General features: G+C 67.1%; 50 protein-coding genes and 1 tRNA gene. 31 read left to right on the top strand and 20 right to left on the bottom strand.

Annotated features, from left to right (window positions below):
* Positions 1–183: 183 nt before the first annotated feature.
* Complete coding sequence (locus tag FBZ88_RS28255; protein WP_211102832.1) at positions 184–636, bottom strand: YaiI/YqxD family protein; 453 nt, start codon at positions 634–636, stop codon at positions 184–186.
* A 126-nt stretch (positions 637–762) separates the two neighbouring features.
* Between FBZ88_RS28255 and ettA the strand changes: the two genes are divergently transcribed.
* Positions 763–2,439, top strand: coding sequence for an energy-dependent translational throttle protein EttA (gene ettA / locus FBZ88_RS28250; RefSeq protein ID WP_044563973.1), 1,677 nt, complete (start codon positions 763–765; stop codon positions 2,437–2,439).
* 65 nt (positions 2,440–2,504) lie between these two features.
* Here the strand turns inward: ettA and FBZ88_RS28245 are convergent, their stop codons facing one another.
* The 7 genes from FBZ88_RS28245 to FBZ88_RS28215 form a co-directional block, all read right to left on the bottom strand.
* The gene (locus FBZ88_RS28245; protein WP_145620317.1) at positions 2,505–3,767 is read right to left on the bottom strand and encodes a histidine-type phosphatase; all 1,263 of its coding nucleotides are present in this window, start codon (positions 3,765–3,767) and stop codon (positions 2,505–2,507) included.
* Positions 3,767–6,712: a TonB-dependent receptor gene (locus tag FBZ88_RS28240; protein ID WP_145620316.1), complete on the bottom strand. Its 2,946-nt coding sequence runs from the start codon at positions 6,710–6,712 to the stop codon at positions 3,767–3,769. The genes FBZ88_RS28245 and FBZ88_RS28240 overlap by 1 nt, the downstream gene beginning before the upstream one ends.
* Before the next feature lie 122 nt (positions 6,713–6,834).
* The gene (locus FBZ88_RS28235; RefSeq protein ID WP_145620315.1) at positions 6,835–7,818 is read right to left on the bottom strand and encodes a FecR family protein; all 984 of its coding nucleotides are present in this window, start codon (positions 7,816–7,818) and stop codon (positions 6,835–6,837) included.
* Complete coding sequence (locus FBZ88_RS28230) at positions 7,818–8,333, bottom strand: RNA polymerase sigma factor (RefSeq protein ID WP_145620314.1); 516 nt, start codon at positions 8,331–8,333, stop codon at positions 7,818–7,820. Before FBZ88_RS28230 ends, FBZ88_RS28235 begins: the two co-directional genes overlap by 1 nt.
* 97 nt (positions 8,334–8,430) lie before the next feature.
* On the bottom strand, positions 8,431–9,210 hold the full coding sequence (locus tag FBZ88_RS30435) for a hypothetical protein (RefSeq protein ID WP_186464641.1): 780 nt from the start codon (positions 9,208–9,210) through the stop codon (positions 8,431–8,433).
* A 99-nt stretch (positions 9,211–9,309) separates the two neighbouring features.
* Positions 9,310–9,963, bottom strand: coding sequence for an MlaC/ttg2D family ABC transporter substrate-binding protein (locus FBZ88_RS28220; RefSeq protein WP_145620313.1), 654 nt, complete (start codon positions 9,961–9,963; stop codon positions 9,310–9,312).
* 137 nt (positions 9,964–10,100) lie between these two features.
* Positions 10,101–10,844 carry an MlaA family lipoprotein gene (locus tag FBZ88_RS28215; RefSeq protein WP_145620312.1) on the bottom strand — a complete coding sequence of 248 codons (744 nt, stop codon included), beginning with the start codon at positions 10,842–10,844 and terminating at the stop codon, positions 10,101–10,103.
* A gap of 427 nt (positions 10,845–11,271) precedes the next feature.
* Here FBZ88_RS28215 and FBZ88_RS28210 point away from each other — a divergent pair, with 427 nt between their 5' ends.
* From FBZ88_RS28210 to FBZ88_RS28195, 4 genes are all read left to right on the top strand, one after another.
* Positions 11,272–12,201, top strand: a complete 930-nt coding sequence (locus FBZ88_RS28210) for an ArsR/SmtB family transcription factor (protein WP_145620311.1) — start codon at positions 11,272–11,274, stop codon at positions 12,199–12,201.
* 25 nt (positions 12,202–12,226) lie between these two features.
* Complete coding sequence (metF, locus tag FBZ88_RS28205; RefSeq protein WP_145620310.1) at positions 12,227–13,186, top strand: methylenetetrahydrofolate reductase; 960 nt, start codon at positions 12,227–12,229, stop codon at positions 13,184–13,186.
* Between the two features lie 201 nt (positions 13,187–13,387).
* Positions 13,388–14,089 (top strand): beta/gamma crystallin-related protein, encoded by a 702-nt coding sequence (locus FBZ88_RS30430; RefSeq protein WP_186291252.1) that lies wholly within the window; start codon positions 13,388–13,390, stop codon positions 14,087–14,089.
* A gap of 15 nt (positions 14,090–14,104) precedes the next feature.
* Entirely contained in the window at positions 14,105–14,698 is a 594-nt protein-coding gene (locus FBZ88_RS28195) for a beta/gamma crystallin-related protein (protein ID WP_186464640.1), read from the top strand.
* Between the two features lie 19 nt (positions 14,699–14,717).
* Here the strand turns inward: FBZ88_RS28195 and metH are convergent, their stop codons facing one another.
* Entirely contained in the window at positions 14,718–17,393 is a 2,676-nt protein-coding gene (gene metH, locus FBZ88_RS28190) for a methionine synthase (RefSeq protein WP_145620308.1), read from the bottom strand.
* Positions 17,394–17,451: 58 nt separating this feature from the next.
* Positions 17,452–18,525 carry a homocysteine S-methyltransferase family protein gene (locus FBZ88_RS28185; protein ID WP_145620307.1) on the bottom strand — a complete coding sequence of 358 codons (1,074 nt, stop codon included), beginning with the start codon at positions 18,523–18,525 and terminating at the stop codon, positions 17,452–17,454.
* A gap of 223 nt (positions 18,526–18,748) precedes the next feature.
* Between FBZ88_RS28185 and FBZ88_RS28180 the strand changes: the two genes are divergently transcribed.
* On the top strand, positions 18,749–20,011 hold the full coding sequence (locus FBZ88_RS28180) for a BaiN/RdsA family NAD(P)/FAD-dependent oxidoreductase (protein ID WP_281290166.1): 1,263 nt from the start codon (positions 18,749–18,751) through the stop codon (positions 20,009–20,011).
* Between the two features lie 26 nt (positions 20,012–20,037).
* Here FBZ88_RS28180 and FBZ88_RS28175 read toward each other — a convergent pair whose 3' ends face one another.
* Together FBZ88_RS28175 and FBZ88_RS28170 are read right to left on the bottom strand one after the other, a co-directional pair.
* Positions 20,038–21,312, bottom strand: a complete 1,275-nt coding sequence (locus FBZ88_RS28175) for an AAA family ATPase (protein ID WP_145620306.1) — start codon at positions 21,310–21,312, stop codon at positions 20,038–20,040.
* A 122-nt stretch (positions 21,313–21,434) separates the two neighbouring features.
* Positions 21,435–21,920: an Lrp/AsnC ligand binding domain-containing protein gene (locus FBZ88_RS28170; protein ID WP_040843736.1), complete on the bottom strand. Its 486-nt coding sequence runs from the start codon at positions 21,918–21,920 to the stop codon at positions 21,435–21,437.
* A 129-nt stretch (positions 21,921–22,049) separates the two neighbouring features.
* Between FBZ88_RS28170 and putA the strand changes: the two genes are divergently transcribed.
* Both putA and FBZ88_RS28160 read left to right on the top strand, forming a co-directional pair.
* A complete protein-coding gene (gene putA / locus FBZ88_RS28165) occupies positions 22,050–25,220 on the top strand; it encodes a bifunctional proline dehydrogenase/L-glutamate gamma-semialdehyde dehydrogenase PutA (RefSeq protein ID WP_145620305.1) in 3,171 nt (1,056 codons plus the stop codon).
* Between the two features lie 286 nt (positions 25,221–25,506).
* Complete coding sequence (locus FBZ88_RS28160) at positions 25,507–26,232, top strand: response regulator transcription factor (RefSeq protein WP_004273058.1); 726 nt, start codon at positions 25,507–25,509, stop codon at positions 26,230–26,232.
* A 76-nt stretch (positions 26,233–26,308) separates the two neighbouring features.
* Here FBZ88_RS28160 and FBZ88_RS28155 read toward each other — a convergent pair whose 3' ends face one another.
* Positions 26,309–26,701, bottom strand: a complete 393-nt coding sequence (locus FBZ88_RS28155) for an Hpt domain-containing protein (RefSeq protein WP_145620304.1) — start codon at positions 26,699–26,701, stop codon at positions 26,309–26,311.
* A 285-nt stretch (positions 26,702–26,986) separates the two neighbouring features.
* On the opposite strand from FBZ88_RS28155, the gene FBZ88_RS28150 reads away from it, so the two are divergent.
* The 4 genes from FBZ88_RS28150 (at position 26,987) to FBZ88_RS28135 (ending at position 30,706) form a co-directional block, all read left to right on the top strand.
* A complete protein-coding gene (locus FBZ88_RS28150; RefSeq protein WP_145620303.1) occupies positions 26,987–27,895 on the top strand; it encodes a peptidoglycan-binding protein in 909 nt (302 codons plus the stop codon).
* Between the two features lie 255 nt (positions 27,896–28,150).
* The gene (locus FBZ88_RS28145; protein ID WP_145620302.1) at positions 28,151–29,218 is read left to right on the top strand and encodes a Glu/Leu/Phe/Val family dehydrogenase; all 1,068 of its coding nucleotides are present in this window, start codon (positions 28,151–28,153) and stop codon (positions 29,216–29,218) included.
* Positions 29,219–29,387: 169 nt separating this feature from the next.
* Entirely contained in the window at positions 29,388–29,753 is a 366-nt protein-coding gene (locus FBZ88_RS28140; RefSeq protein ID WP_145620301.1) for a hypothetical protein, read from the top strand.
* 185 nt (positions 29,754–29,938) lie between these two features.
* A complete protein-coding gene (locus tag FBZ88_RS28135; RefSeq protein ID WP_145620300.1) occupies positions 29,939–30,706 on the top strand; it encodes a SapC family protein in 768 nt (255 codons plus the stop codon).
* A gap of 95 nt (positions 30,707–30,801) precedes the next feature.
* Here the strand turns inward: FBZ88_RS28135 and FBZ88_RS28130 are convergent, their stop codons facing one another.
* Positions 30,802–31,119 carry a 2Fe-2S iron-sulfur cluster-binding protein gene (locus tag FBZ88_RS28130; protein ID WP_145620299.1) on the bottom strand — a complete coding sequence of 106 codons (318 nt, stop codon included), beginning with the start codon at positions 31,117–31,119 and terminating at the stop codon, positions 30,802–30,804.
* A gap of 282 nt (positions 31,120–31,401) precedes the next feature.
* Between FBZ88_RS28130 and FBZ88_RS28125 the strand changes: the two genes are divergently transcribed.
* The 3 genes from FBZ88_RS28125 to FBZ88_RS28115 all read left to right on the top strand — a co-directional run bounded on the left by FBZ88_RS28125 (position 31,402) and on the right by FBZ88_RS28115 (position 34,317).
* Positions 31,402–31,818, top strand: coding sequence for an HRDC domain-containing protein (locus FBZ88_RS28125; protein WP_145620298.1), 417 nt, complete (start codon positions 31,402–31,404; stop codon positions 31,816–31,818).
* Entirely contained in the window at positions 31,815–32,306 is a 492-nt protein-coding gene (locus FBZ88_RS28120; RefSeq protein ID WP_145620297.1) for a CreA family protein, read from the top strand. Before FBZ88_RS28125 ends, FBZ88_RS28120 begins: the two co-directional genes overlap by 4 nt.
* A 220-nt stretch (positions 32,307–32,526) precedes the next feature.
* Positions 32,527–34,317: a hypothetical protein gene (locus FBZ88_RS28115; RefSeq protein ID WP_246138892.1), complete on the top strand. Its 1,791-nt coding sequence runs from the start codon at positions 32,527–32,529 to the stop codon at positions 34,315–34,317.
* A 12-nt stretch (positions 34,318–34,329) separates the two neighbouring features.
* On the opposite strand, the gene FBZ88_RS28110 is transcribed toward FBZ88_RS28115, so the two are convergent.
* Positions 34,330–35,346, bottom strand: coding sequence for a M14 family metallopeptidase (locus FBZ88_RS28110; RefSeq protein WP_186464639.1), 1,017 nt, complete (start codon positions 35,344–35,346; stop codon positions 34,330–34,332).
* Between the two features lie 194 nt (positions 35,347–35,540).
* On the opposite strand from FBZ88_RS28110, the gene FBZ88_RS28105 reads away from it, so the two are divergent.
* Positions 35,541–36,401, top strand: a complete 861-nt coding sequence (locus FBZ88_RS28105; protein WP_145620295.1) for an N-formylglutamate amidohydrolase — start codon at positions 35,541–35,543, stop codon at positions 36,399–36,401.
* Between the two features lie 125 nt (positions 36,402–36,526).
* On the opposite strand, the gene FBZ88_RS28100 is transcribed toward FBZ88_RS28105, so the two are convergent.
* The 3 genes from FBZ88_RS28100 to FBZ88_RS28090 form a co-directional block, all read right to left on the bottom strand.
* Complete coding sequence (locus FBZ88_RS28100; protein ID WP_145620294.1) at positions 36,527–37,399, bottom strand: NAD kinase; 873 nt, start codon at positions 37,397–37,399, stop codon at positions 36,527–36,529.
* 155 nt (positions 37,400–37,554) lie between these two features.
* Complete coding sequence (gene moaA, locus FBZ88_RS28095) at positions 37,555–38,604, bottom strand: GTP 3',8-cyclase MoaA (RefSeq protein WP_145620323.1); 1,050 nt, start codon at positions 38,602–38,604, stop codon at positions 37,555–37,557.
* A gap of 249 nt (positions 38,605–38,853) precedes the next feature.
* Positions 38,854–39,069, bottom strand: a complete 216-nt coding sequence (locus FBZ88_RS28090) for a DUF3553 domain-containing protein (RefSeq protein ID WP_145620293.1) — start codon at positions 39,067–39,069, stop codon at positions 38,854–38,856.
* A gap of 207 nt (positions 39,070–39,276) precedes the next feature.
* On the opposite strand from FBZ88_RS28090, the gene FBZ88_RS28085 reads away from it, so the two are divergent.
* The 7 genes from FBZ88_RS28085 (at position 39,277) to mscL (ending at position 46,441) form a co-directional block, all read left to right on the top strand.
* A complete protein-coding gene (locus FBZ88_RS28085) occupies positions 39,277–39,912 on the top strand; it encodes a histidine phosphotransferase family protein (RefSeq protein WP_145620292.1) in 636 nt (211 codons plus the stop codon).
* 291 nt (positions 39,913–40,203) lie between these two features.
* Entirely contained in the window at positions 40,204–42,882 is a 2,679-nt protein-coding gene (locus tag FBZ88_RS28080) for a hybrid sensor histidine kinase/response regulator (RefSeq protein WP_145620291.1), read from the top strand.
* On the top strand, positions 42,879–43,370 hold the full coding sequence (locus FBZ88_RS28075) for a chemotaxis protein CheW (RefSeq protein ID WP_044559593.1): 492 nt from the start codon (positions 42,879–42,881) through the stop codon (positions 43,368–43,370). The genes FBZ88_RS28080 and FBZ88_RS28075 overlap by 4 nt, the downstream gene beginning before the upstream one ends.
* 54 nt (positions 43,371–43,424) lie before the next feature.
* On the top strand, positions 43,425–43,790 hold the full coding sequence (locus tag FBZ88_RS28070) for a response regulator (RefSeq protein ID WP_004272883.1): 366 nt from the start codon (positions 43,425–43,427) through the stop codon (positions 43,788–43,790).
* Positions 43,791–43,810: 20 nt separating this feature from the next.
* The gene (locus FBZ88_RS28065) at positions 43,811–45,028 is read left to right on the top strand and encodes a protein-glutamate methylesterase/protein-glutamine glutaminase (protein WP_145620290.1); all 1,218 of its coding nucleotides are present in this window, start codon (positions 43,811–43,813) and stop codon (positions 45,026–45,028) included.
* A complete protein-coding gene (locus tag FBZ88_RS28060) occupies positions 45,025–45,834 on the top strand; it encodes a CheR family methyltransferase (RefSeq protein ID WP_088871034.1) in 810 nt (269 codons plus the stop codon). The genes FBZ88_RS28065 and FBZ88_RS28060 overlap by 4 nt, the downstream gene beginning before the upstream one ends.
* 205 nt (positions 45,835–46,039) lie before the next feature.
* Positions 46,040–46,441 carry a large conductance mechanosensitive channel protein MscL gene (gene mscL, locus FBZ88_RS28055; RefSeq protein ID WP_145620289.1) on the top strand — a complete coding sequence of 134 codons (402 nt, stop codon included), beginning with the start codon at positions 46,040–46,042 and terminating at the stop codon, positions 46,439–46,441.
* A gap of 33 nt (positions 46,442–46,474) precedes the next feature.
* Here mscL and FBZ88_RS28050 read toward each other — a convergent pair whose 3' ends face one another.
* Positions 46,475–47,248, bottom strand: coding sequence for a hypothetical protein (locus FBZ88_RS28050; RefSeq protein WP_145620288.1), 774 nt, complete (start codon positions 47,246–47,248; stop codon positions 46,475–46,477).
* A gap of 101 nt (positions 47,249–47,349) precedes the next feature.
* Positions 47,350–48,075 (bottom strand): lipoyl(octanoyl) transferase LipB, encoded by a 726-nt coding sequence (gene lipB / locus FBZ88_RS28045; RefSeq protein WP_145620287.1) that lies wholly within the window; start codon positions 48,073–48,075, stop codon positions 47,350–47,352.
* 189 nt (positions 48,076–48,264) lie between these two features.
* Between lipB and FBZ88_RS28040 the strand changes: the two genes are divergently transcribed.
* The 8 genes from FBZ88_RS28040 (at position 48,265) to FBZ88_RS28005 (ending at position 55,581) form a co-directional block, all read left to right on the top strand.
* Positions 48,265–48,349: transfer RNA gene (locus FBZ88_RS28040), tRNA-Leu, on the top strand.
* Positions 48,350–48,594: 245 nt separating this feature from the next.
* Complete coding sequence (locus FBZ88_RS28035) at positions 48,595–50,880, top strand: NADP-dependent malic enzyme (RefSeq protein ID WP_145613936.1); 2,286 nt, start codon at positions 48,595–48,597, stop codon at positions 50,878–50,880.
* Positions 50,881–51,013: 133 nt separating this feature from the next.
* The gene (locus FBZ88_RS28030; RefSeq protein WP_088871037.1) at positions 51,014–51,643 is read left to right on the top strand and encodes a TetR/AcrR family transcriptional regulator; all 630 of its coding nucleotides are present in this window, start codon (positions 51,014–51,016) and stop codon (positions 51,641–51,643) included.
* Positions 51,633–52,820 (top strand): acetyl-CoA C-acyltransferase, encoded by a 1,188-nt coding sequence (locus tag FBZ88_RS28025; RefSeq protein WP_145620286.1) that lies wholly within the window; start codon positions 51,633–51,635, stop codon positions 52,818–52,820. The genes FBZ88_RS28030 and FBZ88_RS28025 overlap by 11 nt, the downstream gene beginning before the upstream one ends.
* A gap of 116 nt (positions 52,821–52,936) precedes the next feature.
* The gene (locus FBZ88_RS28020) at positions 52,937–53,542 is read left to right on the top strand and encodes a 2-hydroxychromene-2-carboxylate isomerase (protein ID WP_145620285.1); all 606 of its coding nucleotides are present in this window, start codon (positions 52,937–52,939) and stop codon (positions 53,540–53,542) included.
* A complete protein-coding gene (locus FBZ88_RS28015; RefSeq protein ID WP_145620284.1) occupies positions 53,542–54,501 on the top strand; it encodes an ion channel in 960 nt (319 codons plus the stop codon). Before FBZ88_RS28020 ends, FBZ88_RS28015 begins: the two co-directional genes overlap by 1 nt.
* A gap of 176 nt (positions 54,502–54,677) precedes the next feature.
* On the top strand, positions 54,678–55,019 hold the full coding sequence (locus FBZ88_RS28010) for an acyl carrier protein (RefSeq protein WP_145620283.1): 342 nt from the start codon (positions 54,678–54,680) through the stop codon (positions 55,017–55,019).
* Positions 55,020–55,152: 133 nt separating this feature from the next.
* Positions 55,153–55,581, top strand: coding sequence for a DUF1489 family protein (locus FBZ88_RS28005; protein WP_145620282.1), 429 nt, complete (start codon positions 55,153–55,155; stop codon positions 55,579–55,581).
* Positions 55,582–55,773 lie beyond the last annotated feature (192 nt).

The following is a 55,773-nucleotide window of genomic DNA, read 5'->3' as shown; positions in this document are numbered from 1 at the left end:
ATCCATAAACGACCCCGGCGCTATCCGGTCCAGGCGCCTCCTGGTCGATATAAAATTTCAGTGCTGTCTCCAGAGCGGCATCCGCGGTTGTGACCGCCGGGGGTGCCATGTCGCTGGTGCATCCGGGCAGCAGCGCGGGCACAAACAAAAGGCAGGTCAACCGAAGGGCAGGGCGCCGCCGCATCACTTTCCCATCTTTTTCACAGCGTTTACCGCCTGGTCCAGGGCCTGCAGGAACTGCGACTTGTCGCGCTTGGCCATGGGGGCGTTGCCGCCCTGGACCACGCCCATGGCGCGCAGGTCGCTCATCAGGGCGCGGGTGGCGATGGCGGTGCCGATGGATTGCGGGGTGAAGGGGCGGCCGGTGGGCCCGATCACCCGGCTGCCGGCCTTCAGGCAGCGATCCGCCAGCGGGATGTCGGCGGTGATGACGATGTCGCCCACGCCGCAATGGGTGGCGATCCAATCGTCGGCGGCGTCGAACCCATCGCTGACCACCACCAGCTGCACCAGCCCGCCTGGCGGCACCCGCAGCGGGCCGTTGGACACCAGATAGGTCTTCAGCTGGTACCGCTCCGCCACCTTGAACACCTCTTCCTTCACGGGGCAGGCGTCGGCGTCGACATAGATATCCAGCATAGGGTTTAAGGCTTTCGAATGCGTGCCGCCCGCGTTGCGCGCGGGTGGGATGGTGGGGTAAAAGGCGTCGCCGGCTGGGTTCAGACCCTGCCCTTGTTGCCACCCTTTGTGAAGAGACAGCCCATGGCGTCGTACCAATATGTTTATGTGATGAAGGGTGTGACCAAGGTCTACCCCGGCGGCCGCAAGGTTTTCGAGAATATCTGGCTGAGCTTCTACCCCGGCGCCAAGATCGGCGTGCTGGGTGTGAACGGCTCGGGTAAGTCCACCCTGCTGAAGATCATGGCCGGCCTGGACAAGGACTACAACGGCGAGGCCTGGGCCGCCGATGGCGTGTCCGTCGGCTACCTGCCGCAGGAACCGCAGCTGGACCCCAACAAGAACGTCCAGGAAAACGTCATGGACGCCCTGGGCGCCACCAAGGGCCTGCTGGACCGGTTCAACGAGGTCAGCAACGCCATGGCGGACCCGGATGCCGACTTCGACGCGCTGATCGCCGAGCAGGCGGAGCTGCAGGAGAAGATCGACGCCGCCGACGCCTGGGACATCGAGCGTACCGTGGACATCGCCATGGACGCCCTGCGCTGCCCCCCGGGTGATGCCGACGTGACCAAGCTGTCGGGCGGCGAGAAGCGCCGCGTGGCGCTGTGCAAGCTGCTGCTGTCCAAGCCCGACATGCTGCTGCTGGACGAACCGACCAACCATCTGGACGCCGAAAGCGTCGCCTGGCTGCAGCGCTTCCTGGCCGACTACAAGGGCACGGTGGTGATGGTCACCCATGATCGTTACTTCCTGGACAACGTCACCGGCTGGATCCTGGAACTGGACCGCGGCTCGGGCATCCCCTACGAGGGCAACTACTCCAGCTGGCTGGAGCAGAAGGAAAAGCGCCTGGCCCAGGAAGGCCGCACCGAGGACGCGCGCCAGAAGCAGCTGGCCCAGGAACTGGAATGGGTGCGGCAGAGCCCGCGCGCCCGCCAGGCCAAGTCCAAGGCCCGTATCCAGGCCTACGAGGAATTGTTGGCCCAGAGCACGAAGGAGGCGATCACCGACACGCAGATCGTCATTCCCGTGCCGCCCCGCCTGGGCAACGTGGTCATCGAGGCCGATCACCTGAAGAAGGGTTTCGGCGACCGCCTGCTGATCGACGACCTGTCCTTCCGCCTGCCGCCGGGCGGCATCGTGGGCATCATCGGCCCCAACGGCGCCGGCAAGACCACCCTGTTCCGCATGATCACCAACCAGGACACGCCGGACGCCGGCACCTTCAAGGTGGGTGAGACGGTGAAGCTGGGCTATGTCGACCAGAGCCGCGACGCCCTCAATCCCAACAAGACGGTGTGGGAAGAGATCTCCGGCGGCCTGGACATCATCGAGCTGGGCAAGAAGTCCATGCCCAGCCGCGCCTATGTCTCCGCCTTCAACTTCCGCGGGTCCGACCAGCAGAAGAAGGTGGGGCAGCTGTCGGGTGGTGAGCGCAACCGCGTGCACCTGGCCATGATGCTGAAGTCCGGCGCCAACGTCCTGCTGCTCGACGAACCGACCAACGACTTGGACGTGGAAACCCTGCGCGCCCTGGAAGAGGCGCTGGTCAGCTTCGCCGGCTGCGCCGTGGTCATCAGCCACGATCGCTGGTTCCTGGACCGCATCGCCACCCACATCCTGGCCTTCGAGGGCGAAAGCCAGGTGGTCTGGTTCGAGGGCAACTACCAGGACTACGAAGCCGACCGCAAGCGCCGCCTGGGTTCGGCTGCCGACCAGCCGCACCGCATCAAGTACCGCCCGCTGGTGCGCAACTGAGCGGCTAGGGTCAGTGGAATGGGGAACGGGGAGCGGTCATGCCGCTCCCCGTTTTCGTTGGTGGCTCATTCGCCCCGGGCAGCATCCTGCATCACCCGGCGGAACTGCTTCAGCGGGCAGTCCATCGCCGGGCCTGCCTGGCTGCACCCGGGGATAAACACGGGTGCCGACAGGGGCGGCTGGGCCTCGGTCAATGGGGTCAGGATGCGCAGCTGGTCCAGGCTTTGCGCCGTGAAGCGGGCGCGGATGACCGTTTGGCCGTCCGCCCGGCGCCAGCGTTCCAGCACCAGCGCCGATCCCGGGGGCACCTGGTCGGGCTGATAGCCCGGCAACGCCCAGTCCAGGCGCAGCAGGCCGGCCAGCAGCAGGAGGGTGCCGTCGTGGCCTACCAGCACGGTGACGGCGGGGCCGTCGCCGGCCAGCAGGTCGACCAAGTGCCGGGCGAGCGGCCCGGCGCCCACGCGGGCGATGTAGGGGGTACGCAGCCGGGCGTCCAGGTCGGCGGCATGTGCGGCCCCGGCGCGGTTCAGCGCGTCGGCGTTCACCCGCCCGCCCAGCAGGCTGGCCAGCGGTGCCCCATCGGCATAGGCCATGATCAGGCTTTCCGTCAGGCCTGACGCCGTGGCCAGCGGGCTTTGCAGGTTCAGCCAGTCCTCGCCCTGGCCTCGATCCAGTGACGACGGCACGTCGGTCAACAGCCGGCGGCCGGCCAGCCTGCCACCGGGCTGGGCCTGCGCGCGGCATTCCGCCGGGGCGCAGTTCAGCAGCAGGCGCTGCAGGGCCTCCACCGTGTCGGCATGCGCCGCCGTCCAGGCCGTGGCGTCACCGATGCGCCCGCGCACGGCGGCCAGGGCCAGGTCGGGATCCAGATGCGTGGCCCCTGCCGGCACCGGGTCGAACAGCGGATCGGCCTTGGTCGCCACGGTGTCGACGCGGGCGGGGCAGCCGGGCAGCAGCTGTTCGGCCAGCGCCCGCCCCGTCTCCACCGTGCGCTGGGGCAGGTTGGCGTGCACCCGGGCGGCGGTGCAGCCGCCCGCCGGCAACAGCCCCAGCGCCCGGTAATGCTCCCGGTAATAGGCGCCGAACAGGCCGGCCGCCCGGAAGCCGTGGGCCGTCAGGTGGCCGGGCGGCACGGCGAAGGCCGGCCAGGCCTCCGCCGTCCAGCGTCCCAGTTCCTCCGGCGTGGACATGGCGGCGCGGATGCCGTGCCGGGTCAGGATGATCACCCGTTCCAACTGGTCTTCTGCCCCGGCCGCCTCCGGCCGGGCGGGCAGGGCCAGCAGCAGCATTGCCGCCGCCAGCCCCCGCAGCAGGGCCGTGCCGCGCATCAATACTTCGCCCGCACGCCGAACCGGAAGGTGCGGCCGAAGTCGGTATATGTCGCGAAGATGCCGTTGTTCACATACTGGCTCTGGGCCGCACCGGTGACGTTGATGGCCTCCGCCGTCAGCGTCAGGTGGTCATCCACCGCGTAGGTCGCGTTCAGGTCCAGGGTGCCGAAGGCCCGGTCGTTGACCGACGATAGCCCATTGGTGCCCACCTGGTTCAGGATGTTGCCCGTCCAGCTGTAGGCGGCGCGCACGCCGATAGGGCCCTTCTCATAGAAGGCGGTCAGGTTGTAGCTGTGGCGGGCCACGCCGGCCAGGTCGGCCTCGAAGAAGCGGCCGGTGGTGATGTCGTGGTAGGTCGCCCCGGAGTTGGTGATGGTGAGGTTGGCCAGGAAGCCCAGGCCGTCGAAGGGGGCGGGCAGGAAGGTGAACAGCTGCTGATAGGCCAGCTCGCCGCCGATGACATGGGCGCCGCCGCCGTTGACGGGCGCGGTCAGCAGATAGTTCTGCCCGTCCACCACCAGCGGGGTCACCTGGTTGAAGGTGAAGGTGCTGATATCCTTGTAGAAGAAGTCGGCGATCAGCGCGCTGCTGCGGGTGAAGTACCACTCGGCCGAGGCGTCGTACTGCCAGGCCTCGTACGGGCGCAGCTGCGGGTTGCCGCCGCTGGCGGTGAAGATGGTGTTGGAGGAGTTCAGCGTGATCTGCGGGCCCAGGCTGGACAGCGACGGCCGGGTGATGACCTTGGAGGCCGCCAGGTGCAACTGCACGTCGGGCTGCAGCTCCAGCACGAGGTTGGCCGAGGGCAGGGCGTTGGTGTAGATGCGCTCGTACCGCACCGGGATGGCCTTGGTGCCGCTGGTGGCGCTGCCGCTGGACGTCTGGTCGGTGTTGGTGACGCGCACGCCGGCGTCGCCGCGCAGGGGCAGGCCGAACAGGGTAGTGGACAGGCTGGTCATGACGTAGCCGGCGCCGATGGTTTCCGTCACCTTGTAGGAATTGCGCTGATCGGCGGCGGTCAGCGGCTGGTTCACCAGGTTGGGATCCATGCGGCTGTAGAAGGCGCTGGTGTCCGGCACCAGCCAGGTGCGGGGCAGGGTGCCGGAGGCGTCGGCCAGGAAGCCGCTGACCGGGAAGCTGTCGTAATAGCTGGCGGGGAAGTATTGGCCGGCGATGTTCTGGGTGATGGTCAGGTCGCGGCGGTCATAGTCGCGGCCCCGGTCGCGGTACTTGGCGCCCATCTGGATTTTGGAGAAGGGACCCCAGTCCAGGTCATGCTCCGCGTCGAACTGGATGGCGCCTTCCGTGTCCTTGGCGTTCTCGGTACGCCATTCCAGGCGGCGGCCCGGCAGCAGGGTGATGGAGTTCAGGTCGGCGGTCAGATAGTTCAGGCTGGGCACGCCATCGTCCGACGACGGCATGCTGAAGCTGACCTGGCCGGCGGACCCCAGGATGCGGGACCGGCGGATGGGCGTCGGGGTGCCGCTGTCGGCGCGGTTGTAGGCGCCATCCGCCGACAGGGTCCAGCCGGCGATGCGGTATTTGCCGTTCAGGCCCACCTGGTAGTTGGTGTGCAGCAGGTCGGACTCCTCGCGCCCGATCTGCACGCTGACCGGCGCGGTCGCCGCCACGACGGCGCCGTCCCGGATGGACACGCTGCCCGGCACCGCCTTGGATATGGTCCAGTCGGCGGAGTAGGTCTTCTCGTCGTAGTGCATGTTCAGCCGGGTGAACAGCACATCCAGCCCGACTTCCAGATTGTCGTTCGGCGCCCACTGCGCCGCCGCATTCATGCCCACGCGGCGGCTGTGCTGCATTTCCAGGGTCGGGCGCACGCCGCTGGCGTCGATCACCGCGCCGCTGTCGGCCTTGCCGTCGCCGTTGGTGTCGATGCCGTTGGGGTAAAGGGTCCAGTTGCTGCCCAGCACGCGATCCTGGCGCACCGTGCGCTCGTCATATACCGCAGCCAGCAGGACGCCGAAGGTCTTGGCGTCGTTGTTCCAGCTGGTCAGGCCGGAGACGTGGGGGTCGGCGGCGTCGGCCAGCTGAGCGTAGCTGCCGCTGGCCGAGCCGGTGAAGGTCAGGTCGCCCAACTCCAGCGGGCGAAAGGTGCGGATGTTCACCAGGCCGCCGATCGCGCCCTCATCTTGGCTGGCCAGGGGGCTTTTCACTACCTCGATGCCGGACACCAGCTCCGACGGCAGGGTGTCGAAGCGGAAGTTGCGTCCCGACTGGCCGCTGTCGCGCACGTTCTCGTTCACCGCCATGCTGCGGCCGTTCAGGGTGGTGACCTCGAAATCGGGTCCCAGGCCGCGAATGCGGACGAACAGGCCCTCGCCCCGGTCGCGGGAGATGGTGACGCCCGGGATGTGCTGCATGGCCTCGGCCACGTTCTGGCTGGGGAACTTGCCGATGTCCTCCGCCGAAATGGCGTCCACCACATTGTCCGCCTGGCGCTTGGTGTCCAAGGCGCGGGTGACGCTGCCGGCGAAGCCGGTGACGACGATCTCCTCCAGCGGGCTGGCGTCGGCGGCAACCAAGCTGCCGGCGGGCGCAGTCGCCGCCGGGGCGGCGGTCACGGCCTTGGTGGCCCCCATCTTCAGCACGACACTGTCACCATCCAGCGTGTAGTCCAGCCCAGTGCCGGCCAGCAGGCGGCCCAGCGCGTCCGGCGTGCTGAAGGCGCCGTTGAGGCCACCGGTGCGCTTGCCGTCCAGCAGCGCCGGGTCGGCCAGCACCTGCATGCCGGTGGCGCGGGAAAAGGCGTTGAGGGCGCCACGCAGGTCGCCGGCGGCGATGGTGAACTGCGTCACGCTTTGCGCCGCCGGGGCGGCCGGCGCCGTGGCGGTGAGGGCGGCCGTGGCCAGGGCCAGAGCAGAGGCCGAGGCGCGCAGGCGGCGCAGGCGGCGCAGGGTGCCAGTGAGCGGCGTGTCCAGGTTCTTCATTCTTGTCCCCAAATCCCGTGGCCGCGTCCCCCCGTGGGCGCGACCTCGGGCCGGAAGACGACCGGCGGTGTCGAAACCGGACATCGAATTTTATGAAGCTTATGAGACGCAGGCTCGAAGGCTCAGGCCGCGGGAACCAGCAGCAGCCGGTCGGCCTGCCGGTCCACGGTGAAGCCATGCACCCGGCCCAGCGTGGCCAGCAGCCGCCCTGGGTCGTCCAGGCGGAAGCGGCCGGAAACCTGACGCGTCGCCAGGCGGCTGTCGGTCAGCACGATGGGCAGCGCGCTGCGGCGGCTCAACCTCTCCGCCAGCCGGCCCAGGGTGATGCCCTCCGTCTCCAGCCAGCCCTGGCGCCAGTCCTCGGCAGCGGGGTTGAAGTCCGCCAGGGCCTGGAGCTGGCCGTTGTGCACGGCGGCGCGTTGGCCGGCCGTCAGTTCCCGGCCCGTGCCGGCGCCGGCGGCGGTGAAGCGCACCCGGCCGCGGTAGACCGACAGTTCCACCACGTCGCGCGTCAGGTCGACGTCGAAGGCGGTACCCAGCACGGTGATGGCGGCACGACCGCCGGCCTCGATTTCAAAGGGCCGGTCACTGTCATGCGCCACGTCGAAATAGGCCTCCCCCCGGCTCAGGGTCAGCCAGCGATGGCCGTGGCCCAGGCGCGCCTCAACCACCGTATTCCCGTTGAGGTTCAGGGCCGTGCCATCGGGCAAGGTGACGGTGCGGCCTTGGCCGCTGGCTGTCTCATAGCGCAGCGGTGTCGCCATGTAGCGGTCGATGTTGGGCCAGACAACAACCAGCGCCAACGCGGCGCAGGCCGCCAGGGCCAGGCCGGGCAATAGGCGCCGCACCCGGGGGATCGCATGGAACATGGGCCGGCGGGCCGGGCGCGGCATGGCATCCAGGCCGGCCATCGCCTCGGTCAGGGCGGGATCCTCCAGGGTGGCGTGCAGCGCTTGATAGCTGTCGCGATGGCCAGGATCGGCCGCCAGCCAGGCTTGGAAGGCGGCTTCCTCCTCCGGCGTCAGGGGCGCGTCGGCACGGCGCAGCGCCCAGCGGGCCGCCTCTTCCACCGGGCTGGGGTTCCAGACATCGCGACGCTCGGCCATCACGGCAATTCCTCCTGCCGCGTGGCGCGGGGGCGGGTGCGCTCACTGCGGGACATCTCCTGGTGCAGCCATTCCAAGGCGCGCACCACATGCTTTTCAGCCGCCGCCTCGCTGATGTCCAGCGTCTGGGCGATGTCGCGCAGGCTCTCCCCCTTCAGGCGGCGCCGGACGAAGACCTCGCGGCGCAGGGGCGGCATGGCATCCAGCGCCCGTTGAAAGGCGGCGACGCGCTGACGATGCATGATCACCTCTTCCGCCCTGGGGGCGTCGCAGGCCAGGTCGTCGCCCAACTCCTCGGTGGACGCCCGGCGGCTGGCGCGGAAATGATCGCGCACCAGATTCTGGGCGATGCGGAAGCAGAGGGCGGCGCTGTCGCCCACCGTGCTTTTCAGCCGGTAGGTGAACAGACGGATGAAGGTTTCCTGCACCAGGTCTTCGCTGACCCAGGGATCACCCACGCGGCGCATGATGAACCGGTAAAGACTGGTGCGTTCTGGAAGCGAATCCTCGGTCATGGCGTGCGCCTTTGGCCTTCGATGGCGCGGCCTCTATCACCAACCGCCATCATTTGCGACCCCCCGCGCGTGACATTCTCATGACCGGCACCCCGCCTTAAGGCGGAGGGGGCGCCGGCAGCAGGTGGGCAGCCACGGTGGTTTCGAAGCCTTTATCGCGGGTGATTTCACCGGCGGGCGCCACGGTCCATAGCCAGGTGGCCAGGGGCTCCCCCGGCAGTGTTAGGCCGAACAAGGGGTCCTCGACCCTTTGAATGCGGCCTTGGCCGTCTAGCCACCGCCGCTCCACATCCGCCAGGATCAGGCACGGCGCAGCCAGGCGCGCGACATGGTCCAGGTGCGCCCGCACGATGTCCGCCGCCAGGGCATCGGCCGCCGTTTCCCCTTCCTGCGCCGCCACCAGGCCGCGCGCCGCCAGCGGCAGCTGCGAGGCCAGGTTGAGGGAGAGAACCAGGTCCGGCGATGTTTCGGCGTACGCGTCGCAATGGGGCTTCAGCGGCCGGCCGGCGACAATGTCGGCCACCGTCCCCGTCAGATCCACCAGGTCCAGCGTGATTTTGGGATCGCGCCAGGCGCGCCATCGGGCTCCCGGCCCGTGGGCGATGTCGGCCAGGATGATGCGGCCGAAGCGGGGCGTCAGGATGTCCAGCGGCAGGTCCAGCAACGGCCCGGACCCCAGCACCAGCAGGGTGCCGCCCCGGCCGAAGCGCTGCGCCGCCTGCGCCACCGCGCGGTGGCTGTTGGCCAGATGGGACGCCCACGCGGCCCGCTGGCGCCGGGCCCGCGCCGTGATGGCGGCGGACTCGTGATGATAGCCCAGCCGCTGGGCGGCGGGCGGGCAGAGCGTCAGCCGGCTGGCGATCCATTCCCTAAGCATGACGGGAGGCTACGGCGCCCCGCGCCAAAAGAAAATGGCGCCCCGGGGTCGTTGCCTCGGGACGCCATTCCAACTGCCAATTCTCTCGGATGCCGGCCTTTACTGGGCCACGCCGGCGTTGGCCTTCTGAATCCGGTCGCGCAGGGCTTCCAGCAGGGCGTTGAAGTCGCCGCCATGGCTTTCGATCACCGACGCGAACTCCGACCGCTGGGTCAGGCTCATGCTGACGTTTTCCACCACCACGTCGATGATGCGGAAGCTGCCGTCCTTGGACCGCAGGCGCCAATCGACGTTCACCGCCGGTCCGTTGGAACGGACAACCTGGCTGTTGACGATGGCATCCTTCTCGCCGTCCGGCTGCGCGGCGCCGACCTTGAAGGTCTCGCCCGCGTACTGGCTGAAGCGCTCGGAATAGACCGAGACGATCATGGTCTGGAACAGCTTCATGTATTCCTGGCGCTGGGCGTCGTTGGCGACGTTCCAGTAGCGGCCCAGGACGAAGCGGCCGATGGTCTGCAGGTCGAAGTTCTGCTGCAGCAGCTGGGTGAAGGTGGACTGGATCTCCGCCTTCGAGGCGCCAGGCTTGGACAGGACGCCGATGGCCTTGTCGCCCAGGCCCTGGACGAACTTCACGGCCGCACCGGCATCCGCGGCGGCCTGGGCGGGAGTGGCGAACGGCAAGCCCAAAGACAGGGCAAGGCCCATCGTGGCGGTGCCGAGCAAAAGGGTGCGGCGCGTCAGCATGTTGGTCATGGCCTTGTTGATCTCTTCGTGTGTCAGGACAGTCTGTCGGGGACGGGGGCGGATGCAGTGATGGGTGTCACGGCGGGGCAGTACAGTTTCAACACCCGACCGATGCCGGTGATCCCCCGGAGCCCGGGGCCTTTCTATTACGGGTCAGGGTTCTGGGAGTAGTCGGGAATGCTGGGGTATTGGCGCGGATCTGCCTTGCCGTTCAAGACATAGCCATCACGCTGCTGCCGGTAGGCGGCGCGTATGGCGGCGTAATAATCGACGCTGTTCTTGCGCAAATCGTCCAGCGCCTCGAAATAGGTCGAACGCACGTCCAGCACCGTCAGGCCCACGCGGGTATAGTTGGCCCAGTCATTATTGGTGTTGCTGGACACGCGGGTGACCGGGTCACCCCATGCTTCAAGGCCGAAGCCCACGGCGTCGCGGACGGATGAGGCGCCCAGGAAGGGCAACACCAGGTAGGGCCCCTCGTCTATGCCCCAGACGGCGAAGGTCTGGCTCAGGCTCTCATAGTGGTAAGGGATGCCGTTGGCCGCGGCCACGTCGACCAGGCCGCCGATGCCCACTGTGGAGTTGATGACGAAGCGTTCCACGGTCACGCCGGCGCCATCCCAGTCGCCCTGCAGCAGGTTGTTGGCCAGGGTGAGGGGGGAGCGCACGTTGTTCAGCACGTTGGACACGGCGTCGCGCAGCGCCGCTGGGATGGCCCAGCGGTAAGCCTGGGCCACAGGGCGTAGCACGGCCTGGTCAACCTGATCGTTGAACCAGAAGATGCCCCGGTTCATGCCTTCCAGCGGGTCGTTGGCCTCGGGCCCCGCGAGGGCCGGGTGCTGGGGGGAACCATCGGGATTGTGGGCGCAGGCCGAGACACCCAGCAGCATCCCTACCGCAAGTAAAGCGGGGGCCAATCGCCGCCGCCGATGCGCCGGGAGCCGTGTCGGCATGGAAGAAACCAAGGGCCCGCCCTGCGGGATCGGCGACATCAGGCGCATGCGTCAACCCACGGTTAAATTGGTTATTGGTGAATGATTGGCATACTTTGTGGCCAAATCCAGGCGCCACTAAGAGGTGGGCCAAGGTGGGGCCATTTTCTATCTGACCTTCGATATAGGGGTCGGCCATCGGACGAGTGGGCGGGTGCGACCGCGCTTCCGGGCCGGCGCTGGGACTTAGACCATTATATCGCCTTGCCCATCGTCCGTGTGGCGCGTTTGCCGTCTCGTATCGTTGTCATTATTCTCTCGCATAAAGACATCTTTATATGTACAAATGATCCCATAGACTGCGGTGGCACGGGATCGTCGGACCATGGATTTTCTGCTGGGGGCCCTGAAGGCGGCGGCTGAGCCGACGCGCCTGCGTCTGCTGGCCCTGTGCGCTCATGGCGAACTGACGGTCAGTGAGCTGACGCAGATCCTGGGGCAGAGCCAGCCGCGCGTGTCGCGGCATCTGAAATTGCTGTGCGATGCGGGGCTGCTGGACCGTTTCCGCGAAGGCATCTGGGCCTACTATCGCCTGGCGGAGCGGGGGGCGGTGGCGGAACTGGCGCGGACCCTGGTGGATGCCATCCCGGCGGACGACCCCGGCCTGGCGCTGGACCTGGAGCGGCTGGATCAGATCAAGCGCGCCCGGCAGGAAACGGCGGCCCAGTATTTCCGCGACAACGCCGCCCGCTGGCATGAGGTGCGCAGCCTGCACGTGCCCGAACGCGAGGTGGAACAGGCGCTGCTGGCCCTGGTGCCGGGCGGCGGCATCGGCGACCTGCTGGACATCGGCACCGGCACCGGCCGCATGCTGGAGCTGTTCGCCCCCCATGTCACCCGCGCCCTGGGCATCGACGCCTCGCGGGAAATGCTGGCGGTGGCGCGGGCTAATCTGGAAAAGGCGGGCCTGCGCCATGTGCAGGTGCGGCTGGCCGACATGTACCAGGTCCCCGTCCCCAGCGGCAGCCAGGACATGGTCATCATTCACCAGGTGCTCCACTACGCTGAAGATCCGCAGGAGGTGCTGGTGGAGGCCGCGCGCGTGCTGCGCCCCGGCGGCCGTGTGGTGGTGGTCGACTTCGCCAGCCATGATCTGGAGAACCTGCGGACTGACCATGCCCACCGCCGCCTGGGTTTCACGGATGCCGAAATGGCGCAGTGGTTCGGCCATGCCGGTCTGACGCCGGCCCAACCCGTGCACCTGCCCGGCACTCCCTTGACCGTGACCCTGTGGTCCGGCCAGCGGCCCGCCTGATAGCCCCGAAGACTCCGAGAGAGCCATGACCATCGTGACCGAGACCGCCGCCGATACGCCGCTGGCCCGCCAACTGGGCGGGGGGGAGCCGCTGGTGACAGTGCCGCGGGACCTGCGCGTCAGCTTCGAATTCTTCCCACCCAAGACGGAAAAGATGGAACAGACGCTGTGGCAGGCCATCCGTCGCCTGGCACCGCTGTCGCCGGCCTTCGTCTCGGTCACTTATGGTGCCGGCGGCTCCACGCGTGAACGCACGCATGCCACCGTCACCGCCATCCAGCAGCAGACGGGCATTCCGGCCGCCGCCCATTTGACCTGCGTCGCGGCCACCAAGGAAGAGATCGACACCATCGCGCGCGCCTATTGGGATGCCGGCATCCGCCATATCGTGGCGCTGCGTGGTGACCCGCCCCAGGCGGCGGACGGCAGCGGCGGCCTGGGCGGCAGCGGCTACCAGCCCCATCCCGGCGGCTACGCCTACGCCACCGACCTGGTGGCCGGGCTGAAGCGGGTGGCGGACTTCGAAATCTCGGTGGCCTGCTTCCCCGAAACCCATCCCGAGGCCGCGAGCGCCGCCGCCGACATCGACAATCTGCGGCGCAAGGTGGACGCCGGTGCCACCCGCGCCATCAGCCAGTTCTTCTTCGATACCGACAAGTTCCTACGCTTCCGTGACACGGTCGCGGCGGCCGGCATCGACATCCCCATCGTGCCGGGCATCCTGCCCATCACCAACTTCGGCCGCGCGGTGGAGCTGGGTGCCAAATGCAACTGCGTCGTGCCCGCCTGGATGGATGAGCTGTTCGGCGGCCTGGACGCGGAACCGGAGACCCGCCAGCTGGTGGCCGCCACCGTGGCCGTGCAGCAATGCCTGCGGCTGGAGCGGGAAGGGGTGCGGGATTTCCATTTCTACACCCTCAACCGCGCCGACCTGACGGTTGCCATCTGCCATATGCTGGGGGTGAGGGCGCCCAAAGCCGTCTGAGCGTGCCCGAAATCGCGAACCCGCAGTCGCGGTCCCAAAATCCGGATGATGCCACCGCGCCGCCACGGGCTCGCCATTCTCGTGGCTTTAGGTTAAATCCGCCGGTAGGCATTCTTGCAAACGATGATTGCAAGGAATTGGGCCGGTACTGACTTGATCCGGCGGGCACGCCCGCTGGTCCGGACGACAGGGTGGACCGTCATGACACGATTGATGCACCGAGTGATGGGGGCGGCCGTGCTGGCCGGCACCCTGATGACCGCTGGCGGTGCGCTGGCGGGGGAAATCACCCTGTACTCCGAAGCCTTCTTCCGGGGCGAGGCGCTAACCATCCGCGATGGCGTGGAAAACCTGGCCGACATGGGGCGCTGGAACGACCGCGCCAAATCCATGATCGTGCGCTCGGGCGAGTGGGAGGTGTGCAAGGACTCCGGCTTCCGCAACTGCAAGCGGGTGGGGCGCGGCACCCGGATCGGCGATTTGGGCGAAATCGGCCTGTACAACGCCGTCTCCTCCGCCCGGCAGATCGATGGCCGCTACTACCAGCCGGAACCGCCTCCGCCGCCCGTCTACGACCCGCCGCCCCCGCCCTCATACGGCCCACCGCCCGGTTATGGCGGCGGCATCACCTGGAACAATGCTCCCTCGGGCCCGCCGGCCTATGACCAGCCACCGCCCCCACCGCCCAGTTATGGTGGTGGCGTCACCTGGAATGACGACCGGCGGGACGGCCCCCCGCCCATGGGCGACTGCCGCCGCCGCATCTATGACGCCTTCGTCCAGCGCTTCGGCCCGCCGGGCGACGTCAATTTCCGGGGTGAGGAGTGGGAAGGCCGCATCTTCTGGAATGGGGATCGCTGGCACTATCGCTGCACGCCGGAGCAGATCAACATCTGGCAGTGATGATGGGGGATGGGAATGGCAGGTGTCACCGCGCGGCTGCTGATTTCCGCAGGCCTGATGTTGGGTGCCACCCTGCCCGGGACCGCATGGGCATACGACGCCATGGTCATCCTGTATTCGGGACAGGACCGGGGCGGAAGTACCCTCGATATTGAAGAGGATACCGAGAACTTGGCCGGCGACGGTTGGAACGACCGGGCGCGGTCCCTGACGGTCACGGGCGGAACGTGGGAGGTGTGCCGCCACGCCGGCTATCGTGACTGTGAGACGGTCAGGGCTTGGGACGTGGTCAACGACCTGTCCCGCATCGGCCTGGACCAGGCCATTTCCTCCGTACGCCGGATTGACCGGCCGGCGCCGGAACCGGCGGCGACCACCGGCACCGGTTCACCCATTGTGTGGAACACCAGACGGCCGACGACCCTATGGTCCCTCACCAGCGCGGGCGACTGCCGACCCGATATCCGTGCGGCCTTCGCCCAACGCTTCGGCTCCTCCGGTCAGGGCGAGTTCGACGGCGGCCCAAGCGAGGGGCGCCTCACCTGGGACGGCAAGGTGTGGGGCTATAACTGCGCCTACCGCCAAACCGACATTTGGCCGGAGGGTTAGCCGGACAAGGGGCGCAGCCTCACGCCGCCGCCGCGTCCCCGGCGGCGGTGGGCTCATAGTTCAGGTTGGGGGCCAGCCAGCGTTCCATGGTGGCCATGTCCATGCCCTTGCGCGCGGCGTAGTCCGCCACCTGGTCGCGCTCCACCTTGCCCAGGCCGAAATACTTCGCGTCCGGATGGGCGAAGTACAGGCCGCTGACGGCGGCGGTGGGGGTCATGGCGTAGCTCTCGGTCAGCGTGACGCCGGCGTTCTTCTCCGCGTCCAGCAGCTGCCACAGGATGCCCTTCTCCGTATGGTCGGGGCAGGCGGGGTAGCCCGGGGCCGGGCGGATGCCCCGGTACTTCTCCGCGATCAGGTCCTCATTGCTCAACGCCTCGCCGGTGGCGTAGCCCCACAGCTCGGTGCGCACGCGCTCATGCATGCGTTCCGACAGGGCTTCGGCCAGGCGGTCGCCCAGGGCCTTCAGCAGGATGGCGCTGTAGTCGTCGTGCGCCGCCTCGAAGGCCTTGGCGCGCTCCTCCAGCCCGATGCCGGCGGTGACGGCGAAGCCGCCCACCCAGTCGGCCACACCCGTCTCCTTGGGCGCCACGAAGTCGGCCAGGGCCAGGTGCGGGCGATCACGGCCGGCCTCGCGCGCCATCTGCTGGCGCAGGGTGTGCAGCGTGGCCGTCACCGTCGTGCGGCCGGCGTCGGCATAGACCTCGATGTCGTCGCCCACGGTGTTGGCGGGCCACAGGCCGACCACGGCGCGGGCCGTCAGCCACTTCTCGCCGACGATCCGTTGCAGCATGGCCTGGGCGTCGGCATAGAGGTTGCGCGCCGCCTCGCCCACCACGGCGTCCTCAAGGATGGCGGGGAAGGTGCCGGCCAGTTCCCAGGCCTGGAAGAAGGGGCGCCAGTCGATGCGCGACACCAGTTCCGCCAGGTCGTAATCCTCGAACACCGTCAGGCCGGGCTTCAGTGGCTGCGGCGCCTCGTACGCGGCCCAGTCCAGCTTGGCGCGGTTGGCGCGGGCGTCGGCGATGGGCAGCCGAGCGCGGCCGGCCTGAGCGCGGGCGTGGGCCTCGCGCATGCGGGCGTAGTCGCCCTTCACACCCTGGGTGTAGTCGCCCCTGGCCGCCAGGCTGATCAGGTTGCCGGCCACGCCCACCGCGCGGCTGGCATCGATGACATGGACGACGGGGCCCTGGTAGGCCGGGTCGATCTTCACCGCCGTGTGCACCTTGCTGGTGGTGGCGCCACCGATCAGCAGCGGCAGGTCGAAGCCCTCGCGCTGCATCTCCTTGGCCACGAACACCATCTCGTCCAGCGACGGGGTGATCAGGCCGGACAGGCCGATGATGTCGGCCTTCTCCTGCTTGGCCGTCTCCAGGATCTTGGCGCAGGGCACCATGACGCCCAGGTCCACCACCTCGTAATTGTTACATTGCAGGACGACGCCGACGATGTTCTTGCCGATGTCGTGCACATCGCCCTTCACCGTGGCCAGTAGCACCTTGCCGTTACTGCGGCTGGCGGCCCCGTCCTTCTCCGCCTCGATGTAGGGCAGCAGGTAGGCCACGGCCTTTTTCATGACGCGGGCCGACTTCACCACCTGGGGCAGGAACATCTTGCCGGCGCCGAACAGGTCACCCACCACGTTCATGCCGTCCATCAGCGGGCCTTCGATGACCGACAGGGGGCGATCGGCGGCCTGGCGCGCCTCCTCCACATCCTCGTCGATCCAGTCGGTCAGGCCGTGCACCAGGGCGTGGGTCAGGCGCTGGTTCACCGGCGCCTGGCGCCAGCTGAGGTCCGCTTCTTTCCTGGCGCCGCCGCCCTTGTACTTCTCCGCCACTTCCAGCAGGCGGTCGGTGGCGTCCTCGCGGCGGTTGAGGATGACATCCTCCACCCGCTCGCGCAGCTCGGCCGGGATGTCCTCGTACACCGGCAGTTCACCGGCGTTGACGATGCCCATGTCCATGCCGGCGGCGATGGCGTGGTACAGGAACACGGCATGCATCGCCTGGCGCACCGTTTCATTGCCGCGGAAGCTGAAGGAGACGTTGGACAGGCCGCCGGAGACGTGGGCGCCCGGCAGCTCCGCCCGGATGCGGCGCGTGGCGTTGATGAAGTCGACGGCGTAGTTGTTGTGTTCCTCGATGCCCGTGGCGACGGCGAAGATGTTGGGGTCGAAGATGATGTCTTCCGGCGGGAAGCCCACCTTGTTGACCAGCACGTCATAGCTGCGGCGGCAGATCTCCACCTTGCGGGCTTCCGTGTCGGCCTGGCCCTTCTCGTCGAAGGCCATGACCACCACGGCGGCGCCATAGCGGCGCACCTTCCTGGCCTGGGCGATGAAGGCGTCCTCGCCTTCCTTCAGGCTGATGGAATTGACGATGGCCTTGCCCTGGACGTTCTTCAGTCCCGCCTCGATCACGCTCCACTTGGAACTGTCGATCATGACCGGCACGCGGGCGATGTCCGGTTCCGAGGCGATCAGGCGCAGGAAGCGGACCATGGCGGCCTCGCTGTCCAGCATGGCCTCGTCCATGTTCACGTCGATGATCTGGGCGCCGCCCTCCACCTGCTGGCGGGCGACGGCCAGGGCCGCCTCATAATCGCCGTTCAGGATCAGCTTCTTGAACCTGGCCGATCCGGTGACGTTGGTGCGCTCACCCACATTGATGAAGATGGCGGTGCGGGGCTGGGTCATGGCGGCTGATTCCGGAAGCGAAACGAGGGGCGGGACGCCTGGGTCTGGAGGGGATGGTTTAAAAGGCCGGCATCTCGAACGGCTCCAGCCCGGCCAGGCGCATGCGCGCCGGTCGGTCGGCCGGCGGGCGCGGGGTGATGCCCTTCACCGCCTCGGCGATGGCGCGGATATGGACGGGGGAGGTGCCACAGCAGCCGCCGACGATGTTCACCAGCCCGTCGCCGGCCCAATGGCGCAGCGCGTCGGCCATCTGCTCCGGCGTCTCGTCATAGCCGCCGAACTCGTTGGGCAGGCCGGCATTCGGATGGGCGCTGACGTAAGTGTCGGCGACGCGGCTCAGTTCCTGGACGTAGGGGCGCATCAGGTCGGCACCCAGCGCGCAGTTCAGGCCGATGCTCAGCGGCTTCACATGGCGCAGGCTGTTCCAGAAGGCCTCCGTCGTCTGGCCGGACAGGGTGCGGCCGGAGCGGTCGGTGATGGTGCCGGAGATCATGACCGGCAGTTCCAGCCCCTTTTCCTCCAGCACCTCGTCGACGGCGAACAGGGCGGCCTTGGCGTTCAGGGTGTCGAAGATGGTCTCGACCAGCAGCATGTCGACGCCGCCGTCGATCAGGCCCTCCACCTGGGTGCGATAGGCGGTGCGCAGCTCATCGAAATCTACGTTGCGGAAGCCGGGGTCGGTCACCACCGGGCTGATGGACGCGGTGCGGTTGGTCGGACCGATGGCGCCGGCGACGTAGCGCGGGCGCGACGTATCGGCATCCTCCAGCGCGTCACCGGCGGCGCGGGCCAGGGCGGCGCCGGCCTTGTTGAACTCATAGGCCAGGTCTTCCATGCCGTAGTCGGCCAGGCTGATGCTGGTGGAGTTGAAGGTATTGGTCTCGACGATGTCGGCACCGGCGTCGAAATACTGCTGGTGGATTTCCCGCACGATCTGCGGCTGCGTCAGGTTCAGCAGGTCGTTGTTGCCGCGCACGTCGCGGTGCCAGTCCTTGAACCGCTCCCCGCGATAGCCGGCCTCATCCAGCTTGTAACCTTGGATCATGGTGCCCATGGCGCCATCCAGCACCAGGATGCGCTGTTTCAGCAGCTCCGGCAGGCGGGCCAGGCGTTCGGAACGGGTCAGGGCCATGATCACGCACTCCACCGGCGGGGCCCCCAGGGCATGGAAGCGGCCGGTTGTCAGGTAACAATGTTCGCCACCCTAGTCATGTGGGGATACAGATGCAAACATAAAGATGTCTTTATGTGATGCATGTGTCGCAGGCGCCATGCGCTTTTGTGGTGGCGCGCATTGACGGCGATGGCGGTGCGTGCCTAGAAGCGGCTAGGACTGAATTCGTAGGGGACAGAGGGTGCCGCAGACGGCGGAGCAAGAGGGGCGCGGGCGCCGGGCGGTGGCCGTGATCGGTGCCGGTCCCGCCGGCCTGATGGCGGCCGAGGCGTTGGCCGGCAGGGGCATCACCGTTACCGTCTATGACGCCATGCCATCACCGGCGCGCAAGTTCCTCATGGCGGGGCGCGGCGGCCTCAACATCACCCATTCCGAACCGCTGGACCGCTTTCTCACCCGCTATGGCGCGGCAGCGCCGGTGGTGGCGCCGTGGATCAGGCGCTTCACGCCGGACGACCTGCGCGCCTGGGTGCACGGCCTGGGTATCGAAACTTTCGTGGGCAGCAGCGGCCGCGTCTTCCCCGTAGGCCTCAAGGCCTCCCCCCTGCTGCGCGCCTGGCTGCGCCGGCTGGATGGGCTGGGCGTGACGCTGAAGGCCCGTCACCGCTGGACCGGATGGACCGACGACGGCGCGCTGGCCTTCGACACGCCGGAGGGGCCGCTGGTGGTGGCGGCGGACGCCACCCTGCTGGCCCTGGGGGGCGCCAGTTGGCCGCGCCTGGGCTCCGACGGCGGCTGGGCGCCCTTGTTGGCGGCGAAGGGCATCGACCTCGCCCCTTTCCGCGCCGCCAACGCCGGTTTCGACGTCGCTTGGTCCCCCGCCTTCATCGAGCGGGCGGAGGGCCAGCCCCTGAAGCGCATCGCCCTGTCCTTCGCCGGCCAGACCAGCCGGGGGGAGGCGGTGGTGACCCGCACCGGCCTGGAAGGCGGCGCCCTCTACGCCCTGGGCGCGCCGCTGCGGGAGGTGATCGCTCGCGACGGCCAGGCGGTGCTGCGCATCGACCTCAAGCCCGATCTGGACCTGGCCGCCATTACGGCGCGTTTGGCCAAGGCGCCGCCGTCGGAAAGCCTGAAGAACCGCCTGCGCAAAGCCCTGGGGCTGGAGGGCGTCGTCCCCGCCCTGCTGCGTGAGGGCGTCCCGCCCGCCGATCTCGCCACCCCGGCCGCGCTGGCCCAGCGCCTCAAGGCCCTGCCCATCACCCTGACCGCCATCCGCCCCATGGACCGCGCCATCTCCACCGCCGGCGGCATCACACTGACCGAACTGGACGATCACCTGATGCTGCGCCGCCTGCCGGGTGTCTTCGCCGTGGGGGAAATGCTGGACTGGGAAGCGCCCACCGGCGGCTATCTGCTGCAGGCCTGCTTCAGCGGGGCGCTGGCGGCGGCGGAGGGGATGGCAGTGTCGTGGCCTTCTAGTGTGCAAACAGAGAACGCATATTAAGAAATACGGGGATAATTTTCGAGAATCTAGTTCTCCCGCTGAAATTTTTTCTTTTGGAGAGGATGTTCGACATCAAGCTCAACACGTTCTTGCGTCGCCCTCATGCGCGCGTATCCGCGCATCATCTTTTCACGGAATTCATACCAACCTGAGCGGGTTCCTATTAATATGGAGTCTCTTGCCTCAGTTTTCATTTGGTTCATTCTTGAGTAGAATGTATTCTTCGCTAAAGGTTCTTTGCCCCTGGTTCGCATTATTCTCTCATATGAGCTTATAATTTCTTTCGTTGGGCGTTGTAGCTGATGATCATCAGCTACTGCCCATAAAATTTCTTCGCAATCATTGCTATAAGTTTGGGTTGCTTTTTCATAGGGCTTCTTCAGGTAAGGTTCAATTACCGAGACCGCGTTATTGATAGCCCTTTCGAAATGATCAGCTCTAACTTTCAAATCAGGACTGTCCTCATAAATTATCCAGAATAGCTTTTCGCAAATGAGGTGGATGAAATGCGGAAAACCGTCGCTAACCCGGGCTATGCGTAGCGCGGTTGTTTTATCGATAAAAATATTCAAGGCTTCCGACGCGGATTTTATAATTTCCAAGCGGGGATCAAAATCCAGACGCTCAAGTTTTACAGTGTGAAATTGTCGATAAGCTGACTCGTGAGTGGCAAAAAAAGTATCTATGGCTTCACCGATTCCGCAGAATATGAACTTTACATTTATACTAGAGTCGCCTAATTCTTTGATATACGAAGCAAATTTTGCCGCTTCAGACTTGTTTTTTAACATATCGAATTCATCAATTATAATAACCGGGTGCGCAGAGTGGAATGACATTAGAAATTTTGTAATTAAAACAGCTTCATTAATTGATTTGGGTTCGGGTGGGATCCCAGCTTCTATGGATTGGCGCATTTCTGCCGAAAATGTGCCTACCTTAAGTCCCACAGCAGCATCTAGTTTTTGTTTTAGTATTCTAGGATCTGCCGGAAAGGCCCGGCAGAAAATATCATGAACGACTTTTGTGAACGTTCCATTCTCTTCACAGATAACGCGTATCGGATGTTGGTCAGAAGACTGTTGTTGATGTGCGGCCGTCTGTGCCAGTGAGGTTTTCCCAACTCCCCGGTACCCATAAATAAAAATTTGGCGGCCAATTTGATGCCACGCGCGCCGTATTTCGGAAAGTTGCGCATCGCGGCCTTTAAGAAGCTCGACTGAATCAATGGCATGCGAGGGTGACAAGACAGTCGCCATTTTCTTGGCAAACTCATCCTCCGGCAACCGATGCTCATTCATAAAGCAAGCCCCGCAACTCAATGGACGGACGCCCGATATGCTGCCCTGGCTCAGGGTATTTTTCTACCAGAGATTACGCTTAGGCATTCTTGGCTGATTCCTTAGGCGCCGCTACCCAAATCTCACCGCACCGGCACTGGTATGGCCGCCGTCGACTTCACCTCCTCCATCACCATATAGGTGTGGGTCTGGGCCACGCCCGGGATGCTGGACAGCTTGTCGCCGAGGAAGGCGCGGTAGGCCGCCATGTCGGCCACGCGCACCTTGATCAGGTAGTCGAAGCCGCCGGCCACCATGTGGCATTCCTGGATCTCATCCATGGGGGCGATGGCGTCGGCGAAGATTTTGAAGACGTCGGGGCTGGTGCGGTCCAGCCGCACCTCGATGAAGGCCATCAGGCTGCGGCCCAGCCGTTCCGGGTCCAGCCGCGCCGCGTAGCCCTGGATGTAGCCGTCGCGTTCCAGGCGCCGCACCCGCTCCAGACAGGGGGTGGGGGACAGGTTCACGCGGCGGGACAGTTCCACATTCGACAGGCGCCCATCCTCCTGCAGGATGCGCAGGATGTTCAGGTCGATGCGGTCCAACTGGTCGGCGGTTTGGCGGGTCATATTTTCATCGTCCGAAGGGCGTCTTCGCCGGATGATATACTGAAAAATGCCCTAAATTGGCGGGAAATATGCCGGTGATCTCGCCATAATCCGCGACATTAATCGCCCACCCCAGCCCCAGGCAGTGTCATGTACCAGGCGACCGCCCCGTCCAGCTCTTCCTCCCCGGCCACGCCCGACCTTGACGGCCCCCGCGCGGCCCTGCGCCGGGCCAAGCATCTGAACGAGGAGACGGCGGTGCGCGCCCTGCTGGCGGCGCACGGCCTGATGGCGGAAGAGCGCCGGGCCATCGACGCCCAGGCGGTGGACGTGGTGAACGCCGCCCGCGCCCGCCGGTCGGAGCTGGGTCCCCTGGACGCCTTCATGCAGGAATTCGGCCTGTCCAACCAGGAGGGCATCGCCCTCATGTGCATCGCCGAATGCCTGCTGCGCATCGCCGACCCGGCCACGGCCGACCGGCTGATCGCCGAGAAGATCATGAAGGGCCAGTGGGACCAGCACCTGGGCCAGTCCGACAGCGCTTTCGTCAACGCCGCCGCCTGGGGCCTGATGCTGACCGGCCGGGTGGTGGAGGTCGATACCAAGAAGCAGGGTGACGCCCCCGGCCTGCTGCGCCGCTTGGTCCAGCGCTCGGGCGAGCCGGTCATCCGCGCCGCCATGATGAAGGCCATGCGGGTGATGGGCGAACACTTCGTCATGGGCCGCACCATCGCCGAGGCGGTGGCCGAGGCGAAGAAGGCCAAACCCGAGGGCACCGTCCATTCCTATGACATGCTGGGCGAGGGGGCGCGCACCTGGGAACAGGCCGACCGCTACCAGGCGTCATACCTCAACGCCATCGACACGGTGGGCAAGGCGGCGGCGGGCCGTGGCCCTTACGCCGCCCCCGGCGTTTCCATCAAATTGTCGGCCCTGCACCCGCGCTATGTCTTCGCCAAGCGCGCCGACGTCATGGCCCAGCTGCTGCCGCGCGTGAAGGACCTGTGCCTGGCGGCCAAGCGCTGGGACATCAACCTGACCATCGACGCCGAAGAGGCCGACCGCCTGGACATCTCGCTGGATCTGCTGGAGGCCCTGGCGCGCGATGGCGACCTGGCTGGCTGGAACGGCCTGGGCCTGGCCATCCAGGCCTATCAGAAGCGCACCGCCCATTTGGTGGACTGGCTGGCGGCGCTGGCCCGTTCCGCCGGGCGCCGGCTGATGGTGCGCCTGGTGAAGGGCGCCTATTGGGATACGGAGATCAAGTTCTCCCAGACCCAGGGCCACGCCGACTATCCCGTCTACACCAAGAAGGCGGCCACCGACCTCAGCTACTTGGTATGCGCGCGGCGGATGCTGGCGGCCAAGGACGCCATCTACCCGCAGTTCGCCACCCATAACGCCTACACCATCGCCGCCATCCTGCACTTGGCGGGCGACAACCGCGACCTGGAGTTTCAGCGCCTGCACGGCATGGGCGACCTGCTGTACGCCGCCGCCCGCGACCGTCTGAAGAACGTGCCGCGCGTGCGCATCTACGCGCCCGTCGGCACGCATGAGGACCTGCTGCCCTATCTCGTCCGCCGTCTCCTGGAGAACGGCGCCAACAGCAACTTCGTCAACGCCTACATGGACCCGGCCATTCCGGTGGGCCAGGTGGTTGCCGATCCGATCGCCCTTTTGGAGGCTTTGCCCGTGCTGCGCCATGCCGGTATCCCCACCCCCGACAAGCTCTATGGTGACGACCGCGCCAACTCCCGCGGTGTCGACCTGACGGACGAGGCCACGGTGCGGTCCTTGCGCGCCGGCATCGACGCCGCCTTGGCCCAGTCCTGGGCGGCCGGCCCCATCGTCGGCGGCCAGGATCTGGCCGGCCAGAAGGCCCGTCCGGTGCTGGACCCATCCGACCGCACCCGCACCGTGGGCACCACCGCCGATGCCACGGCAGAGCATATCGACCGCGCCCTGGCGCTGTCCGCCCAGGCCCAGCCCGGCTGGGACGCGCTGGGTGGCGAGGGGCGCGCCCGCATCCTGGACGCCATGGGCGACGCGCTGGAGGCCGATACCCCGGCCCTGCTGGGCATCCTGATCCGCGAGGCGGGCAAGACCTGGGGCGACGCCGTCGCCGAGGTGCGCGAGGCGGTGGACTTCTGCCGCTATTACGCCGATCTGGCCCGCAAGCAGTTCGGCGCGCCCACCCGCCTGCCGGGCCCGACGGGGGAAAGCAACGAGCTGTCGCTGCACGGCCGCGGCACCTTCGTCTGCATCAGCCCGTGGAACTTCCCGCTGGCCATCTTCACCGGCCAGGTGGCGGCCGCCCTGGCCGCCGGCAACGCCGTGGTGGCCAAGCCGGCGGAACAAACCACCCTGGTGGGCGCCCGCGCCGTGCGCCTGTTCCACAAGGCCGGCGTGCCGGGCGACATCCTGCACCTGCTGCCGGGCGATGGCGAGACGGTGGGCGCGGCCCTGGTGGCCGACGCCCGCATCGGCGGCGTGGCCTTCACCGGCTCCACCGAGACCGCGCGCCTGATCAACCGGGCGCTGGCCGCCCGCGACGGCGCCATCGTTCCCCTGATCGCCGAGACCGGCGGCCAGAACGCCATGATCGTGGACAGCACCGCCCTGCTGGAGCAGGTGGTGGACGACTGCATCACCTCCGCCTTCCAGTCGGCGGGCCAGCGCTGCTCCGCCATGCGCGTGCTGTTCGTTCAGGACGACGTGGCCGACCAGATGGCGCACCTGCTGAAGGGCGCCATGCAGCTGGTCACCCTGGGCGACCCGATGGACCTGGCCACCGACGTTGGCCCCATCATCGATGAGGATGCGAGAGAGATCCTGGTGGCCCATGCCGCGCGCATGGACCGCGAGGCCAAGCTGATCCATGCGTGCGATCCGGGCGCGGCCCTGGCCAACGGCACGTTCTTCGGGCCCCGCCTTTATGAGATCGACAGCCTGAAGCGGCTGCCGCGCGAAGTGTTCGGCCCCATCCTGCATCTCGTGCGGTGGAAGGCCGACAGCCTGGACCAGGTGCTGACCGACATCGACGCCACCGGCTATGGCCTGACCCTGGGCGTGCACAGCCGCCTGGAAGGCCGGGCGCAGGAGATCTTCCAGCGCCTGAACTGCGGCAACACCTACATCAACCGCAACATGGTGGGCGCCGTCGTCGGCGTGCAACCCTTCGGCGGCCACGGTCTGTCCGGCACGGGCCCCAAGGCCGGCGGCCCGCACTATCTGCTGCGCTTCGCCACGGAAAAGACGCTGACCGTGAACATCACCGCCTTCGGTGGCAACGCCGACCTGCTGGGCCTGGGCGGCTGACCAGTCACGGCGTCGGATAGTCAAGACTCGGGCCAAGACTCGGGTCCTGATTACCCTTGGATGATGGGGTTAGGGCGGGGCGGGCACTTGTGGCGACTGGCCATGAGTGTCCGCCTCGCTCTTTTGGGGGAGGCTTTTCCGATTCCGCCCTGGCCTTTTTCCCTATAGGAACGCCGCACAGCCTTGGTTCGCCAGGGACTTGCGTTGGCGGCCCGTGAGGGACATTCTGTCGCCAACGTCCGGCGGTGCATTTGGGGCAATGGCCGGCAGGGGGGTTGGAAGAGTCATGACGGAGAGTGTGGAAGCGCCGCTGGTCCTGATCGTTGAGGACGAGCCGGCGACCAGGGCCTTGCTGGCGGGATACTTTCATCAGGCCGGTTTCATGATCGCCGAGGCGGCCAATGGCAAGCAGACGCGGGAAGCCATCATCCGGCAACCCCCGGATCTGGTGCTGCTGGACATCGAGCTGCCGGACGAGGATGGTTTTTCCATCGCCCGCGACATACGCGAGATTTCCAACGTCGGCATCATCATCGTCACCCGGCGCGCCAATGAGGACGACCGTGTCTTCGGTTTGGAAACCGGTGGCGATGACTATGTGACCAAGCCACCCAACCCGCGTGAGCTGCTGGCCCGGGCGCGCAACCTGCTGCGCCGGACCCATCCCAGCAAGATGCGCCGGGCCGAGGGCACCGTGCGCCGTTTCGGCGGCTGGACCATCGACCTGGCCCGTCGCCGCCTGATCGACACCCAGGGTGTCGAGGTGCGGGTGACGCGGGGTGAGTTCGAGCTGCTGGCCCTGCTGGTCCGTTCTGGCGGCCGGGTGGTGACGCGCGACCAGTTGATCGACGCCGTCAGCGGCACCGACCGCAATCCCAGCGACCGCACCATCGACGTGCTGGTCAGCCGCCTGCGCCGCAAGATGAACGACGGCGGCGCCCAGCCGCGCCTGATCCTGACGGAAAAGGGCCTGGGCTACCGCCTGGGCGCCGACGTCACTGGCCCGGCGTAAACTCCGCGGCAGCGTCTGAAACGCCACGGGCCCGATCCGGCTGGATCGGGCCCGTTTGGTCTGAGCCGGATGGGCGTCAGTCCTTCAGACTGGCACGAAATTCGTCCAGCACGGTCAGGTCGCCGCCCACCCGGGCCAACAGGCGGGTGGCCTCGCGGATGCCTTCGTCGTTATGGCCCTGGCGCAGCGCATGCTCCGCCTTGCGGGCCTGGGCCGACAGGGCGGCCAGCCCCACGGTCTGCGCGCCGCCACCCAGGCGGTGGATCAGCTTCTGCAGCAGGGGCAGGTCCTGCGCCTCCAGGGCCCCGCGCACCGCCGCCACGCTGGCCGGGGCGTCGTCCAGATATTTCTCCGCGATCTGACGCACCAGCTCCGCGCCCAAGTCGTTGATGTGGGCGGTCAGCACGCCCCGGTCCAGGGTGGGCGTGTCTTCAAGTGGCCAGCTCTCGGCCTCGGGGTGCGCAGTCATCGGCGTTTTCCGTTTGTTGTCTTGGTTCGTTGTCTTGTCTGGCTTCCGACCGGGGAACGTTAGGGTCCCCGATGCCTTTATTTTCACACAATGGCGGATGATTTTGGGGCGGTTGTCGCCGGGCGCCTCCAAAGTCGCCGTCAGAGATACCTACTTGGTTTGGACGCAATGCAGCATGCACGGGGGCCGGCGGCTAAAATGCGCATGGCAAAGTGGCGTGAATTGTAACACGCTGATCCGAAGTTTCCCCCGCCGTGACGTGACCTGGAAGAGGATAGTTTCACGATGTTCGACGCCCGCCGGCCCTTGTTCGCCTCTGCCATCGCGGCGGTGATGCTGACCACGGCGGGCGCCGGCCTGGCGCTGGCCGCCCCGGCTGACACCAATGGTGGCGAGCCCAACAGCGCCACCATCCAGTGGGCCCAGAACATCCTGAAGGAGAAGGAACTGTATGAGGGCCGCGCCTCCTCGCGCATGGACCCGCCCACCATCGCGGCACTGCGGCAATACCAGAAGGCCGAGGGGCTGAAGGTTACCGGCAAGCTGGACCAGGACACCATCGCCCGCATGATGGAAGGCCGCCCGGTGGACAAGACGGTCGGCAACCTCGCCGACCCCGCCAGCCGCGCCAGGGCCTCGCAGCCGCGCCTGAAGGAAGAGGACGTGCAGCCCAAGGCCGCCCGCTCCGCCGTGGGGGTGGAGAAAGGCGGTCAGGCCCAGGAAAGCACCGTGCTGAGCGTGTCGCGCAACCCGGGCCCCGCGGCATCGTCGGGGACGCCGGCCGATCTGCCCCCGCCCTCCGTCACCCAGCGCCCTGGCGGGACGTCGAATGCCCAGCCGGTTCCGGGTCAGGACGCGACCAGCACCACCGGCGCCGGCCGCATCGCGGTGGAGACTCAGTCCACCGGCGACACGCCGGAGCAGGCGCCGACCGAGATCACCGCGCCGGACTGGGCGCGCAACGCCCTGCTGGGCTTCGTCGGCGCCCTGCTGGCCCTGATGGCCGGCATCTGGTGGTGGAGCGGCCGCCGCCCCAGCCGCAAGACGCCCAAGCGCGGCCGGCCGGGCGATGTCCGGCGTGAGCCGTCGCTGGGTGGGGAGGATACCCGCCTGCCCGACGGCCGCGTCATGCCCCGCCTGGGCGAGACCGCCGCCCGCCCCAGCCGTCCGCCGGGTCTGCGCGTCGGCCGCTGAGCCGGCAATTTCCAGCCCACCGCGACCCGATTCCGGGGAATTCCAGTCGCGACACCGGCGGCGCGACAGGACATTGCACGGCGGACGCCCAAGTGTTCGCCAAAGCTGCGCCGCGCAATAAAACAACGAAATCGACCGGCCCAGATCCCGCCCCTAAGCTTCGTCTTGCAGACAGTTCCGCCCCCGCCGCATGCGAATGGGCCGGATCACCGGCCCGGCGCCATGGTTCCGGGCCCCAGGCAGGAGAGTGCCCCCATGCTGTTCGACGCTCCGGATTTCGACAATCACGAGCTGGTCCTGTTCGGCCGTGACCCGGAGAGTGGCCTTAAGGCCATCATCGCCGTCCACGACACCACCATGGGGCCCGCCTGCGGCGGCTGCCGCATGTGGCCTTACGCGACCGAGGCCGACGCCGTGAAGGACGTCCTGCGCCTGTCGCGCGGCATGAGCTACAAGAACGTCATGGCCGGGCTGCCCCTGGGCGGGGGCAAGTCGGTGCTGATCGGCGACCCCAAGACCGCCAAGTCCGACGCCCTGTTCCGCGCCTTCGGCCGCATGGTGGAAAGCCTGGGCGGCCGTTACATCGCGGCGGAGGACGTGGGCATCACCGTGGCCGACGTGCAGGTCATGGGCCGCGAGACCAAGCATGTGGCCGGCCTGAACCACGGTGCCGCCGCCAGTGGTGACCCGTCGCCCTTCACCGCCTATGGCGTCTATCTGGGCATCAAGGCCGCCGTGAAGCACCGCCTGGGCACCGATAGCCTGAAGGGGGTGCGCGTCGCTGTGCAGGGCCTGGGCAATGTCGGCAGCCACCTGTGCCAGCGCTTGGCCGATGACGGCGCCGTCCTGGTGGTCAGCGACATCTTCGCCGACCAGGTGAAGCGGGTGGTCGACCGCCACGGCGCCACGGCCGTGGATCCCTCCGTCATCCATGCCCAGGACGTCGATGTTTTCGCCCCCTGCGCCCTGGGCGGCGTGCTGAACGAGCAGTCGCTGCCGCAGCTGAAGGCCAAGGTGGTGGCCGGCGGCGCCAACAACCAGCTGTCGGTGGACGCCATCGGCCGGCAACTGCGGACCTTGGGTGTGCTCTACGCCCCCGACTACGTCATCAACGGCGGCGGCATCATCAACGTCGCGGGCGAGGTCGGCGGCACCTACAGCAAGGAAGCCATCTTGGCGAAAGTGGAGGCCATCCACGGCACGCTGGCGGACATCTTCCGCCGCGCCGACGCGGAGGACCGCCCCACCAACGAGGTGGCGGACCAGATGGCGCGCGAACGCCTGGCTGCCGGCCGCGTCCAGGGCATGGCGAAGGTCGCCTGAGGTCCCGAAGACCATGACGGAAAAGGCCGGCGCCCCGGTGGGGCGGCCGGCCTTTTTCGTTGTGAATCAGGATGATTATGATCCTTACGGTGGGGGTGACTTGGGCGTCGGGCCGCCTATATGATGCCGCCTGCCCCAATCAGGGGCAGGGGTATCCAAGGGGACGGGCATGCAGGAGCTGCGCGCAATCAGCTTCACCGAACGGGAGCTGATGACGGCGATCGTGGAATTCACGGGGCGCCTCAATCGCAAGCTGCCCGTGGGCATGGTGAAGGATCCCATCATCGTCGAGGGGCCGCCCATCACCGTGCAGCTTCCCATCGAGGACGATTACGGCAAGATGCATGAGGCGACCTTCGCCGAGATGGAAGTGGCCGCGGCGCTCGTGAACTATTGCATGACGCGCAAGATCCGCATGCCGGCCAAGGCCGAGAAGGTGCTCCAGATCATCTCCGGCGCCGCCACGCTGGTCATCTGGCTGGGCGAGCAGGAGGTGGGCGCTCAGCGCAAGAAGGCCACGCTGCGCAACCGCTGACATGGGCATGAAGGCGGAATTGTCACAGTTCGTCACGCGTTCAGGTCATGGCTGGGTCGCGGGGCTGTTGACTCACGCATACAATTCCGGCACTCCAGAGCCCATCCTGTCGGGGAGAGGGCGCGCACATCAGGGTCCAATTCCCGGTCAGTTTGAATTTAACCGGTAAACCAGGACCTTTCACCATGACCGACGCCGCCGCCGCCAATTCCGAAGCCGGCCAGATGCCTCCGTTCTACCGGGAGCCCGTTCCCGTCGACATCAGCCGTCACGGGGACTGGAAGCTGAAGCAGCAGCGGACGTTCTCCTACGCCGCCAACGCCAACGCCATTCCGATCGTGGGCGAGGAGTTCATCTCCCTCAACGGCCACTACCCCATCGTCTTCACCCTGGGCAACAACCCGGCCGCGGTGGTTCTGACTGGTGTGCGCCCGGACGAGAACCTGTTCGTCGACGGCGAGGGCAACTGGCGCAAGAACACACCAATCCCGGCCTATGTCCGCCGCTACCCCTTCCTGATGATGGAGACGCCGGACCGGGAGCGCCTGGTGCTGTGCCTGGAAGAGGACGCCAACCTGGTGGGCCCGGACGGCGACGTCCCCCTGTTCGAGGGTGATAAGGCCGGCGCCGCCGGCAATGACGCCCTGAACTTCTGCGCCACCTTCAACCAGTCCGCCGTCGCCACCAGCGCGTTCTGCAAGGAGCTGCACGACCGCGGCCTGCTGGTGGAACAGCGCCTGGACCTGACGCTGTCGCACGACAACAGCCGCATGACCCTCACGGGCTTCACCATCATCGATGAGAAGAAGTTCAACGAGCTGCCGGACGACGTGTTCCTGGACTGGCGCAAGCGCGGCTACCTGGGCCTGGTCTATTCCCACTTCATCTCGCTGTCCCGCTGGAGCATCCTGGCGGAACTGGCGTCGGAGCGGGTGCTGGCCACCAAGGCCTGAGGTCGATCGACCCCATGAATGCGAAGGGCGCTGGTGAGGGATCACCAGCGCCCTTCGTCTTTACATGGGTCAACGACTTCACGTGGCCACCGACCTCAGCCGCGCGGCAGCAAGGTCAGGCGCAGGCCATCCAACTCGGGCCTGAAGTCGATCTGGCAGGACAGGCGCGAGCGGCCGGGCTGGTAGGTCGGCTCCTCCTCCAGCAAGGCCTGTTCATCCAGGCTGGGTGGGGGCAGGCGGCTGGCCCAGCCGGCGTCCACCAGGACATGGCAGGTGGCGCAGGCGCAGGAACCGCCGCAGTCGGCGTCCAGCGGCAGGTCGTGATCGCACAGGTTTTCCATCACGGAGGCCTTCACATCCCCCTCGATGACGTGCTCCGCGCCATCGGCATCGATAACGTGGATCGTGGGCATGGGTCGTTTTCCTTGGGCTGCGGCGGCGAAATCGGACCGGCCGCCGGGATGCCGGGGCCTGCTGGGACCCGTCGGCCGGCGAACGATCGGGCTGGTGATAGTGAAATCCGCAGGCGCGCGCGAGGCGAAAATCCGCAAGCCCACCCCGAAAAACCGTCACGGCGACGCCTCAGCCCCCTGTCAAGCGCCCCTGCCTCGGTTATATTGCCGGATATCCATGGATGTGGCCCGCCGGCCCAGTGCCGGGCGGACCCCCTCCGGGCCCTCTGACCGGGACAGCGCATGACCTTGGAAATCCGCACCTTCTCCATCCGTGACGCCGCGCATGACGAGGACGAGACCCGCCTGGCCTCGTTCCTGCGTACGGTGGAGGTTTCGCGCATCGACACCGCCTATGCCGAGGGGGCTTGGCGCGTGCTGGTCCAGTACCGGGACCTGCGCCGCAAGGAGGAAACGGCCCAGATCGAATCGGCCATCATCTCCGCCATCAACAGCTGGCGGACCGAGGTCGCCAAGTCGCTGGGCGTGGACAAGGAAGAGGTCCTGTCCAACGTCGTGGTGGCGGAGATCGCCCGTTACGCCCCCACGACGGAGATCGAGTTGTCGGTCATCAGCAGCGCCGCCGGCTTCGACGTGGCCGGCCGCGGCGGCCAGATCGTGCAGATCGTCCGCCAGACCATGGAAGACCTGACCAATTGAGGCGCCTGCTGCTCGCCGCCGCCCTGACGTTCGCCGGCTTGGCGGCGGGGACCGCCAACGCCGATGAAGTGGGGTCGTTCAGCAACGACTGGACGGGCAATGAACTGACGGTGGAGGCGGTGCCCGACCCGGACATCCAGGGTGTGACCTGCCACATCGTCAGCTTCTCGCGCAGTGTCATTGACCGGCTGCGCAAGGGGAACTGGTTCGAGGACCCGTCCAACACCTCCATCTCCTGCCGGCAGACGGGCCCCATCGTCATTGGCAAGATCGACACCTCCAAGCATGGCGAGGAGGTGTTTTCCGAGCGCAAGAGCCTGATCTTCAAGTCCATCGCCGTCCGGCGGATCTATGACCGGGCCAACGACACCCTGATCTACGTCGTCTACAGCCGCCAGGTGAAGGACGCGTCGGCCAAGATGGCCATTTCCACGGTGCCGCTGTTCAACGCCAACCCCACCTGGACCAAGGGCAAGCCGGAGCGTTAACGCCCTGTTCAATCGGGGTAAAAAAGCGAGGCCCTTCCCCGACGGACATACATCATTCGGTTGACTACCCACTTGGGCGGCGTCACCCTTTAGGCAGCATCCATACATCGATGGTGCGTTCGGCTTAGTGGCGGGGCTGCCAACAGGCCGGAAGATGGCCTGGCGCGGACGGGGAAGGGCTTCCCCGTCCCGCGGGCGCTATTGCCAGTCGGGGCGGGCGATGGTCTTGGGATTGCTGCGGGACAAGGCGGACAGGCCGCCGCCGTTGAGCGAGCCGCGTGGCGTTTCCTTCGAGGTGCAATACCTGAAGGATGACCATTGGATCACCGAGCAGATCTGCCGCAAGGAGGAGGATGCCCGGGCGTTGGCCGCGCGTATCCTGCCCAACCGCACCGGCGTGCGCATCATCCGCGAATTCGTGCGCCCCGGCCGTGGCGGGGAAACCGTCGACACCATCATCCATACGGAATACCGGCAGGAACCCAAGCGTCCCATAGCCCCGGTCCCGGTGGAGGAGGCGCACTACTGCAAGCTGCCGCAGGAATACCTGGCCTTCGACAGCCGGGTGCTGATCTCGCGCGTGCTGCGCCAGTATCTGGATGAGAAAGGCGTCACCGCGTCCGAGTTGCTGCATAACGCCGGTGAGGCCAAGCGCGTCCTGAACTTCGAGGCGTTGGTTCCCAACGCCGTCAGCCGCATCGCCACCCTGCAGAGCAAGGAGACGGGGGAGGATAGCCGCGCCCGCCGCGACGTCATCCTCGGCGTGCTGGAGGAATTGCGCCAGCGGGCGGAGAAGGCGGTGGCCAACCGCGCCCTGCCGTATCCCAAGGAAATCGGCTTCGCCGCCACCATGCGCCAAGTGGACGAGATCCTGGGCACGGCGACCGCCGGCAGCCCGGACGCGGCGGCGGAGGAGGCGGCCTATCTGGGCAAGGTCATCGTCTGCCGCGACCTGGTGAACATCCGCGGCCTGCTGGGCAAGGCAGAACTGCTGATCGACCTGGCGTCGGATGACAGCCTGCCGGCCGACGACGCGGCGCTGCTGGACCAGCTGCTGGCCGATGTGCTGGGCGCGCCCGATATGGTGCGCGACATGTTGGGCCGCCAGCCTGACCTGATGACGGCCCTGAACCGCATGATTGACCTGATCGGCGGCACGTTCGAGCCCCAGGGGGTCGAGATGTCGCCGCCCTGCACGGCGGCCATCAGCCGCTGGGTGGCGGGGCCCCATGGCAACGAGACCCGCGCGGTGTTGCTGGATTTCCTGCGCCGCCAGGTGCGGGGCACCCAGCGCCTGTCACATGGCGAGCCGCTGCAGCAGATCGCCAAGTATCGCAACCTGGTCAACCGGCTGATGCGGCCCGACGGTCTGCTGGGCGGCCCGGCCATGGCCGAGGCGGTGCTGATGGGCTATCACCGTTTCATTGAGCAAGGCGGGGCCGAGGGGCGCCGGCTGGCACTGGAATCGGTGCTGCAGCTGCTGCCCACGGGGGCGGAGCGGCTGGCCTACCTGGCCTGTCTGGCGCGGTCGGACGTGGGCGCCAAGGACGGTGCCGCCATCGCCGCCCAGGCCCTGGAGATCGCCAACCGCGTGGGCGGCCTGAACGACCTGGTGGATCGCGCCCTGCCGCTGAAACCGAAGATGGAGGCCAGCGCCGCGCTCTATCGCCTGGTGACGGAGGGCGACGCCCTGCCGGGCGACATGGGCGAAAAGCTGGGTGCGCGCCTGGATGACCTGGTGGCAACCTATATCATCGACGGCCGGGTGATCGAGCGGTTGGACGACCCGTCCGCCAGCCTGCGGGTCCGCGCCACCCGCCTGGTGCAGTTCGCGGGGGCGGAGGTGCTGGCCAGCCCGAAGGCCCGGCGCATCGTGCGCGACCAGATCATCAGCCATTTGCGCCAGCCCAACTTCGACACCAAATTCGTCGAAGGGCTAACGACCGAGGCCGAGAAGGCCGCCGTGCTGCGCAATTTCTACGACCTGCTGAGCCGTGCCCAGTTCATGTGATCTGCGACCGCGTCACACAATCCGCCCCAATCGCACCGTGGTCTGCCCCCGGCGCGGGGTGCGCGTAGGCATGACCAGCACGCAGTCGTCGTAGGGCGTGTGCAGGGCGCGTTTGCCGTCCAAGGCCAGCAGGGTGCCGCCGACGGCGATGCGCTCCAGCCCCTGGAATTGCTTCACGAAAGCGAACTCATCCGTTTCCGCCTGGATGACGTGGGTCACGTCCACCACGGTGGGCTTGGCCGGCGTGGCGGGGGCGTTGGCCTCCGCCAGCAGGGTGCGGGCGGTGGCGGCGTCCAGGGTTTCCGACTGCGCCAGGAAGCGGATCAGGCCGCGCCAGGCCTGGACGCCGGCGGCCGGGGCCGAGTGCTGGCCGCATTCCATCAGGATGGCGGCGGCGGCGCTGCCCGGGGCGGAGAAGCGGGGATGGTCGATCAGGCGCATGCCGTCGGCATGCCCGTCGTCCGCCACCACCCAGCCGGGATCGGCCAGCGCCACCGCCAGGGCGCGGGCGCGGGGGGAGCGGCCGCACAGGGTCAGCGCGGGCGACGGCACCTGCATGGAATGCAGGTCCAGCAATAGGTCCGCCGTCAGGATCCAAGGGGCGATGGCCGCCACCCGCGCCTGTTCCCGGCCCTGGGGGTAGACCGGCGGCGGGCCCCGGGCGGGCACCTCCGCCCTGACGCCGGCCCACAGGCGGTTCATGTCGCGGTCCAGATAGCGCGCCGGTGTCCCTGCCGGCCCGAACAGGCGGCCGCCCGCTGCGGCGTCCGTGTTGGCGAAGGCCAGGGTCCAGGTGCCGCGCGCCGGCCGCAACCCCCGGCGCAACAGCCGATCCAGGGCCACGGCGCCGCAAGGCTCGTTGCCATGCATCAGGGCGACGACGGCGACGTGGGGGCCCTCGCCCTTGGCCTCGAACCGCCAGACATAGGGAACGCCGGTGTTGCCGGTGCGGTGGGCGCGCAGGTCCGGCATGGCCAGCGGCGGCTCGGGCGTGGCGGGGCCGGGGGGCTGGCTGAACCGGTCCCACATCACGAGCATCCATCCCTGACTGTCGGGCCCGAACCCCTTGGAACCATCGCCGTCTTTTCCCTATTGGGCTGGTTGAGCAATAGTGACGGGTCCGACGCGTCAAGGAAAGGGACGGGATGCCCCAGCCTGCGCTATGGTAAAAGCTTATGATGGCTGGCTTTGTTGCCGCCGTCATCGGCGGTTGTGAGGTTGGCATGAAATTCATCATAGATGATGTGCTGGTGCGCCATGACCCGGAAGGCACGCCCGTTCCCGTCGTCTATGACTCGCCCCACAGCGGGTCCGCCTATCCCCTGGGCTTCAGCCCGCGCTGCCCGCTCATGCTGTTGCGGCAGTCAGAGGATGCGCATGTGGATGAGCTGTTCGCCCGTGCCCCAGCCCTGGGCGCCACGCTGCTGCAGGCCCTGTTCCCGCGCAGCTACATCGACGTGAACCGGGCGGAGGATGACATCGACCCCGCCTGCCTGGCCGACCCCTGGCCGGGCCCGCTGAACCCATCGGAGAAAAGCCGCCACGGCATGGGCCTGATCCGCACCGTCAGCCGCCCGGGCGAGGCGCTGTACGCCGCCAAGCTGACGGTGAGGGAGGTGCAGGCCCGCATCGAGCGCTACTGGCGGCCCTATCACGCCCAGTTGAAGGCGGCGCTGGACGGGCTGCACGCCCGCTTCGGCCAAGTCTGGCACATCAATTGCCACTCCATGCCCACCCTGGGCACGGGTGACGCCGGTGCCGACTTCGTGCTGGGCGACCGCGACGGAGTCTGCTGCGACCCGTCCTTTAGCCGCTTCGTGGCCGCCACCCTGCGCGGCATGGGTTACCGGGTGCGCCACAACGATCCCTACAAGGGGGTGGAACTGGTGCGCCGTTACGGCATCCCCACCCGGGGCCGCAACAGCCTGCAGCTGGAGATCGACCGCCGCCTGTACATGGATGAGGAAACGCTGGAGCGGCACGACGGCTACTGGCGCCTGTCCCACGACCTGGAAGACCTGATGCGCGCCATCCACGCCTTCGCCCTGGCCCGCGTGGGCGACCGGCGCCTGGCGGCGGAGTAGGGCTATTCCGCCTTCCTTAATTGTTTGATAGGCCGCGACGGCCCCCGCCGGAATTTTGTGAAGGGCGTCAGCGGATCGTGAAACGAGCGACTGCCTTTGTGGTCAAGCGCTTTTGAGGGCCGTACCTAAGGCGTGAACTGTTCCTTGAGGATCCGTTCCTCCAGGTTCATCTCCGGATCGAACAGCAGGATGGACGCCACGCTGCGGTCCTCGCAGACCTCCACGCGGGCCACGTCGCGGATTTCGGTGAAGTCGGCCACGGCGCTGACAGGGCGCTTGGCGCCTTCCAGGATGTCGAACTGCAACTTGGCAGTGTGGGGCAGCAGGGCGCCGCGCCAGCGGCGGGGGCGGAAGGCGCTGATGGGGGTCAGCGCCAGGATGCCGGCGCCCAGGGGCACGATGGGGCCATGGGCCGACAGGTTGTAGGCGGTGCTGCCGGCGGGGGTGGACACCAGGGCGCCGTCGCAGGCCAGTTCCGGCAGGCGCTCCACCCCATCGACGCTGATGCGCAGCTTGGCGGCCTGGCGCGTCTCGCGCAGCAGCGACACCTCGTTGAAGGCCAGCGCCTCATGCCGGCCCTGGGCGTTGACGGCGACCATGCGCAGCGGGTTCAGCGCCACGCGCTGCGCCCGGCGCACGCGGTCGGTCAGGCCCCGGGGGCTGAAGTTGTTCAGCAGGAAGCCGACTGAGCCCCGGTTCATTCCGTAGACGGGTTTGCACAAGGGCAGATGGCGGTGCAGCGTTTCCAGCAGGAAACCGTCGCCGCCCAGTGCGATGATGACGTCCGCGTCCTCCGCCCGCACGGTGCGATAGCGCTCCGACAATGTGGTGCGGGCGGCCTCCGCCTCCGGCGTCTCCGCCGCGACGATGCAGAAGGCCGGCTTGGCAGGCAGGGGCACCGGGGCGCATTGCGCGGTCGCCTCCGCCGCTGCCGGGACGGGCGCCTGGCCGGCTGGGCCTGGCGGGGAGGCGGCGGGGCGTGTGGGTTCGTCGAGCATGGCGCTTTCGCCTGGGTCCAGGACTCGGGAGGGAAGGGAAGGGCCTTTTGACCGAAACGGACGCACACCTTACCGGATTGATCCGGCCAAAGGAAATGCCCAGCTACCCCGGAAACCGGTGTCTTTGAGAACGGATCGCGAAGCGGGTGCCGGCCTCAGCCGCCGGTGACGCTCATGTGCCGCGCGACGGCCGGCGCCTTCTGTCGGCGGTCGATGATGAAGTCGTGGCCCTTGGGCTTGCGGGCGATGGCCTCCTTGATGGCGGCCAGCAGGGCGTCGTCGTCACCGGGCGCGCCGCGCATGACGGCGCGCAGGTCGGCGGCGTCGTCCTGGCCCAGGCACATGTACAGCATGCCGGTGCAGGTCAGCCGCACCCGATTGCAGCTTTCGCAGAAATTATGGGTCATCGGCGTGATGAAGCCGACGCGGCCGCCCGTCTCTGCCACCCGGGCATAGCGGGCGGGGCCGCCGGTGCTGATGGGCAGGTCGGTCAGGGTCCAGCGCTTGGCCAGCTCGGCGCGCAGCATGGACAGGGGCCAATACTGGTCCGCCCGCACCGTGTCGCCCTGGTTGGCCCCCCCGGCGTCACCGCTGTCCATGTCACCCAGGGGCATGACCTCGATGAAGGTCAGGTCATGACCCTCGCGCCCGCACCAAGCGACCAGATCGTGCACCTCGCCGTCATTCACTCCGCGCAGGGCCACGCAGTTGATCTTGACGGAAAGGCCGGCCTCCTTGGCGGCCCTGATGCCATCCAGCACGGGGGCCAGCTTGCCCCAGCGGGTGATGGCCTGGAAGCGGTCGGGGTCCAGCGTGTCCAGGCTGACGTTCACGCGGCGCACGCCGGCGGCGTACAGCTCGGCCGCGTACTTGGCCAGCTGACTGCCGTTGGTGGTCAGGGTCAGTTCGTCCAGGGATCCTGAGTCCAGGTGGCGTCCCAGCCGGCGGATCAGCTCCATGATGCCCCGGCGCACCAGGGGCTCGCCTCCCGTCAGGCGCAGCTTGCGCACGCCCGTCTGGATGAAGGCGCCGCACAGCCGCTCCAGCTCTTCCAGCGACAGCACTTCCGCCTTGGGCAGGAAGGTCATCTCCTCCGCCATGCAGTAGACGCAGCGGAAGTCGCAACGGTCGGTCACGGAAACGCGCAGGTACCGGATGGACCGGCCGAAGGGATCAACCAGCGGCGGCTGGCCGCGTGCCGGCATCGTTGTGCCGAAGGTGCCGTTGGCCATGGGTGTCAGGGCGCCGTCCGCCATCGTCTCAACCGTCCTCAACCATGCTGCTCAGGAAGCCGCCCGCCCTGCAGCGGGCGCATCCCCTCACTCATCTACGGCAAATATGGTGCGGCAACCATAGCAATGCAGCCCCCTCTTAGCGTCGAGGGGGACGCTGTGACGGCGGCAACGGCGCGATGGGGGCCGCGATGAGGGGCCATGGCAGGGTGGGCGGGGCGGTCAGGGCATCCAATCTTCCGGTTCCACCACCCGCAGGGGCACGACGCTGGCATCGATCAGCTGCTTGCCGGCGTGGGGGAAGTTGACAGTGACCCGCATGCCCACGGCCGACTGCACCTGTCCCAGGCCCCAGTCCGGCTGGCCGGCGTGCACGACGTAGGCGCCGGGGGTCAGCAGTGCCGCGGCCGCGCCTGATTCGGGGGTGAAGGGGGGCATGGGGCGTATATCCTCGGGCTAGAGGGTGGGGCGGGCGCCGGCGGTGACGAAAAAAAACGTCACCTATCCTTTTGCCCTTATCCGTTTGTTCTTAGGCAGGCGCTTCGCTAAATCCCTGCCATCCGGCCGGGCGTCCACTATGCTGCGCCATGCACACTATGAACCGCCACGCCGCCCGGACAAGGCCCCAAAACAAGGCCCACATGAATGACGGTCTCCCTGGAACTGCACGTTGTCGAGCTGCTGTGCTCCCGCCTTTGCCACGATTTGATCAGCCCGGTGGGCGCCATCGGAAATGGCGTCGAACTTATTGAGGAGATGGGCCCATCCATGGCCGAGGAGGCCATGTCCCTGATCGCGGACAGCGCAGACCAGGCGGCACGGCGCCTGCGCCTGTTCCGCCTGGCCTATGGGGCGGCCGGCAACAGCGGCGCCTTCACCGCGGCCGAGGCGCGGACGGTGCTGGGCGCCTGGTTCCGGGGTGGGCGCACGCGCCTGGACTGGCCGGCCGACATCATGCCCGGATCTGAGGACGGCGTGCTGAAACTGGCGCTGAACCTGGGTTTGCTGGCGGAGGAGGCCATGCCGCACGGCGGGGTGGTGACGGTCGCCGCGGGGGCTGGCGGTGCTGTGCTCTCGGTGGCGGCGGAGGGGCGCACTGTCAGCCTGCGCGACGAGGTGCGCGAGGCACTGGACGGGGCCGTGGCGCAGGCCGACCTGACCCCGCGCAGCGTCCAGGCCTATGTCACCGGCCGCTTCGCCGAACAGTGCGGCTGGCGCATCGTCACCGAGGCCAAAGGTGCGGAAGCATTGCGCTTCTGGCTGGAGAGGCGGGCCGCTTGACGGGGGCCGGGCGCCGTTTCACGCCGATAGCGAACCTTAACGCGTTTATCGCTTGTCTTGTTGCACGGGGCACGCCATCAATCTCGCAGGAGTAACGTGTTCTTAATCGTCTTTCTGGAAAAGATGGGTGTAGGGAGTGGCGCCCCCTGTCACTATTAGGACACCCATCGCGGCCGAAGGGGTTTGGCCGGGTGTTTTGATGTGGGGCGGGGTCGGGGGCTTAAACCTTATTCCAAACGGGGCCGCCCGTCGGGACGGCGTCGATACGCGCATGGCAACGGGACGTGGACCATGGATGATCTGCTGAGCGAATTTCTGACCGAGACCAATGAAAACATCGCGGTCTTGGACGTTGAGTTGGTGCGGCTTGAGCAGAACCCGAATGACCCCAGCCTGCTGAGCAACATCTTCCGGCTGGTTCACACCATCAAGGGCACCTGCGGCTTCCTCGGCCTGCCGCGGCTGGAAGCGGTGGCCCATGCGTCGGAGAACGTGCTGGGCCGCTTCCGCGATGGCGAGCTGAACGTCAGCCCCTATGCGGTCACGCTGATCCTGGAATCCCTGGACGCCATCAAGTCGATCCTGCTGGTTCTGGAAAAGACCGAGGCCGAGCCGGCCGGTAACGACGAAGACCTGATCAACCGCCTGAACGCGCTGGCCGAAGGCCGGGAGGCGCCCGCCGCGGCCGCCCCTGCCGCCGCCGCACCGCCCCCGCCGCCGGCGCCCGAACCCGTGCCGGAACCCGTGGCCCCGCCGCCGCCGGCCCCCGTGGCCGCCGCGCCGTCGGTGCCGGCCGCCGCCACCACCCGCGAAGTGGCGCCCGTGGCGGAGGCCGCCCCGCCGGCCCCGGCCCCGGCCGCTCCCCAGGCACCGCCCCCGCCACCCCCCGCCGCCGGTGGCGGTGATGGTGGCGAGTCGTCCCTGGCCAACCAGACCATCCGCGTCAACGTCGATCTGCTCGAAAACCTGATGACCATGGTTTCCGAGCTGGTGCTGACCCGCAACCAGTTGCTGCAGATCCTGCGCAGCCAGAAGGAAAGCGAGTTCGCGGTCCCGCTGCAGCGCCTGAACCACGTGACGTCAGAGCTGCAGGAAGGCGTCATGAAGACGCGCATGCAGCCCATCGGCAACGCCTGGGCCAAGCTGCCGCGCCTGGTGCGCGACCTGGCGCACGAACTGCACAAGAAGATCGACCTGCAGATGCTGGGCGCCGAGACGGAACTGGACCGTCAGGTGCTGGAGCTGATCAAGGACCCGCTGACCCACATGGTCCGCAACTCCGCCGACCACGGCCTGGAGCTGCCGGCGGAGCGCGTGGCCAAGGGCAAGCCCGAGACCGGCCGCGTCACGCTGAACGCCTTCCATGAGGGCGGCCACATCATCATCGAGATTTCCGACGATGGTAAGGGCCTGGCGATCGAGGCCATCAAGCGCAAGATCCTGCAGAACGGCCTGGCCACCGAGGTGGAGCTGGCCGGCATGTCCGACCAGCAGATCCAGCAGTTCATCTTCAAGGCCGGCTTCTCCACCGCCGCCAAGGTCACCAGCGTTTCCGGCCGCGGCGTCGGCATGGACGTGGTGAAGACCAACATCGAGAAGATCGGCGGCACCATCGAGCTGAAGTCCGTCGAGGGCCGCGGCACCACCTTCACCATCAAGATCCCGCTGACCCTGGCCATCGTCTCGGCCCTGGTCGTCGAATGCGGCGGCGAGCGCTTCGCCATCCCGCAGATCAGCGTGATCGAGCTGGTGCGCGCCGCCAACGACAGCGAGCACAAGATCGAGCGGATCAACGGCACGCCGGTCCTGCGCCTGCGCAACCGTCTGCTGCCGCTGGTCAGCCTGGAACGGCTGCTGAAGCTGGGCGACGGCGACCAGGACAACCGCGAGACCTTCATCGTGGTGGCCCAGGTCGGCAACTATACCTTCGGCATCATCGTCGACCGCGTCTTCGACACGGAAGAAATCGTGGTGAAGCCGGTGGCCCCCATCCTGCGCCATATCGAGCTGTTCTCCGGCAACACCATCCTGGGTGATGGCTCCGTCATCATGATCCTGGACCCCAACGGCATCGCCAGCTTCTCCGGCGAGATCGCGGGGGGCATGCACGACACCGCCGCCGCGGCCGCCGAGGCGAAGCAGTCCACCCGTCAGGACGACCGCATGGCCCTGCTGCTGTTCCGCGCCGGCGACGGTGCGCCCAAGGCCGTCCCGCTCTCGCTGGTCGCCCGCCTGGAAGACATCGACCTCAACCAGGTCGAGGCCTCCAACGGCCAGCCGGTGGTGCAATACCGTGGCAAGCTGATGCCGCTGGTGCCCATCGACCCGTCCTGGCAGGTCCAACGCGACAAGCGCCAGCCGGTGCTGGTGTTCGCCGACGGCGACCGCTCGATGGGCCTGGTGGTGGACGAGATCATCGACATCGTCGAAGACCGCCTGCAGGTGGAACTGGGCACGGAACGCGCCGGCTTCATGGGCAGCGCCATCATCGCCGACAAGGCGACGGACGTCATCGACGCCGGCTTTTACCTGACCCAGGCCTTCCGCGACTGGTTCGGCAACGCCACCGACCGTTTCGAGGACGAGCGCTTGCACAAGGTGCTGCTGGTCGACGACAGCCCCTTCTTCCGCAATCTGCTGACCCCGCTGCTGACCGTGTCGGGTTACGACGTCACGGCGGTGCAGAGCGCGGATGAGGCCCTGGGCCTCTGTGAATCGGGGGAGGACTTCGACGTCATCGTCAGTGACATCGAGATGCCGGGCATGAGCGGGCTGGAGTTCGCCCAGGCCGTCCGTGGCAACAGCCGCTGGCAGAACGTGCCGCTGGTGGCCCTGTCCAGCCACGCCACCCCGCGCGACCTTGACCGCGGTCGCCAGGCCGGCTTCACCGACTATGTGGCGAAGTTCGACCGCGACGCGCTTCTCTTCACGCTGCAGCAGACCATCTCCGAGACCAAGGGTGCCGCATGAGTACGAACCTGCCCGCCAAGCGCACCGCCAGCACCGAAGTCGCGGTCGTCAAGAACGAAGACTTCGTCACCATGACCATCGCCGATCAGGTGTTCGGCATCCCGGTCCTGCAGGTGCAGGACGTGCTGGGGCCCCAGCGCATCACCCGCATCCCCCTGGCGCCGCCGGAGGTTGCCGGTTCGCTGAACCTGCGCGGCCGCATCGTCACCGCCATCGACGTGCGCTTGCGCCTGGGCCTGCCGCCGCGGGCGGCGGACAAGCCCGGCATGAGCATCGTCGTGGACCACAAGGGGGAGCTTTACTCCCTTATGGTCGACAGCGTCGGTGAAGTGTTGAGCCTGACCTCGGATGACTTCGAACGCCAGCCGGCCACGATGGACGCGCGTTGGCGCGAGGTGTCCACGGGTATTTATCGTCTGCGGGAAAATCTTCTCGTTGTGCTTGACGTGTCGCGGTTGTTGAATTTCGCTAATACCGAAGCCGCCTGAGCCTGGGCTTAACCCACCGGTGCTTTCGAGCGCTTAGCAACCGAGGTCCTTTGCATGAAGTCCTGCCTGGTCGTCGATGACAGCCGCGTCGTGCGCAAGGTCGCGCGCAAGATCCTGGAAGAGCTGAACTTCACCTGTTCAGAAGCCGAGGATGGCAAGCAGGCGATGGAAGCGTGCGCGGCGTCCATGCCGGACGCCATCCTGCTGGACTGGAACATGCCGGTCATGACCGGCATCGAGTTCCTGCGGCGTCTGCGCAAGATGTCGGGGGGCCAGACGCCCAAGGTGGTGTTCTGCACGACCGAAAACGATCTGGCCCACATCCAGGAGGCGCTGTCGGCCGGTGCCAACGAGTACATCATGAAGCCCTTCGACAGCGAGATCATCCAAACCAAGTTCCAGCAGGTCGGGCTTCTCTGACGCCCGGGAACCATAAGATCATGAACGATATCCCCGGACGACCTCAGGCCGCGTCCTCGGCGGCCTCCACGACCGAGCCGTACCGGGTCATGGTCGTGGACGATTCGGCGGTCATCCGTGGCTTGCTGACGCGTACCCTGGAAGGTGACGGCACCATCCGTGTCGTCGCTTCCGTGGCCAACGGCCAGATGGCCATCAACACCCTGCAGCGTCAGACCCTGGACGTCATCGTCCTGGACATCGAGATGCCGGTGATGGATGGGCTGACGGCGCTGCCGCAGCTGATCGCCGCCGATCCGGCGGTCAAGGTCATCATGGCCTCGACCCTGACGGCCAAGAATGCCGACATCTCGCTGCGGGCCCTGCGCGCCGGCGCTTCCGACTATGTCACCAAGCCGTCCTCGACGCGGGAGCTGACGGGCGCGGAGAGCTTCAAGGCGGAGCTGGTCAGCAAGGTCCAGGCGCTGGGCGAGGCCGCCCGCCGGGCCGATCCGTCCAAGGGCACGCCCTCACGGCCGCTGGCCCCGCGCCCCGTCGTGGCACCCGTTCCCGGGGGCGCGCCGGCGCCGGCGCCCGCCGGCACCGCGGCACCGTCGCCCATCCGCAGCCGTCTGCTGGACCATGGTCCGGTGGTGCTGCGCCCGGCGCCCGACATCCGGCCGGACATCATCGCCATCGGCAGCTCCACCGGCGGGCCGCAGGCCTTGTTCGAGGTGATGGCCAATTTCCGTGGCGGGCTGCACCAGCCCATCGTCATCACCCAGCATATGCCGGCGACCTTCACCACCATCCTGGCCGAGCACATCACCCGCCAGTGCGGGATCGAGTGCGCGGAGGCCAAGGATGGGGAGCCCATCGTCGGTGGCCGTGCCTATGTGGCGCCGGGCGACAACCACTTCCTGCTGGTGTCGCGCAACGGCGTGACCACCGCGCAACTGACCAAGGACCCGCCGGAAAATTTCTGCCGGCCGGCGGTCGATCCCATGTTGCGCAGTATTGTTAAGATTTATGGGCGTAAGGTGTTGGCGGTCATCCTCACCGGCATGGGGCATGACGGTCGCAGCGGCTGCGACCAGGTGGTCCAGGCCGGGGGTATGGTTGTTGGCCAGGACGAGGCCAGCAGCGTGGTGTGGGGCATGCCGGGCGCCGTGGCAACGGCGGGCTTGTGCAGTTCCATCCTGCCCTTGAAGGAGATCGGTCCGTTTATCCGCAAGATCGCACTGAGGACGGCGGCATGAAGGTCGAAGACTTCGACATGTTCTGCACGATGCTGAAGCAGCGTTCGGGCTTGGTCCTGACCAAGGACAAGGCCTACCTGCTGGAATCGCGCCTCATGCCCGTAGCGCGGAAGTGGAACCTGAAAACGCTGGATGAGCTGGCGGCCACGGTTCGCGCCCGCAAGGACGAAAACCTGCTGAAGGACATCACGGAGGCGATGACGACCAACGAGTCGTCCTTCTTCCGCGACCAGAAGCCCTTCGACCAGTTCAAGCAGGTGGTTCTGCCGGCCCTGCTGGAAAGCCGGGCTACCAAGAAATCCATCCGAATCTGGTCGGCCGCCTGTTCCAGCGGGCAGGAAGCCTATTCACTGGCCATGATGCTGTCGGAGGACAGCGTGCGCCTGAACGGCTGGCGCATCGAGATCGTGGGCACCGACCTGTCGTCGGAGATGGTGGAGAAGTCGCGCGCCGGCATCTACACCCAGTTCGAGGTACAGCGCGGCCTGCCCATCACCATGCTGGTGAAGTATTTCAAGCAGACCGGCGACAAATGGCAGCTGTCGCCGCAGATCCGGCAGATGGCCACCTTCCGGGAATACAACCTGCTGACCGACCTGTCGCCGCTGGGCCAGTTCGACGTGGTGTTCTGCCGCAACGTGCTGATCTACTTCGACCAGCCGACCAAGACCAAGGTGCTGGAGGCCATCGCCAAGCAGATGCCGTCCGATGGCGTGCTGTACCTGGGCGGCGCCGAGACCGTCTTGGGCATTACCGACAGGTTCAAGCCCATGGAAGGCCAGCGCGGCCTGTACGTCCTGCCCTGACGGCGGGGCCCGAGGGCCGGAGATATCGCTTCATGGCAGGGGCCGGCCCGGCGACGGGACCGGCCCTTTCCTCGACCGGGCTTTCGCGGGGGCCGCCTACATCCTGTGGGTAGTGACCCTGGCGGCTCGCTGCCTGCATACTGTGTCCACCAACCCATGAAGCGGCCCGCGCAGCCGGGACCGCGCGAATAAAGGGGACGCGAGGATGTGGGAAGAGTTCAAGTCGTTCATCAGCCGGGGCAGCGTCATCGACCTGGCCGTCGGCATCATCGTTGGCGCCGCCTTCACCGGCATCGTCAATTCGCTGGTCAATGACCTGATCATGCCGCCCATCGGCTACGTCATGGGCGGCATCGACTTCTCCAGCTATTTCCTGGCCCTGAACGGAGAGCACTACGCCAATCTGAAGGCGGCGCAGGACGCCGGGGCGGCCACCGTCAACTATGGCGTCTTCATCAACGTCGTCATCCGCTTCTTCATCGTGGCCGGTGCGGTGTTCCTGCTGGTGAAGCAGGTCAACCGCTTCCGCACCAAGGCGGTTTCCGCCCCGCCCCGGCAGGAGGTGCTGCTGGAGGAAATCCGCGACCTGCTGAAGGCCAGGAACTGATCCGGGGACCAAACCCGGAGCCCCGGCCGGCACTTATCCGAACAGCTTCGTGTAACCATCCATAAGGGTCATCCAGGTGGCGCTGCCGGCGATGGGCACCATGACCACCTGGTTCAGGACGGCCAGCGGCAAGCCATAGGCATAGACGGGATGAGGCCGTCCCCGTGTCCGCCAATCGTGGACCAGGGCCACGACCAGCAGCAGGTCGGCGACCAGGCCCGGGGGAATCGCCACGAAGGGCGGCGGGGGCGGACCCTCCGCCGCCGCCCCGGGGGGCGGGGCCAGCAGGGCCACGAAAACGCGGGCGATGGCCGGCTGCATCAGCAGGGCCATGAGCAGGATCATGAGCCGCTTGTGCACCTCCGGTCGTCGAACCATCACGATGGCCAGCACGAAGACGGCGATGAACAGGGGCAGCGCCGTCAGCGAGACGGCGGCAAAGCGCTTGGCTGCGTCGCCGTACCCCAGCTGGGCGTACAGGTTCAGAACGGCCACTTGGCTGGCCAGGATGGTGCAGATCATCACGCTGAACAGGGCGATGCCGGCCAAGCCCCAACTGCGGTGGTCGGGTGTCCGGCCCCGCGCCGCCAGCAGCGTCTGCGCGAAATAGAACAAGCACCAGGAAAACAGGACGAAGCCGTGGATATGGACGATGGCCGGCCGGTGGAAGGTGCCGCTGAGCACCGGCCGCCAATAGGTCGGCGTAAACCCGCCGAAGGCGATGGCCAGGAAGACGGCGGCCATGGCAACGTAAAAGGTATGCCGGTTGGCCGTTACGACAGGCTGTGATGTGATCGCGGTTTCCATGGTGCCCCCCAACGTTGCCACGCTGCTGCAATTATGCGTGGCGGCGGGTTGGGCGTCCAACTATCGCAGGTTTAAGCCCTAAATAGGTAGTCGGGGCACCCTTACCGGGCGCAGGTCTCCACAGCCGCGCCGGGGGTCTCGAACACGCCGTCCCAGGCGTCACGCATCGCCGCGTCCACCTCGTGCAGGCTGACCAGGTGCCCCAGGGCATGCATGGAGGTGACGCCGAATTGGGTGATGCCGCAGGGCACGATGCCGCCGAAGTGGCTGAGATCCGGATCCACATTCAGGGAAATGCCGTGGAAGGTGATCCCGCGGCGTACGCGCACACCGATGGCGCCGATCTTGTCCTCCTGGCCCGGCAGTCCGCCATAGGGCTGCTTGTCCACCCAGATGCCCACCCGGCCGCAGCGCCGCTCACCCTTGATGTTGAACAGGGCCAGGGTGCGGATGATCCATTCCTCCAGGTTGGTGACATAGCGGTGCACGTCGGGCCCGCGCTTCACCAAGTCCAGCATGACATAGGCCACGCGCTGGCCGGGACCGTGGTAGGTGTACTGCCCGCCGCGCCCGGTCTGGAACACGGGAAAGCGGCCGTGGTCCAGCAGGTCCTCCGCCTTGGCGCTGGTGCCGGCGGTGTACAGCGGCGGGTGTTCCAGCAGCCACACCAGTTCGGGCGCCGTACCGGCGCGGATGGCGGCCACGCGCTCCTCCATGGCGGCCACCGCCTCGGGGTAGGGAACCGGCTGGTCGCTGATGCGCCATTCAGGGCCAACCAAAGAGGGAGAGGCGGGAAGGGCGTCGGTTTCGGTCAGGGGCAGGGACATCGCGGTTGCTTACCTGTCGTGCTAAGGCGGTTCCGGCGGGTGCGGCGCCGGGGTCTTTCCTGGGTCACACCTTTATATAGTGTGTCCCGATCCCGATGGGGCCACACGAGGGCTTGCTATGGGATCGGCGATTTGCTATTCCCCCGTTCACCCGTTGGCAAGCCCTTGCCGACGAGGTTCTGACATGATGCGGTCATGGCGGAATTGGTAGACGCGCAGCGTTGAGGTCGCTGTGGGGCAACCCGTGGAAGTTCGAGTCTTCTTGACCGCACCATCACCTGAAAGGCCGGCCCCCTGGGGTCGGCCTTTCGCGCTTCCGTATGGTCGCTTCCCGCTGCTTCCGCGCATGGCAGGTGGGCGCGCCGACGTCGAATGGCACCATAGTGCCCATGGCCTCTGGACAATGCCGGCCCCCGCGCCTTAAGCAGGAAGCAGACCGAACGGTTTACGACGCCCGTGGAAGCATCGGCGCCTCGTGATGCCGCTCGCGACCCAGTCCCCGCAGAAGAGACCGGCCCCATGTCCGACGAGTTTCGCGAAGCCGCCCTTGACTATCACCGGCTGCCGACGCCGGGTAAGATCGCCGTCACGCCGACCAAGCCCCTGGCGACTCAGCGCGATCTGGCCCTGGCCTATTCGCCCGGCGTGGCCTTCGCCTGCGAGGCCATCGTGGCCGACCCGGCCGAGGCCAGCCAGATGACCTCGCGCGGCAACCTGGTGGCCGTCATTACCAACGGCACCGCCGTGCTGGGCCTGGGCGACATCGGCCCGCTGGCCGCCAAGCCGGTGATGGAGGGTAAGGGCGTCCTGTTCAAGAAGTTCGCCGGCATCGACGTCTTCGACATCGAGATCGACCAGAAGGATCCCGACAAGCTGGTCGAGGTCATCGCCGCGCTGGAGCCGACCTTCGGCGGCATCAACCTTGAGGACATCAAGGCGCCGGAATGCTTCTACGTGGAAAGCAAGCTGCGCGAGCGCATGAAGATCCCGGTCTTCCATGACGACCAGCACGGCACCGCCATCATCGTCGCCGCCGCCATCACCAACGCGCTGAAGCTGCGCGGCCGCAAGATCGACGAGGTCAAGCTGGTGGCCAGCGGCGCCGGCGCCGCCGCGCTGGCCTGCCTGGACCTGCTGGTCGATATGGGCATGCCCGTGGACAACATCTGGGTCAGCGACATCAAGGGCGTGGTCTATGACGGCCGCACCGAGCTGATGGACCCGCGCAAGGCCCGCTACGCCAAGAAGACCAACGCCCGCACCCTGGACGACATCATCGATGGGGCGGACATCTTCCTGGGCTTGTCCGCCCCGCGCGTTCTGACCAAGCCCATGGTGTCCAAGATGGCGGGCCAGCCGGTCATCCTGGCGCTGGCCAACCCTACCCCGGAAATCATGCCGGAAGAGGCGCGTGAGGCGCAGCCTGACGCCATCATCGCCACCGGGCGGTCCGACTACCCCAACCAGGTCAACAACGTCCTCTGCTTCCCCTTCATCTTCCGGGGTGCCTTGGACGTGGGCGCCACCCAGATAAACGAGGCGATGAAGATCGCCGCGGTGGAGGCCATCGCCCGCCTGGCCATGGCGGAACAGCACGACGTGGTGGCCGCCGCCTATGGCGACCAGCAGGCCGGTTTCGGCCCCGACAACATCATCCCCAAGCCCTTCGACCCGCGCCTGATCCTGGAGATCGCGCCGGCGGTGGCCAAGGCCGCCATGGACAGCGGCGTGGCCACCCGCCCCATCACCGATTTCGACGCCTACCGCGAGCGGCTGTCGCAGTTCGTCTTCCGCTCCGGCCTGCTGATGAAACCGGTGTTCTCCCGCGCCAAGCAGGCGCCCAAGCGCCTGGTCTACTGCGAGGGCGAGGAGGAGCGGGTGCTGCGTGCCGTGCAGTTCGTGGTGGACGACGGCCTGGCCAAGCCCATCCTCATCGGCCGGCGTGAGGTGGTGGCGCGCCGTATTGAGAAGCTGGGCCTGCGCATCCAGTTGGACCGCGATGTCGAGCTGGTCGACCCGCAGAACGATCCGCGCTATGCCGACTACTGGCAGAGCTATCACGCCATCATGGAGCGCCGGGGCGTCAGCCCGGACCGCGCCCGCCAGGTGGTGCGCAACAACACCACCGTCATCGGCCTGATGATGGTGCGCAAGGGCGACGCCGACGCCATGATCGGCGGCACGGTCGGCCTCTATGACTGGCACCTGAAGCATGTGCTGGACGTCATCGGGCTGAAGCCGGGCACCACCATTCCCGCCGCCCTGTCGGTGCTGATCCTGCCCAAGGGGACCTTCTTCCTGGCCGACGCCTATGTGACGCCGGAACCCACGGCCGATCAGATCGCCGCCATGACGGCCCTGGCGGCGGAGGAGGTGCGGCGCTTCGGCGTGGTGCCCAAGGTGGCCTTGCTGTCGCACTCCAACTTCGGCAGCCACGGCGACGCCTCGGCCCTGACCATGCGGGCCGCCCTGGCCAAGATCGAGCAGCAGTGCCCGACGCTGGAGGTCGAGGGCGAGATGCATGCCGACAGCGCCATTTCCGAGGACATCCGCAATCGGGTGTTCCCCAACAGCCGCCTGAAGGGCATGGCCAATCTTCTGATCATGCCCAGCCGCGATGCCGCCAACATCGCCTTCAACCTGCTGAAGACCCTGGGCGAGGGGCAGCCGGTGGGACCGGTGCTGCTGGGCGCCGCCCAGCCGGTGCACATCCTCACCCCCTCGGTCACCGTGCGTGGCATCGTCAACATGTCGGCCCTGGCCGTGGTCGATGCCCAGATGCATGAGGCGGGTGAGGACGCCTGATCCTGGCCCCTCGGGGCGCCCCTTGGCCGACGCCGTTGAAGACCCGTCCCGGAGCGATCCGGGGCGGGTCTTCGCTTTTCGGCGCAGGGCCTTGCCTTGACAATAGCACGATCGTTCGTTTATTTTTCGCCCCATGAGCAAGGGTGTCCGCACGCGCGCCGCCATCCTGGGTGAGGCCTTGAGTCTCATGAGCACGGATGGACTGTCAGGTCTCACCATCGGCCTGTTGGCGGAGCGTACCGGCTTGTCGAAAAGTGGGCTGTTCGCCCATTTCGGGTCCAAGGAACAGCTGCAGGTGGCGGTGTTGCAGGAGGCCCAGGCCTGCTTCACCACCCATGTCATCCGGCCGGTGCTGGACCTGCCGCGCGGCCTGCCGCGGCTGGAGGCTTTCGCCGAAGGCTGGTGGGCGTGGAACCGTTCACCCCCCTTTCCCGGCGGCTGTCCCATCCAGGCGGCCAGCCTGGAACTGGACGACCGGCCGGGACCGCTGCGGGACGAGATCGCCGGCGCTCAGCGCCGCTTGCGCGCCTTCATCCGGCAGGGGGCCGCCATGGCGGTGGCCGCGGGGCATTTCCGCCCCGGCCTCGACTGCACCCTGTTCGCGTTCCAGATGGTGGGTATCGCCTTCGCCCAGACCATGACCTGCCGCCTGCTGGGCGAGCCGGAGGGCCTGGATTTCGTCCGCCGTGCCTGGCGCCTCCAGGTGGACGGCGCTTTGGGCACCACACAGAATCAAACGGGAGAGATGAACCATGTCGAGTGATCCGATTGTCATCGTCAGCGCCGCCCGCACCGCCATGGGCGGCATGATGGGCGACCTGTCCAGCCTGCCGGCCGCCCAACTGGGCGCCGCTGCCGTGAAGGCGGCGGTGGAACGCGCCGGCCTCGCGCCTGAGGCCATCGATGAGGTGGTGATGGGTTGCGTGCTACAGGCCGGCCAGGGCCAGGCACCCGGCCGCCAGGCGGCGCTTGCCGCGGGCCTGCCGCAGTCCGTGCCCTGCAGCACCTTGAACAAGATGTGCGGCAGCGGCATGAAGGCGGCCATGGTCGCCCATGACCTGCTGGTGGCGGGTAGCGTCGACATCGCGCTGGCCGGCGGCATGGAAAGCATGTCCAACGCCCCCTATCTGCTGGACCGGGCGCGCGGCGGCTATCGCTACGGCCATGCCACCATCTACGACCACATGGCGCTGGACGGGCTGGAGGATGCCTACGACCGCGGCCGCGCCATGGGCACTTTCGCCGAGGACACGGCTAGCCATTACCAGTTCACCCGCGAGATGCAGGACGCCTACGCCATCGAAAGCCTGCGCCGGGCCAAGGCCGCGGTGGAAGGCGGCTGGTTCGATGGCGAGACGGTGGGCGTCACGGTGAAGGGCAAGGCCGGCGATGTCGTCATCAGCCGGGATGAGCAGCCGCTGAAGGGCAAGCCGGAGAAGATCCCCACCCTGAAGACCCCGTTCCGCAAGGACGGCACGGTGACGGCTGCCAGCAGCGCCAGCATCAGCGACGGTGCCGCCGCCCTGGTGCTGACCCGCGCCAGCGTGGCGGAGAAGCGCGGCCTCGCGCCGCTGGCCCGCATCGTCGGCCATGCCAGCCATGCCCGCGCGCCCAACTGGTTCACCACCGCACCCATCGGTGCCATCGAGACCCTGTTCGCCAAGACCGGCTGGTCCGCCCGAGATGTCGACCTGTTCGAGATCAACGAGGCCTTCGCCGTGGTGCCCATGGCCGCGATGCGGGAATTCGACATTCCGCACGAGAAGGTCAACGTCCATGGCGGCGCCTGCGCCCTGGGCCATCCCATCGGCGCTTCGGGCGCCCGCATCCTGGTGACCTTGCTGGCGGCGCTGCAGCGCTATGGCCAGACCCGGGGCGTGGCCAGCCTGTGCATCGGCGGCGGCGAAGCCACGGCCGTGGCCATCGAGCGTCTCAACTGACATCCATCCACGCTGGATCTGGTCCGGCGAGTGGGCATACTGGCGGGCGGTCGTGCCGAGAGGTGCGGCCGCCCGAATGACATTGGCCGAATAACATTGGGGGGAGGGGACCTGTGATGGCAGCGCAGCCCTTGGACTTCTATTTCGACTTCGCCTCGCCCTACGGCTATTTCGCCGCCATGGCGATCGATGAACTGGCGGCCCGCCATGGCCGCACCGTCGCCTGGCACCCCATCCTGCTGGGGGCGGTGTTCAAGAGCACGGGCGTCACGGCCACGGTGCTGCGCCCCTTGCAGGGTGATTACCTGCGGCATGACGTGATGCGTTCCGCCCGCTATTACGGCCTGCCGCTGGTGTGGCCGCAGGTGATGCCGATCAATGCCGTGGCGTCCTCTCGCGCCTATTACTGGACGGCCGCCCGGGATGTTGGCCTGGCGCGGAGCTTGGCGAAGGCGCTGTACCGCGCCCATTGGCAGGAGGGGCGGGACATTTCCGGGGTGGACGCGGTGGCGGATGTCGCCACCGGTATCGGTATGGATGCGGATAGCCTCAAGGCCGGCCTGCAGGAGCCGGCGGTGAAGGACGCGTTGCGCGCCGCCACCGACGCCGCCATGGCCCGGGGGGTCTTCGGCTCCCCCTTCATCTTCGTGGATGGGGAGGGGTTCTGGGGGGCGGACCGCCTGGTGCAGGTGGAACGCTGGCTGGCGCAGGGCGGCTGGTGATGAACGTGACCACCCCCCGCCCCATTCCTCCCCGGCGGCGGCGCAAGCGCACCCTGGTGACGCCCATCGTCCTGACAGTGGGTCTGCTGGCGTTGATTTCGCTGACCATCCAGGGGGCGGATCCGGGCCTGATGCTGGCGCTGTTGGGGGCTGTGGTCGTGGTGGTGGGCACCTGCCACCTGCTGTTCCCCGGCAGCCGCTTCTTCACCATCGGCTTGGCCAACTTCGTCGGCATCTACGCCATCATCTTCGAGTTTTTCGTCGAGGCGCACTTCTCCCAGTTGCCGCCGGGCTTGCTGGGGCTGGGCTTCGTCCTGCCACTGGCCGCTTTCCTGGCCGGCGTGGTGATTCGGCGCGAAGGCATTCGCGCCATCGTCCAGGCGCGGCCGGAGGGCAACGCCAGGCGGCGTGACCTGCGCCGCTTCGGCCGCGCCTTCGGCTGGGTGGTGCCGCTGGGTCTGGTGGGTGCGGCCACCTTCCTGCTGACTCCCGAAACGCCCCAGCCCGTGGTGCGCGACGCCTTCTTTGCCGCCATGGGCTTCATCGCCTTCATCGTGCTGCTGGTCAGCTACGATGTGGTGGTGCTGCTGTTGGAGACGGGCCTGCTGTTCGAGGAGTTTTTCGAGCAGGTGGCCGGCCTGGCGGAGCCGGCCTTCGCCTTCTTCACCTTCTACTCCCTGCTGGTGATCGTCTTCGCCGCCCTCTATACGGTGGTGGATCGCTTCTCCCCCGTCAGCCAGTTCATGATCGGCGGCGCGCCGCAGAAGATCGGATTCGCGGAGAGCCTTTATTTCTCCGTCGTGACCCTGTCGACCGTGGGCTACGGCGATATCGTGCCGGTGGGCAGCTTCATCCGCCTGGTCGTGGCGGCCGAGGTCATCGTCGGCATGTTGCTGTTGCTGTTCGGATTCAACGCCATCTTCAGCTATTCCAGCAGCCGCCGGCCACCCGATCGCTGACAACCGGGTTTGGTCCAGGGCCCGGCCGTTATCACGGAAGAAACATCGCTGGTGCCGACGTCAAAAAAGTCTTAACGCTTCTCTGATAGGGGTGGGGACCTGACAGCCGTGTGGGGCGGGAGCATATCGCTTCCGGGGTCACCCCAGCGCGGGCCTAACTTGAGGGGCGGGATGCCGTGAGCCGGTCGATCGAGGGCGTCACCAACTGGATGCACCTATTCCGTTGGATCGTGAAGCTGATCCGCGACGACTACGGCGTCGACGAGAAAATCCTGACCCGCACCGCCGTGCTGGAGACCGACTGCGGCCTCAGCATCGAGCAGGTGGAAGAGGTGCTGGAAACCGTCGCCGACAGCTTCGCCATCCGCTTCCCCCAGGGCACCCTGGATGAGGTGCTGAAACTAGAGGAACTGTGCCTGCTGGCCGCGTGGCTGAAGGGCATGTTCAAGCGGCCGGAATTCATCTCCGACGGTTTCGAGGCCAAGTGCCGCGCCATGAACGCCTCGGCCGGGGCTTAGTTACTTCCTTGGATGTCGGGCCTAGGCCCCGCTTATGATCCGCTTGAGGACCGCCCCTGTGACGGGGCGCCTTGACCCCCAGGCTTAAGCTCGTAGTCTCAACCCCCCGATAGACACCGGCCTTGTTGAGACCATGCCCCTTCATATGCTGCGCCTTGCCGTGGGCGCCCCCGACCTTGCCGACATGCGCGATTGGCGCAACCGCAACCAGATGGACTGGCACGGCCACCGGGTGGTGCCCACCTACACCCGCCGCATGCCCACGCGCACGGCGGAGCTGCTGGACGGCGGCTCCCTCTATTGGGTGGTGAAGGGCATCCTGTGCTGTCGCGCCCGTTTCATCGGTTTCGATCTCATGCGCTCGCCCGAGGGGGATGAGGTTTGCCGTATGCTGTTGGACACTGAACTGGTGGAAACCGTGCCCCAGCCCAAGCGCCCCTTCCAGGGGTGGCGCTACCTGAAGCCGGAGGACGCACCGCCCGATCTGGATCAAGCGGGCGGCAGCGGGCAGGACCTGCCGCCCCATATATTGGCGGAGCTGCGCCAGCTGGGTCTGGCCTAAGCCGCTGCTTCTCCTGGTGGCCTGCCGGCTTTGGAGTGGTTTCCGGATAGGGGCTACGCCGCGTTTCGAAAAAAGTGAGGGTCGGGCGAAAAAAGCAGTAGACAGCCCCCCGGTGAGGTCACTATAACCCCGTTCACCGACGCGGCGGGCGACAACGAACGGCGCGACGGCGAAGCGATCCCTGAGTTCTGG

The sequence above is a fragment of the Nitrospirillum bahiense genome (genome assembly GCF_007828025.1).
Classification (GTDB): domain Bacteria; phylum Pseudomonadota; class Alphaproteobacteria; order Azospirillales; family Azospirillaceae; genus Nitrospirillum; species Nitrospirillum amazonense.
The sequence above is the reverse complement of the archived record's forward strand: the minus strand, read 5'-3'. Positions and strand labels throughout refer to the sequence as shown.

What these genes read in the sequence shown, in the direction of transcription:
- FBZ88_RS28230 (WP_145620314.1), bottom strand. Translation starts at nt 8,333, where the DNA reads ATGACCGAGGATTCGCTTCCAGAACGCACCAGTCTTTACCGGTTCATC.
- FBZ88_RS28070 (WP_004272883.1), top strand. Translation starts at nt 43,425, where the DNA reads ATGAAGTCCTGCCTGGTCGTCGATGACAGCCGCGTCGTGCGCAAGGTC.
- FBZ88_RS28020 (WP_145620285.1), top strand. Translation starts at nt 52,937, where the DNA reads ATGGCAGCGCAGCCCTTGGACTTCTATTTCGACTTCGCCTCGCCCTAC.
- FBZ88_RS28175 (WP_145620306.1), bottom strand. Translation starts at nt 21,312, where the DNA reads ATGAATGAGCATCGGTTGCCGGAGGATGAGTTTGCCAAGAAAATGGCG.
- FBZ88_RS28060 (WP_088871034.1), top strand. Translation starts at nt 45,025, where the DNA reads ATGAAGGTCGAAGACTTCGACATGTTCTGCACGATGCTGAAGCAGCGT.
- FBZ88_RS28035 (WP_145613936.1), top strand. Translation starts at nt 48,595, where the DNA reads ATGTCCGACGAGTTTCGCGAAGCCGCCCTTGACTATCACCGGCTGCCG.
- FBZ88_RS28235 (WP_145620315.1), bottom strand. Translation starts at nt 7,818, where the DNA reads ATGGCCGAGCGTCGCGATGTCTGGAACCCCAGCCCGGTGGAAGAGGCG.
- FBZ88_RS28240 (WP_145620316.1), bottom strand. Translation starts at nt 6,712, where the DNA reads ATGAAGAACCTGGACACGCCGCTCACTGGCACCCTGCGCCGCCTGCGC.
- FBZ88_RS28170 (WP_040843736.1), bottom strand. Translation starts at nt 21,920, where the DNA reads ATGACCCGCCAAACCGCCGACCAGTTGGACCGCATCGACCTGAACATC.
- FBZ88_RS28245 (WP_145620317.1), bottom strand. Translation starts at nt 3,767, where the DNA reads ATGCGCGGCACGGCCCTGCTGCGGGGGCTGGCGGCGGCAATGCTGCTG.
- FBZ88_RS28105 (WP_145620295.1), top strand. Translation starts at nt 35,541, where the DNA reads ATGAAATTCATCATAGATGATGTGCTGGTGCGCCATGACCCGGAAGGC.
- FBZ88_RS28085 (WP_145620292.1), top strand. Translation starts at nt 39,277, where the DNA reads ATGACGGTCTCCCTGGAACTGCACGTTGTCGAGCTGCTGTGCTCCCGC.
- FBZ88_RS28115 (WP_246138892.1), top strand. Translation starts at nt 32,527, where the DNA reads ATGGTCTTGGGATTGCTGCGGGACAAGGCGGACAGGCCGCCGCCGTTG.
- FBZ88_RS28110 (WP_186464639.1), bottom strand. Translation starts at nt 35,346, where the DNA reads ATGTGGGACCGGTTCAGCCAGCCCCCCGGCCCCGCCACGCCCGAGCCG.
- FBZ88_RS28160 (WP_004273058.1), top strand. Translation starts at nt 25,507, where the DNA reads ATGACGGAGAGTGTGGAAGCGCCGCTGGTCCTGATCGTTGAGGACGAG.
- FBZ88_RS28030 (WP_088871037.1), top strand. Translation starts at nt 51,014, where the DNA reads ATGAGCAAGGGTGTCCGCACGCGCGCCGCCATCCTGGGTGAGGCCTTG.
- FBZ88_RS28015 (WP_145620284.1), top strand. Translation starts at nt 53,542, where the DNA reads ATGAACGTGACCACCCCCCGCCCCATTCCTCCCCGGCGGCGGCGCAAG.
- FBZ88_RS28100 (WP_145620294.1), bottom strand. Translation starts at nt 37,399, where the DNA reads ATGCTCGACGAACCCACACGCCCCGCCGCCTCCCCGCCAGGCCCAGCC.
- FBZ88_RS28090 (WP_145620293.1), bottom strand. Translation starts at nt 39,069, where the DNA reads ATGCCCCCCTTCACCCCCGAATCAGGCGCGGCCGCGGCACTGCTGACC.
- FBZ88_RS28195 (WP_186464640.1), top strand. Translation starts at nt 14,105, where the DNA reads ATGGCAGGTGTCACCGCGCGGCTGCTGATTTCCGCAGGCCTGATGTTG.
- moaA (WP_145620323.1), bottom strand. Translation starts at nt 38,604, where the DNA reads ATGCCGGCACGCGGCCAGCCGCCGCTGGTTGATCCCTTCGGCCGGTCC.
- FBZ88_RS28005 (WP_145620282.1), top strand. Translation starts at nt 55,153, where the DNA reads ATGCCCCTTCATATGCTGCGCCTTGCCGTGGGCGCCCCCGACCTTGCC.
- FBZ88_RS28220 (WP_145620313.1), bottom strand. Translation starts at nt 9,963, where the DNA reads ATGACCAACATGCTGACGCGCCGCACCCTTTTGCTCGGCACCGCCACG.
- FBZ88_RS28185 (WP_145620307.1), bottom strand. Translation starts at nt 18,525, where the DNA reads ATGGCCCTGACCCGTTCCGAACGCCTGGCCCGCCTGCCGGAGCTGCTG.
- FBZ88_RS28215 (WP_145620312.1), bottom strand. Translation starts at nt 10,844, where the DNA reads ATGCTGCTGGGTGTCTCGGCCTGCGCCCACAATCCCGATGGTTCCCCC.
- FBZ88_RS30430 (WP_186291252.1), top strand. Translation starts at nt 13,388, where the DNA reads ATGACACGATTGATGCACCGAGTGATGGGGGCGGCCGTGCTGGCCGGC.
- lipB (WP_145620287.1), bottom strand. Translation starts at nt 48,075, where the DNA reads ATGTCCCTGCCCCTGACCGAAACCGACGCCCTTCCCGCCTCTCCCTCT.
- FBZ88_RS28140 (WP_145620301.1), top strand. Translation starts at nt 29,388, where the DNA reads ATGCAGGAGCTGCGCGCAATCAGCTTCACCGAACGGGAGCTGATGACG.
- putA (WP_145620305.1), top strand. Translation starts at nt 22,050, where the DNA reads ATGTACCAGGCGACCGCCCCGTCCAGCTCTTCCTCCCCGGCCACGCCC.
- mscL (WP_145620289.1), top strand. Translation starts at nt 46,040, where the DNA reads ATGTGGGAAGAGTTCAAGTCGTTCATCAGCCGGGGCAGCGTCATCGAC.
- metF (WP_145620310.1), top strand. Translation starts at nt 12,227, where the DNA reads ATGACCATCGTGACCGAGACCGCCGCCGATACGCCGCTGGCCCGCCAA.
- metH (WP_145620308.1), bottom strand. Translation starts at nt 17,393, where the DNA reads ATGACCCAGCCCCGCACCGCCATCTTCATCAATGTGGGTGAGCGCACC.
- ettA (WP_044563973.1), top strand. Translation starts at nt 763, where the DNA reads ATGGCGTCGTACCAATATGTTTATGTGATGAAGGGTGTGACCAAGGTC.
- FBZ88_RS28075 (WP_044559593.1), top strand. Translation starts at nt 42,879, where the DNA reads ATGAGTACGAACCTGCCCGCCAAGCGCACCGCCAGCACCGAAGTCGCG.
- FBZ88_RS28050 (WP_145620288.1), bottom strand. Translation starts at nt 47,248, where the DNA reads ATGGAAACCGCGATCACATCACAGCCTGTCGTAACGGCCAACCGGCAT.
- FBZ88_RS28135 (WP_145620300.1), top strand. Translation starts at nt 29,939, where the DNA reads ATGACCGACGCCGCCGCCGCCAATTCCGAAGCCGGCCAGATGCCTCCG.
- FBZ88_RS28080 (WP_145620291.1), top strand. Translation starts at nt 40,204, where the DNA reads ATGGATGATCTGCTGAGCGAATTTCTGACCGAGACCAATGAAAACATC.
- FBZ88_RS30435 (WP_186464641.1), bottom strand. Translation starts at nt 9,210, where the DNA reads ATGCTTAGGGAATGGATCGCCAGCCGGCTGACGCTCTGCCCGCCCGCC.
- FBZ88_RS28210 (WP_145620311.1), top strand. Translation starts at nt 11,272, where the DNA reads ATGGATTTTCTGCTGGGGGCCCTGAAGGCGGCGGCTGAGCCGACGCGC.
- FBZ88_RS28145 (WP_145620302.1), top strand. Translation starts at nt 28,151, where the DNA reads ATGCTGTTCGACGCTCCGGATTTCGACAATCACGAGCTGGTCCTGTTC.
- FBZ88_RS28065 (WP_145620290.1), top strand. Translation starts at nt 43,811, where the DNA reads ATGAACGATATCCCCGGACGACCTCAGGCCGCGTCCTCGGCGGCCTCC.
- FBZ88_RS28025 (WP_145620286.1), top strand. Translation starts at nt 51,633, where the DNA reads ATGTCGAGTGATCCGATTGTCATCGTCAGCGCCGCCCGCACCGCCATG.
- FBZ88_RS28130 (WP_145620299.1), bottom strand. Translation starts at nt 31,119, where the DNA reads ATGCCCACGATCCACGTTATCGATGCCGATGGCGCGGAGCACGTCATC.
- FBZ88_RS28125 (WP_145620298.1), top strand. Translation starts at nt 31,402, where the DNA reads ATGACCTTGGAAATCCGCACCTTCTCCATCCGTGACGCCGCGCATGAC.
- FBZ88_RS28150 (WP_145620303.1), top strand. Translation starts at nt 26,987, where the DNA reads ATGTTCGACGCCCGCCGGCCCTTGTTCGCCTCTGCCATCGCGGCGGTG.
- FBZ88_RS28155 (WP_145620304.1), bottom strand. Translation starts at nt 26,701, where the DNA reads ATGACTGCGCACCCCGAGGCCGAGAGCTGGCCACTTGAAGACACGCCC.